Here is a 57,671-nt window from a genome sequence, read left to right on the forward strand (position 1 = left end):
TTGGATCTGACTGATGCAAGAACGGGCTTAATCCCTACAACATCTGTACCTGTTGTAGATAAATCAGCTTTGCAAGCGAAAGTAACTGAAATTACAGGTGAAAGCCTGGAAGAGTCAGCGTACACACCAGCGAGCTGGGAAGCACTGGAAGAGGCAAGGAACGAAGCAAATCGAGTGTTGAATGAACCGACAGCGACTCAAGCGCAGGTAGACAAGGCACTTTTGGATCTGACTGATGCAAGAACGGGACTTACCAAAGTAATTGGTACAGATGCATCTACGTTGCAGACGCTGGTCCCTTCGGTGGGAAGCTTGTCTCCGGCTTTTGATCCGGCGAAAGACACGTACACCATCTCTGTGCCGAATAGCGTATATCAATTCCAGCTCACGCCAACGGCACTTGATCCACATGCGAAGATTGAAATAGCTGTTGGAGATGGAGAATGGAACGAGGTTTCAAGTGGCAGTGTAAGTGAGAATCTACCGCTTCAAGTCGGTGGGAATAAGATCGTTGTTAGAGTAACCGATTCACTTGGAAATGTTACGGCGTATAAAATCAACGTGACTAGAGCATCCAGTGACAATGGTAACAATGGTGGAGGCAACAATGGCGGCGGTGGAAATACGGGAGGTAACGGCGGAAGTACACCAGCACCAGCACCTACACCTGCGCCAGTACCAACGCCAACTCCGGCACCCGTGAAGGATAATTTGGAAACAACTCGGGATGGTAACCATCAACCATTTGCTACATCCAAACCATCTGACAACAAAGAAACATTGGTTCAAGTTGATCCAGCCAAGCTGAATGTTGCCATGTCACAAGGCACAGGCCAGCAGTTCGCCATTCATTCACCGAATGATGGGGATATGAAGGTGGACGGTTTAACCCTCGATACACTGAAACAATTGGTGGATCAAGGTTCCAAACTAAACATTAGCAATCCGCTGGCAATCTATCCGGTACCTGGCGGTAAAATGGACGTGAATGGTGTGTCCAGACAGCTTGGTAATGCAGCGTTGAATGATATTGATGTCCATGTTGATATCGCACGTTCCTCGGATGCTTTGATTGACAGCGCTGAGACAAGAGCCGCATCCCAAGGATACGAGCTACTTGTCACACCGGTTGATCTGGATCTGACGTTTACGAAAGATGGACAGACCGTGCGATCCGGCCAGCTGAACGGTTATGCACCGAAGTATATTGCACTTCCGGAAGGTATCGATCCGAACCGGATTACTACAGGCGTAATCATTAATCCGGACGGTAGCATCTTCCATGTACCAACGGTTGTCACTAAGATCAGTAGTCGTTACTACGCACTCATTAATGACTTGCGTAGCAGCGGAAGTTACTCGGTCATCTGGAACCCGCAGGATTTTGAAGATGCCAGATCCCATTGGGGTAAAATTGATGTGAACAACATTGCTGCAAGACTGGATTTGCAGGGTAACGGAGATAACACATTCTCACCGAACCGTCAGGTTACTCGTTCTGAGTTTGCCGAGATTGTTGTGCTTGGACTGGGCTTAATGCGTCAGGATGCACCACAGAATCTATTCCCTGACGTTAACGATTCGGCATGGTTCCGCTCTGCGGTAGCCCTTGCAAACGAATTCGGTATCGTTCGCGGTTACGATAATGGGAACTTCAACGGTAATCAGGAGATCACACGTGAGCAAGGATTTGCTATGGTTGCTCGTGCCTACCGTCTGATTGAACCGGAAGCGGCAATTAGCCCGGATCAGATGAACTCAGAACTGGAACGTTACAGTGATGCAGCGGATGTATCGAATTGGGCCAAAGAAGATGTAGCCCAGTTGATTGCAGCGGGGATCATCCAAGGTAATGGGCCGGAGGTGCTGAGTCCGAAGACCACGATGACTCGTGCCGAGGTCACTGCATTGATTGCAAGAATGTTGAAAGTAACAAACTTGATTGATCAATAAACACAATTTAAAATGAAAAGCCTTTGCTGACATTGGGGGTCGGCAAAGGCTTTTTTTTATTTTTATTAAATTCTTAAATTCATGTCGTAATACTTTCGCCCTGTTGGCAGATCGTGGAATCTGAGATGATGGGTTCACCAGAGGTTCGGGCGACAAACTTTGAACTGCTGGCCTTCAGGCTATTGCGATCCTTCCTTCTACAATCATTGGAGATCATAGGGTCGCAGCTCTCCTGAAGATTTTATTTCAGAGAGGAGGCGTCCAGGCTATCACCTTCCTTCCTTCTAACCCTAACCTTTCACGTTATATAGGGATGTGGCTTTCCTGGACTCTTTTATCATGAACAATACAATCTATTTGCGCAGAGCAAACAAACTCATTATCGAATCAAACGAAGGGAAGCAACAGTTGCCGAAGACATATCTGGCGACTGTCCTCAAAAATATTGAAGCACTCGGATACACCTTCTCGGATGAGCTAATGCAGGCGATGCGGCAGCTGTCCAAGGAACAATTTGAAGCAACATATATTCAACTGGTGGCTGATCTAAGAGTCATGGTCGGCGCACATGTGAAGTACACACCGATGTATGCAGGATTCCCAATGCAGGTGATGCAAGCAGATGAGGCCGAGTTATATCTCAATGCGATTATTCATTATCTGACCAACCTGACTGTGGTCTATCCGGATCAACCATCTGTGGAGCGAATGCCTTTGCTGGAGAAGACGGACTTGAAAGTCATTGGACTGGGAAACCAGCAAGCATTCCAGACACTCATCCGTCAGATCATTGAAGCAAAAGGTTCCATCTCGGAAACAGACAAGGCCGATATCGACACGGTATTGGAGCATGCAGACCCGGAAGACGTGGATGCGCTATTACCCACTGAGATTCCGTTCAAAGAAAATGTGGGCTTTGTGGTCGCCTCGCTGTTGAAGCATGAAAAAGCGAACATCGACCGGATCGGTCCGTATTTCAAAACGGCAAGTGATGTCCTGCGTCTGGCTGTTGCCTGGTCCGATGGTGATGTTAGCCTCGCTGCGGCTTCTCCCTTCCGGAAATTCAAACGCCGCGAGAGACGCCTTTTGCTCGGATTATTGGAGCAGTGTGGCTCCATGACGGAGGATATGCTCCGCTATAAAGATCGCTGGATTCGCCTTGGCGAAATTCTGCATCCTTCGGAATATAAGCTTCGGTATCCGCGATGCGAAGAAGCCTTTGATATTTTGCGTAATAATAAGCCTTACTCGACCTTCAACGGAAGTGTGGAGCTTGCCTTCCAATATCGGAATGTCTGGAGTCTGATTGATCTGTTGTCACAGCATCCAGGTGAATTTGCGAGAAGATTGGATCACTTGCTGCGGATGACCGAAGATGAAGCGTATGTACTGCTGGCATTTGGTGAGGTACTGGAGCAAGTATCTACCCCGGTGTTATTGCAGGTAAGACAGCATTTTGCCCACCGTAATGAACCGCAGGATTTGCGTGTCTTTTTCCCGAAAGGCAATGTAGCCAAAGCTTTTGCTGTTCCGAATGAGCTGCCAGAGATCAATGAAGCCACGTGTCAGAATGTCGTGCAATTGTGCGAACAGGCATTGGTAGAGCGCTTCGCTGCCCTTGCCCCGCTTGGAAAGACTTATGTCGATCCGCAGCTTCATGATTATCTGGTGCCCTTTTCCCAGAGATCGGCGAGCAAGGCTCTGCATACTATCGTTCGTGGAAGCCGTGTGCCGATGGCAGAGGGTGATACCATTCGTTTCTTCAACTGGTGGAGAGAGGGGGACGTGGATGGAAAGTCTACAGGGCGTGTGGACATTGACTTGTCTGCGGTGATGTACGATAAGGACTGGAACTATGTGGAGCATATTTCCTATACGAATCTGCGATCCTCTAACTATAAGGCTGTCCATAGCGGAGATATCGTGACTGCACCTAACGGAGCAAGTGAGTTTATTGATCTGCATATTCCATCCATCGTGGCTTATGGTGGACGATATGTGGTGGCAACACTGCTTTCGTTCACCAGTCATCCGTATTGTGATCTGCCGGAATGTTTTGTAGGGTGGATGATGCGGAAGAAGCCGGGGTCTGGCGAGATTTTCGAACCGTCTACCGTAGCGAACAAAATCGATATTACCGCGGATACGCAGATTGCGATCCCTGTCATTATGGACCTGGTTGAACGTACCGTCATCTGGACAGACCTGGCGCTGACAAGCCATCCGGATTACTACAATAATGTGGAAGGCAATCAAAAAGGTATGGTCCTGATGGGCAAAGCACTAACGACTTTACGCAAACCCGATCTGCATGACTTGTTCATGCTCCATGCCAAAGCTAGAGGAGAGCTGGTGGATACAATGGATCAGGCGGATACAATCTATTCGGTCGATCAAGGTATTACACCCTATGATATCGAGCAGATTATGGCGGAGTATCTGGTTTGACCTGTTTGACTTGACTACTGGTGATATGTGAATATCAAGGTTAGAAAAGAGTAGCTGATGCTGCTCTTTTTTTCTGGTTTAAATGCAAAGAGCCTACAGAATGGTGCAGGTAATGTCGGATGCAAAGAGAATGACTTTGCTAAGCTTAAATTAACATGGGAGGGATGATATGGATACGCTGAGGCGGTTAAATGAAGCCTTGAATTATATTGAGGAGCATCTGATGGATGTCGTGGACATGAAGGAGATTTCCCGGATTGCCTGCTGCTCGGAGTATCATTTTACACGCATGTTCTCTTTTCTTAGTGGTGTAACACTCTCGGAATATATTCGACGTCGCCGCTTGACATTTGCAGCCATGGAGTTAAGCCATAGTGACAGCAAAATCATTGATATTGCACTAAAATACGGGTATACATCGCCGGATTCTTTCTCGCGTGCTTTTCAAAGCATGCATGGCACTACGCCCTCCGAAGCGCGAAACCATGGTCCATCTCTTAAAGCCTTCCCACGGATGACATTTCAACTGACTATTCAAGGAGGAAGCGAAATGAACTACCGCATTGAAGATAAAGAGGCGTTTCGAATCGTGGGTATTCGTAAAAGGGTGCCGATTGTATTTCACGGAGTAAATCCGGAGATTGCGGCGATGTACCAGAGTCTTACACCGGAATTGATTGATACGATCAAGGGGGCATCAAACGTCCAACCTCTGGGCTTAATCAGTGCTTCAGCCCATTTCAGTGAGGGACGGATGGCCGAACAGGGAGAACTGGATCATTACATTGGTGCAGCTACGACAAAAGAGACGCCTGAAGGACTGGAACACCTGGAGGTTCCTGCTTCGACGTGGGCTGTATTTACCGTGGTGGGTCCGTTTCCTGGTACGCTTCAGGAGGTGTGGGGCCGGATCTACGCGGAATGGTTTCCTTCATCGGACTATGAGCTGAGTGAGGGCCCGGAAATGTTATGGAATGAGCACAAGGATGTTACTGTAGAGCAATATAGAAGTGAGATATGGATACCTATTCGGAAGAGATGATACTGTCTCTAGCTTAGTATCTGCGGGCGCAGCTTTTTGAAGCTGCGTTTTTGTTTTCAGAATTTGCTATCGGATGTACGAGCCGTTTTCATTGCAAATATATGTAATATAATGGTATTATTTTATTGGAATTGTAAGAATACTTGGATGTAGAAGAGTGATTTAAAAAGGGGGTGGCGAGATCAGGTTTACATGAAGTGATGACTCTATTCTATACGCACGCAGACATAAACATTCCATTGATTATGGACGGGCTCACATAGCAGACATATCGATATGAGACGGAAGTGTCAGTTATTATACATTATTATGTAAGCGCTTTATTAAATGAGTTCCAAGGAGGGAATTACTCATGACCAAAAGTATAGTGAGAAAGGCGCTTGGTTTGTTTTTAATCATCGTTATGATCGCAACAGCTGTTGTATACCCTGCATCTACTGGACACGCGGCAACCATTAATGTGACCGATAACGGCTCCAGAATTGAAGTAAACACCGGATCAGGATTAGTCTATGTGGTGAACAAAACCAATGGGGATATTATATCGGCCAAAATGAACGGTACAGAGCTGAACAGCAACAAAGGATCACATATCGGCTCAGGTTTGGGCTCCTCTGCCAATGTGACGTGGAATACCTCTCCTTCAGGATCAACCGTGTTAATTACGGTATCCACAAGCACACTAACTCACTATTATGCTTCACGTGGTGGGGAGAATATCATATACATGGCCACGCATATCACGGCTCAACCTTCGATCGGGGAGCTGCGATACATTTTCCGTGGTAATGGTAGTGTTTTGACAGGTGTTCCGGCGAATTCAAACAACAGGGGTAACACCGGAGCGATTGAAAGTCAGGATGTGTTCGGGTTTGCCAATGGACAGTCGGCCTCCAAATATTATGGTAATGATCAGGCCAAAGATTTATCCGTTCGTGGAGTTACGGGGAATGGCGTCGGTGTATTTATGGCCTACGGCAATCGGGAAAAAAGCTCTGGTGGTCCATTCTTCCGCGACATCCAGTTCCAAAGTGGAACAGAGACGGAAGTATATAACTATATGAACTCGGGACATGCACAGACGGAGAATTGGCGCCTGGGTCTACATGGGCCGTACGCTTTGATCTTTACAACCGGAGGTACGCCAAGTGTACCCGATTTCAGCTGGATGTCTGGTCTGAATCTGCAGGGTTGGGTATCCAGTCGGGGGAACGTAGTGCTTAATGGCCTCTCCGGGATGGATACAGGATATGCTTACACAATTGGGTTCGCTAATAGCAATGCCCAGTATTGGGTGGGGACGTCTTCAAGTGGGGCGGCCGCCAAATACAGCATGATCCCGGGCACGTACACTATGACAGCTTATAAGGGAGAACTGGCCGTATATACGGAAACGGTTAATGTCACGGCAGGGCAAACGACGACACTGAATACACGTACGATCAACAATGACCCAAGTAAAGCCTCTAACATCTGGCGAATCGGCAACTGGGATGGTACACCACGGGAGTTGCTGAATGGACAGACGATTCCGATCCGTCACCCTTCCGATAGTCGCAACCCAAGCTGGGGACCTGTCACCTATGCTACCGGCAGCGCGACCAATCGATTCCCGGCAATCCAGTTCCGTGGTCAGAATTCTCCAACCACAATAACGTTTAATTTGAATGCATCTCAAGCGGCATCTTCTCATACGCTCAACATCGGTATTACGGCAGCTTACAATAATGGCAGACCGAGTGTAACGGTTAATGGACATGCTTTAACCAATCCTGCTGCATCTTCACAGCCCAATTCTCGTAGCTTCACCATTGGTACGTATCGTGGGAACAACACAACCTTTAGCTGGAATGTTCCAGCATCCTATTTCGTGAATGGTTCTAATACCATCACGATTACGCCAATCAGCGGTTCAAGTGACTTAGGTAACTGGTTAAGTGCAGGCTGGGTCTACGATTGTGTTGAATTGCTGAATTGAATGAAGAATGCAATGTAAGAGCAGGTGAAGATATGATCCGTAATAAAACATATTGGATGGTACCGGTCTTCATAGGGTTGATTATTTTCTTAATGGGATGTACTTCCTATTCTAATGTTTCATCTGCTTCAATTAAGGCGTATAAGCAAAACATCAAGCAGGAGTTTCCGAAAATTCGAGAGACGAAGATTCGTTATTCCACTCCACGGGTGGAATTTGCCTACATTGTGAAAAAGCAGTTGGGAGAAAATGAGGTAGGACGTCTGTTTGTTCAGACCCGAGATTTCATGACCAGCCCATCATTTCAAAATGAAGTAGTCAATGGAGAGTATAAGGACGAAAATCCGAGTTGGGGCGATCCGGAACTGGCGATTACAATTACCGTTCGTGGTAATGATGTGACAGCCTATCAGTTTACGTGTAAACCGACGGAATCAGATTCCGACACAGGTGCAGCAGAGTATACGGAATGGTACGTCCAGACAGCAGGTGATCCAGAAAGTAGGCCTTATTCAGTCCCGAACAACGAGGACGACACATAAATATTATTAATTTTCTGCCAATGATTCTTAGGTAAAGTAGTCCGAGTTGCATGATCAAACATAGTGGGTGTCATCCAAGTCGTCTGAATGAACTTGGATGACACCTATTTGATTTAAATTTGCAGGCAGTCCATTGCTGGAGATGGTGATCCGGATAGTGGTATAATTTTCAATACGTAATCATGAGTGAATGAACGGGGAGGAAAAGAGAATGAGAGACGATCTGTTGGTTCAATTGCAAGAGTGGCATGAAGAAGATGAGTTTCAGGAAATTGTAGATGCAATTCAAGCAATTCCTGTGGAAGAAAGGGATTATGAGCTGGTTAACCATTTGGGAAGAGCGCTAAATAACCTGGAAAGGTATGAAGAAGCGGTTGAACAATTCCTGACGGTTGCTAAAGAGGGCACAGGCGACCCACTTTGGCATTATCGGATTGGACTGGCTTATTATTATCTGGAGCAATATGCGCATGCCCAGCAAGCGTTCGAAAGAGCGGATCAATTGGAGCCTGAGGATGAAGATACGCTGGAGTTTCTGGAATGGATTCGAAACAAAATGGAGGAGCCATCCGAATCTGAATCTGAAGTTGAAACGGATCCAGAGGCTAGTGAAGAATTCCGTGTACCCGTTGACGTTGCAGCGACCCTTCCAACGGTTCCCAGACCGGAATCAGGCGAATTCTGGAACGATAGTGAGCAGGCACTGGAGCATTATGTGTCCAATCCGCCAAGTGATGGTCTCATTGACTCTGTGGAGGAGCAATTGGTGTTCCGACTGCCGGCTTCCTACATTGAGATGATGAAGCTACATAACGGCGGTATTCCGTACAATCGTTATTTCCCTGTGGCGAACACAGATACGGGAGCTACGGATTATGTTGAAATTGAAGGTATACTGGGCATTGGCCGTGAGAAGCCTCGCACACTAGCGGGTATTCAAGGTAGCTGGAATTTGATTGAACGTGAAGGTTATCCGGAGATTGGTGTGGTCATCGCGGTATCTCCTTCGGAGTCGGGGGTTGTCATGCTCGATTATCGTTCATTCGGTAATGATGGAGAACCTGAGGTCGTTTATGTGAAGAGGGAGAATCCCAAAGAGATCATTCCGCTGGCACCGAACTTTGAGACGTTTATCCAAGGGCTGATGACTCCAGAAGTCTAGTATGAATAATATCATTGTGTTGAAGCGCCTCTATACTAGTGCTAACTAGACAATGTAGAGTATGGTAAAAACAATACAAGCCGCGAGGGAGATACATTCCCTTGCGGCTTGCTTTCGTTCTATCGGAATCTTTCCGGTTTACGCCGGATATCCGCCACCTGGAGGCGGCCATGCGCCGTAGAAGCGACGCAGCAGAACAATCTCCCCTAGATGGTACGAGTTATGGGAGGCGATATTGCGCAGAAGTCCTGCTTTAGTTTCACCCGGGAAATAGAGCAGTGGATCATCTAATTGTGCAGTTTCTGCAATGGCTACGGCTTGATCAACTCCATCCAAGAATGCCTGAATATCTGCCTTCCACGTCGCTTCGTCCTGTGGACCCTTCTCTTCAGGCCAGCTTTCACTCACGTTAGCAGGGAGCTGTGGCTTGCGTCCTTCCAAGTGTTCGAGCATGAATTGTTGCCAATAATGCATGTGCTTCACCAACTGATAGATCGTATATGGCATGGCATCGTGCGTACGAGCAGCAAGTGTGACATCGATATCGGGTAGAGCACGGGCGATGCGGATATGACCGCGTTCCCCCACTAATGATTTGACAAGGGCTTGCCCAAAGCTTTGATTAACATCTGACATATGGTACCTTCCTCTCTTCCAAGACCGGATCTGATAACCCGTCTTCTATTTAGTATTATACAATTAAATTGCTAAAAATTAAAAATGGGTAACGAAGAACGCTAAATACTTAAAATGCCTATGATATAATAGTGAAAATAAATCTCAAGACCTCAGGGTCGAGGAGGAAGCTCCTGTGAAAGTGATATTGGTTGACGACGAACGTCTAGCGTTGATAGGCCTTCAAAAATCACTAGAAAAAGAAGTAAGCGGCATTGAAATTATCGCTACATATATGAATCCAACAGAGGCTGTGGCGGGTATTGTGGAGCACCGTCCTGATGTTGTATTTCTGGATATTCATATGCCGGAGATGGATGGTATGGATCTGGGAAGACAGATTCAGGCGGCAACACCGGGCACCGAAATTATATTTGTGACCAGTTACGATCAATATGCGGTGCATGCTTTCGAACTACAGGCTTTGGACTATGTGATGAAGCCCATCCAAAAGGATCGATTGAAGCAGACGGTAAGCCGCGTAAGAGAGAAACTGAGCGTAAAACGCGAGCAGCGGTCAAAGGATACAAACGTACCTATAATTTGCTGTTTTAACCAGATTCAGTTTAAGCTTCCAGGCAAGGATGTTCAGGTGGCCAAATGGCGTACAAGCAAGGCGCAGGAGTTGTTTGCATACTTGCTTCACCACCGGAACCAGGTCGTCCATCGCAGTGTTCTGCTGGAGCTTCTGTGGCCGGGAATGGAAGAGGAGAAGACTGCACACCAACTCTACACTGCGATTTATCATGTCCGCCAAACCCTGAAAACTTGCAATATGAATATGATCACGATTCAGAGTGGACACCTGGAGGCAGGTTATCGACTCGAATTGGGTGAGGCTCAGTTGGATAGTGAGCAGTGGGAACGGGAAATCAGGCAATGGAAAGTCGTAGACGCAAGTACCGTTCATGCCTATGAGCAAGCGCTTCATCTATATAAGGGTACCTATCTTGGCAATTATGAATACATGTGGGCTGAACCTGAGCGGGAAAGATTACGCTATCTGTGGCTGTATCATATGAGACAACTAAGTCTGTATTACCAGCAGCATGGGCTGGCGGAGAAAGTGGTCGAGAGTACACAACGTATCCAGCATATGCTTCCGGACGAAGAAGAAAGTTATTTTATGCTAATGAAGTTATATGATGAAATGGACAACGATCTCGGTGTGGAGGAGCAGTATCGTCTCTTAACCACCAGAATGGAGCAAGATTTGGAGATACCGATCAGTGAGGATATTACCGAATGGTATCAGGACTGGAAGCTCGGTTTAACCAAAGTCATGAAAAAATAATTAATGAAATTACTTCAAACGAAACGTATGGACCGTTACAGATATTTGTTCATTATGCTGATCATTTTTGCATTGTTAATTGGCATGCGCTCGGTATGGTCTGAGCTATTCCACACAGTAGATGAGCATCGCGCCGTTAACGGGGTGCTTGATTTGAGAGATGTGGATCTGGATCAGTCCCCTGTCATGTACTTGAATGGGGAATGGGAACTTTACCCGGATGAGTTGCTGACCCAACAAGATATTGCGAAGAGGAATGGCGGTGCGAAGACCGTTCAGGTCCCTGGGGACTGGATGAGTGGACAGAGTCAGGAACAAGAGAGTTCGTTCGGATACGGAACGTATCGATTGCGCATTTTGACAGATCCACTTCAGAATCCGGTAACCTTCTGGTTCAAGGGAATCCGAAGTTCATCCGAGGTTGAGATGAATGGAGACGCGGACGGGGGCATGGGTGAGGTCTCCACGGATAGCAGTACATATATACCCAGAAGCACTTCATATACAGCGACCTACGATCAGGAAGGAACAACCTCCATTGAGTTATTGATACGCGTAGCCAATTACGACAGCCCCTATATGGGCGGAATTAGCAAACCTGTTCGCTTTGGTTCACAGGCAGCTGTTGATTTTTCGCGTTGGTATTCCATTGGTTTTCAGATGCTCACCTTTCTGGTTATGCTCCTCCACGGCATGTATGCCTGTATTCTTTACGCATTTAATCGACAGGAACGTTCCTTGCTGGTTGGAGCCGTATTAACTTTATCTGTTGGCATCACGGTTACGATGGGTCATGACAATATATTGATGTTATGGCTTCCAATTAATTATACCTGGGGAATTAAAATTCGATTGATCTCATTGTTGCTGCAAAATGCTTGTATCCTTCTGTTATTCCAGAGATTAACGATGGTTCATGTACGAAAGGCATGGCTACAGTGGCATGTTGTCATGACCTTGATCTATACGGCCGTGATTGTGGTGATGCCCATTCATATTACATATGCCATGATCCATTACAACGTCATTAACCTATTCTTTCTTGTCTCCATGATCTGGTTTCTATACATCGTCGGAACGATGATCTTCAGGAAACAGGCGGACCGGGATATTGTTTTTCTGCTGCTTACTGCAGGAGGCATTACATCCAACCTGATATGGAGTGTGGCCGAGACAGCCAAAGATGTGACAACTGTCTATTATCCTATCGACATCATCTTTGCGATTACGGGCTTCTCTGCCTATTGGTTCAAGAAATACTTCAGGAATGTCAGGGAGAATATGAAGCTGAATACAGAGCTGCAGAAGGGCGACAAAATTAAAGATCAGTTCTTGGCGAATACATCGCATGAACTGCGGACCCCGTTGCACGGGATCATTAACATCGCTCACAACGTGATCACCCGAGAGAAAAACAGGTTGGATGAACGGAGCCTGGAGGATATGGAGTTGCTGATTACGATCGGTCGACGGATGTCACATCTCCTTGGTGATCTACTGGATGTAGTCCGGCTGAAGGAGCACCGCATTGAGTTACGTCAGGGGCCTCTTTCCATACAGTCGGTTGTGCCTGGCGTTATCGCCATGCTGCAATTCATGGCAGAACGAAAACCGGTTTGCCTTCATATGGAGATTCCAGAATCGTTCCCTCAGGTCATGGCTGATGAAGAAAGGCTTGTTCAGATTTTGTATAATCTACTGCATAACGCGCTTAAACATACAGAGGAAGGAACGATATCCGTAAGTGCCGAAATTCGTGAAGGACATGCTCTGATTCATGTGACGGATACAGGCATTGGCATGGATGAGGATACACGGATGCGCATTTTCCTCCCGTATGAACAAGGGTCGTATGGAATCAGTGATGGACAAGGCATCGGGCTTGGACTGAACATCTGCAAAGAGCTCGTAGAACTGCACGACGGGGCACTTACGGTTCACTCGGAACTCGGAAAGGGCTCGGTATTCAGCTTCGATCTGCCACTCGCGGATGAAGCCGCCGATCAGGGTCAGTCACAACTTCCCCTGATATGGGAACAGGCCGCCGAGATGATGGAAGATGCACCTAGCGGATTCCTGTTACCCCGCCAAGGTATGGGGGACGTGGAAGCCTTGGCGACAGCAGAGATGGCCCCGTTGTTAAAAGAGGGGAGAGCTACCATTCTGGCTGTGGATGATGATCCGGTGAATCTGGATGTGTTGGTCAGCATTCTTTCGACGGAACCATATGATATAACTACAGCGGGTTCGGGTCAGGAAGCGATGGAATTGCTCGGCACACGTCAGTGGGATCTGCTCATTACAGATGTGATGATGCCCAATATGTCCGGATATGAGTTAACCCAGAAGGTGAGGGAACAATTCTCGATGTCTGAGCTTCCTGTGCTGCTGTTGACGGCACGAAGTCAGCCGCCAGATATCTACACGGGGTTTGCATCGGGCGCCAATGATTATGTCACGAAGCCTGTAGATGCGGTGGAACTGAAATATCGGATACGTGCATTGACCATGCTAAATCAGTCTATCCAAGAGCGCCTGCGCATGGAGGCCGCGTATTTACAGGCTCAGATTCAGCCTCACTTCCTGTTTAATACGTTGAATTCACTTATGGTTTTAAGTGATATTGATACAGAGCATATGCGGAAGCTTGGCGATGCTTTTTCATCCTATTTACGGATCAGCTTCAACTATCTCAACACAGGGGAACTGGTGAAATTATCATATGAGCTGGAACTCGTTGAAGCCTATCTTTTTATTGAAAAAACACGATTTGAAGATCGATTGTCGGTGGTATTAAACGTAGAGCCGGACCTTCCGTTGCTTCTCCCACCGCTATCCATTCAGCCTTTGATTGAAAATGCCGTCAGACACGGACTATTAAGCCGCAATGTAGGCGGTACGTTATGCCTATCGATCACTCGTCATGAGGGTTATACCCGTATTGAGGTGAAGGATAATGGCAAAGGCATCGAACCGGAGAAGGTTGCAGAGCTGCTACATGCTACGCCAGGTGGAAAAGGCGGAATAGGCATTGTGAATACAAACCGCAGATTGCTACAACGTTATGGTCAGGGATTATCGATCGTAAGTGAGCCGGGTGAGGGCACGATGGTGTCATTTGATATTCCGGATGAGATATAAGGAAAAGGCCGCAGAAGTGAAAACTTCCGGCCTTTTTGTTTTACTTGCGTGTTCATTCCCTAATTTTAATTATTTCTAATGCTTCTTTCATATGTTAGTATATTTAACATTAGAAGCGCGGGTTCCGGCATTGGGCGCTAAACGTTGTTATAGTGGGTGAAGAGATCGATGCGCAATTGGGTCAAAAATGAGAATGTGCAGATGACGGCCATTGCCTTTACCACTGCGGTAGGGGCGCAATTCAAGATAAATCCGTTCCGGGAAGATTACTTCCGAATCGGGCTGGGGGTTAGCATCCTTTTATTTCTGCTGATGATCATGCCACACTTGTCTTATGTGAAGACAGGAATCCTGACAGGCATCGCGAATTTGCTGTTTCAGTCAGCAGATCTCATCAATCATGTACAGAGCGTGTCCATACTGGAAAGCATGCGGGACAATCTGGGGGCAGGTGTGTATTATGTGGTCTTTGCCTATGGGCTTAGCAAATTCAAGCATCGATTCCATGAGATGCAGCCTCTTCTGCTCGGCGGGTTAATTACATGTATCGATTTCTCCTCTAATCTTGTTGAGCTGCTTTTTCGCGGAATGTTAAGCGGGACCAATATCTTTTATATGAAGGAATGGTTGTATCTGCTTGTGGTAGGTGGTCTGCGAAGTTACTTTGTGATTGGGCTATATAACAGCATTGCGGTGAGGCAGATGCGGCTCTTACATGCAGAGCAGGAGAAGCGGATGGAGCAGATGCTGAGTGTGAACTCGGGTCTGTATAGCGAGGTCTTTTACCTGAAGAAAGCGATGAATACGATCGAAGGCATTACGGCTGACAGCTATGATCTATATCGCGATCTTCGGGAGCAGGACATGAATCAATATAGTCAGCGCACGCTGGGCATCGCTCAGCAGATTCATGAAGTAAAGAAGGATTCACAACGTATTCTAGCGGGTCTGCTGAAGCTGTATGATAACGAAAAAGCGGTTAACATGAGCCTATCTGAAGTACTGAACTTTGCCAGCAAAGCAAACCGAAAATATAGCGAAATGCTTCATAAGCAGGTCGAGATCGATATTGAGCAACAGTATGATTGTGAGTCTCCGTATTACATTCCTCTTCTCACGGTAATGAATAACCTGATTGCCAATGCGGTAGAGGCGATTGAGCATGATGGGACGATTCGAATTCGTATATATGAGCAGGAAGAAAACGTGTATTTCGTTGTGATGGATTCTGGAAAAGGCGTACCCGAAGCCAAATGGGATGTCATCTTTGAACCGGGGTACACAACGAAGTTCAATGAAGTTGGCATTGCCGCGACAGGCATTGGCCTGTCCCATGTACGTGATATCGTTCAGTCGTTGACGGGACAGATCACAGTGGAATCGGCGCCTCTGGGAGCGAGAGGGAGTACATTTCGTATAGCTATTCCCAAGATGAATTTAATAAAGGGGGCCGATGTCGATGACACTTTCTATCATGATCGTGGATGATGATGTGGTGAGTCGGAGCATGTTGCATGATATCATTGAATCCTGTGGAATCGGCGAGCTTGCGGGTATGGCTGAGGGCGGCATAGAAGGAGCACGGATGATCATGGATCTTCGTCCCGATGTGGTGCTGATTGATCTGCTGATGCCGGATCAGGACGGAATTGAGACGGTAGCGAAGCTGAAGCACGGCGGTTATACCGGGAAATTCATCATGATCTCTCAGGTGGAGAACAAGGAGATGGTAGGGGAGGCCTACCAGAACGGCATTGAATTCTTCATTCATAAACCGATTAATCGGGTGGAAGTGGAGCATGTGCTCAGCAAAGTGAATGACCAGTGGAAGTATGAACGTTACGTGCTGGAGATCAAGCAGTCGATGGCCCGACTGAATCTGGTGGAAGCGCCAGCCCCTGCTCAAGGTCGTACGGTGCGAGATGCGGCAAGAAGCATTCTAATGGATCTGGGGATTATCGGAGAAAGTGGTAGCAAGGACATCATTGCGCTCATGGAGTATGCGATTGATCAGAAGCAGGTCGCGGAGTGGCCGCCGCTGAAGGAGTCCTATGAAGCGGTTGCCCAGACTTATAAGTCTACGCCCAAAGACGTGGAGAAAGAGAGCAAGGCGATGGAACAACGCATTCGCAGAACGGTAATTGGCGCGTTAACAAACATGGCCTCGATTGGACTCACCGATTATAGCAACCACAAGTTTGAGCATTATGCTCCCCTGTACTTCGACTTCCAGGATGTTCGAATGAAGATGAGAGCCATGGAAGAAGATCAGGCAGGCGACAAAGGCAAGGTTAATATCAAAAAGTTCCTGCATGTGTTCTATATGGAGACGCTTGAAAAGATGAATAATTGAACAACTGAATAACTGAGATATGTTATCTCTTAACCAAAAGCCGATGTCCAGGAGAGGAGAAAGTGAAATGAACATAACTATTGATCAGCAAGGCAATTCCAAGGTCGCCATTATTGAAAGTGATGGTATCGTCATCAACAATGCTCAAGATGCACTGGATTTGATGGCTTCGGTAAGGTATAGCGATGATGCCGATAAGCTCATTATCGACAAATCGAACATCACGGAAGAGTTCTTCGAACTGAAAACCAAGCTTGCAGGTGAGATTTTGCAGAAGTACGTGAACTATCATGTTAAGCTTGCTATTGTGGGAGATTTCGAAGGACATAACAGCAAGAGCCTGAGAGATTTCATCTATGAGTGTAACAATGGCAAGCATGTTTTCTTTTTGAAAAACAAAGATGAAGCGCTTCAAAAGTTGCATAATATCAGTTAAGCGTACAACCGAGGCATGTAGAGAGCCTGCTTATAATCTGAGCCAAACGTAGGAGGTTTGCACCGTGATATCTAATGAGAATTTAAAGGTATATGCTCTGCCTGAGATCGGAAATCTTAAAGTGCATGGCAGAACAACTGGAGAGCGATCGCCGTTGACGTTATTTTGGACGGGGAGTGCAGTTGAACTCAATGTACAGGGCTCCGAACTATGGGTTGAAGTAGAGTCGCAGTATGACATGTATGAGTCATGGATCAGCATTCTGATCAATGGTGTTTCGGTGAGCAGACAGATGTTAACGGCGGGAAGGTACTGGGTCTGTGTATTCCGAGGTATGAACGCGAATGTGGTGAAGAATGTTCGGATCGTTAAGGATGTTCAAGCGATGAGTGGTGACCCGGGTTGTTCCTTGCAGATTCATGCGGTGAAATCGGATGGAGCGTTCCTGCCTGTGCAGGAAAAAACGTACAAGATCGAGTTCATTGGTGACAGTATTACATCTGGCGAAGGTGCGATTGGAGCGAAAGCGGAGGAAGATTGGATTCCGATGTGGTTCAGCGCCATACATAATTATACGTTTATGACAGCAGAGGCATTGAATGCGGAGTATCGGGTCATCTCGCAAAGTGGCTGGGGTGTGCTGACAAGTTGGGATAACAATCCAAAAGGGAACATCCCCGAGTATTACGAAAAGGTCTGTGGCTTGCTTACTGGTGAACGTAACGATGCGCTAGGCGCAGGAGATCAGCATGATTTTAGTTCCTGGCAGCCGGATGTGGTAGTCGTGAACCTGGGCAGCAATGATGGGGGTGCATTTCAGTCACCGGAGTGGAAAGACCCCGACACGGGCAAGGTGTACAAGCAGCGTTTGAACGAAGATGGTACGTATCATGAAGAAGATCTGGTTGCTTTTGAGAAAGCGGTGGAACGGTTCCTGTTCAAACTTCGGAAAAACAATCCAGATGCACAACTCGTATGGGCTTATGGCATGCTTGGTTTTCCCATGATGCCTGCCATCTACCGCGCAGTTGATGCGTATACAAAGGGGACAGGAGACCGCAAGGTCTCAATCATCCAGCTTCCTGATACAACCGAAGAGACGGTAGGTGCGCGCACCCATCCAGGCGAGTTATCTCACCGTAGGACGGCAGAGGTGTTAGCGGAATATGTACGAGGAATGATAGGATAACTTGATACTTGATACTTGATACTTGATACATGGTAATGGAAAGACCACTCTTTCATGAACGGGTACCCCAATGGTTAGATGGTGTCTAACTTGATGAGGTCCCTTCATCATAAGAATGGTCTTTTCCCTTTCTACTTATCTAGACATTCGAAGCTGTATCCGCTGTGCCGCTGTTCTGTACCTCATAACGAATCGAAATGATCTGTCCGAGCGTCTGGGTTCGGACCATTTTGAATTGACTTGGCACAGTGCCTGTCGGGAATAAGGGGATGCCTTCGCCAAGAATCTTGGGAATGATGGCGACTTCAATCTCGTCCAGTAATTTTTTTGCTAACACAGCTTGAACCAATATGCCGCCACCCACAATCCACACATCTCCATCAGAAGTTTGTTTTAACCGGGGAATGAGCGTATCTACCTCCTCGGTTGTAAACTGTACATGCGGAGCGGGCGGCTGTTCCGAGCGGGAAAGCACATACGTTGGGCGATCCGCATAGGGAAATTCTTCGGAAAGTGTGAGCACCTCTTCATACGTATAACGTCCCATAACAACGCTACCGATTGTTTTATAAAATGCAGCATACCCGTTGTCTCCACCATCACCCTCCACATCAAATAACCAATCGACCGAACCGTCCAGTCTTGCGATATATCCATCCAAACTCATAGCAATGTACAAAATTGTTTTGTTATCAGACATGTTCATCGCTCCCTTCTAAAATGTATGATACACTTTAACTATGACAAAAGTTGACGTAGTTAGGATGTTGAATTCATGAATCATCGGAAATTGGCGATCATGCGCCTGATGGATTCCAGACAAAAGTTCACTGCCCGGGAATTGGCAGAACGGTTCGACGTATCGATTCGTACGATCCAGCGAGATCTGGATGCATTGCAGGCGCTGGGTTTCCCTTTGTACACAGAAGTTGGCGTGAACGGAGGATACCGGGTGTTGCCCAATCGGATTTTGCCACCCCTTCAACTGACACAGCAGGAGGCATTAGGGCTGTTTATGATGCTGGAATATCTACAGCAAGTACCGGATTTTCCATATGGATCAATGCGTGAGCATCTGGCTGAGCAATACTTCTCTACTTTGCCCAAAGATGTACAGGATCTCATTATGCGAATGAGAGAGCATATCACCTTTGTCCAACACCCTGGTGGGCATTCCGAGCCTTTAACAACCGAGATATTGGGTGCAGCGGTAGAAAAGAGAGAAATCGAATTTATGTATCATGCCCGCAGTGGTCCTAAAAAAGTCCAGGTCTTTCCCTATGGCATCTACTATGAGCAGGGACATTGGTACATGCCAGCCCGGAAGAAGGATCGTGTATTGTTGTATCGGGTGGATCGCATGCAGCAGTTGGTTGTTATGGAATCAGTGGATAAATCTGTTCCAAGTCTAAAGGCATGGCTAGCTGCCAAAGAAGATAGAGCAAGCGTAGAAGTGGTGCTGCAATTCACGGAATTTGGAGCAAGGATTGCTGCGTCAGATGTGTTGTTCAAGTCAGTTGAAGGCCATGAGTGGCGCGGACTGATTCCGCCTGAAGAGTTTTCTTTTACAGCACGAAAGTTACTCTCCTATGGGCCGGAAGTGAAGGTGGTGTCTCCGCTCGAACTGCAGCAGCAGGTTAGAGGGATGCTGGAACGGAGTTTAAGCCAGTATGGTGGGGGATAAGAGCTTTCAAACGCTGGATATTAGGGTATCAAGGAAGAGATAAGAAAGGTGTGTAGACAAATGAGCGAAGTTTGGACTAAAGACATCATCCCGACTGTATCCGATAAAGTAGTGATTGTGACAGGTTCGAACGGCGGGTTAGGGTATGAAACGGCATTAGCGTTAGCTGAAAAAGGCGCAAAGGTTATCATTGCAGTTCGTAATATGGAAAAAGGTGAAAAGGCAGCTAATAAAATAAAGTCGTCTGTGCATGTAGCTGGAGAGGTAATCGTTATGCAGCTTGACCTTAGCGATTTAGCTAGTATCCGTAAGTTCGCAGCCGCTTTTCTTGAGCAATACGATTCGTTGTCCATTCTCGTTAATAATGCAGGAATTATGAACCCTCCATTCCAGTTGACGAAAGATGGCTTTGAATTGCAGTTTGGTAGTAATCATCTAGGCCATTTTGCGCTTACGGGTCTACTATTGCCTCGATTGATCTCTACTCCGAAATCGAGAGTTGTCACTGTAAGTAGTATGGCAGCTCATAATGGTGCGATTGATTTTAATAATTTAGATGGCTCCAAAGGATATAATCCCATGAAGTTCTACAGTCAAAGCAAGCTAGCCAATCTGATGTTTGCGAGAGAGCTGCAGAATAAATTTAATTCCGCCCATATTGATTCCATGAGTATCGCCGCTCATCCAGGAATTTCGCATACCAATCTATTTTCCTTCGGTTCGGGGAAACAGACCAATATATTCATGCGCAGTCTTTTGAAAATCATTAGTCAACCGGCACATATGGGGGCATTACCTACCTTATATGCTGCAGCAGATCCGACGATCACGGGAGGGGAGTATATTGCTCCCAGTGGTATGGGCGGCACCAAGGGCTATCCCAAGAGCGCTAAGATCATCGAAAAATTATATGACGCTAACATTTCAAACAAGCTATGGAGCGTATCAGAAGAATTAACAGGGGTATATTACAGATTCAACGTGTAGATTTTGCTATTAAGGAAAGTAAACCTTATTATGGTATAGACAGTTAAAAGTTCTTCAGCACGAATAAGATTAACTGAATGGGGGGCTACCATGATTCGATTCATAAAAGGTTTCACGACCCGCTCTATGCAGAGTCCATGTGATGAACAACGGCGGTTGTTTGCATAGAGCCTGAAATCCACTTCCGCCATATCATTATAGTGCATATCCAATGCGTTCATCGTACGACTCTGCTGCCTTAAAGATTTTAACTTTTAAGGAGTGGAGCAACGTGAAATATATTAATGCGGATACAATCTTCCCGGAAGAATTACTCAAAGAAATACAGCGTCATATCTCCGGAGGCCTGATCTATATTCCAAGGCCCAAGGATGCTCATAAGAAGTGGGGCGAGAATTCGGGTGGCAGAAGGGTTGTCCAGGAGCGGAACGACGAGATCCGCCAGCTTTTTGCTGCCGGAACAACCATCGATCAGCTTGCGGACCAATACTGTTTATCCATCGATAGCATCAAGAAAATTGTGTATTGCAAAAAGGGATGAAACTATAAAAGCCATGTTCGAGCAATCGAATGTGGCTTTTTCCTGTAAGAATAAAGAATAGTTATTAAAGCTTTTTTACATATTCGAGGTTGTTAATTACGCGTACAATTCATTTGACGGTACAAGGATATGCGTTGAGAGTTCTTGAAAATAACTCCTTAAATCATCTGGTAAGGTTGGTGAATATGAATAATATGAATATAGAAGTGAAATTAACGAATAAAGACGAGGCGTATGTGATTAAAAATATGTACCCGCTATACCTTCATGATCTATCCGGACATTATGGTCTGGGTGGAGAGCATACCCCGAACGAACATGGCATTTTTGAGCCAAGTCCTGATTACAAAACGTTACAGGATCAGTATGATGTACAGAATATTTGGTGGGAAAAACCGGAGTGTCTTTATCCGTTCCTTATGATTGTGGATGGCATACCGGCAGGTTTTGCGTTCATAGCTACTCCGCCATATTGTTCACAAGGCACGAATTTCTTTGTACATGACTTCTTTCTGATGCAGCCATTTCGAGGTGTAGGCGTTGCTGAACACGCGGCATCGACGATCTTCGGCATGTTTAGAGGAAACTGGGAGTTGTTCACCAATCCATCGGAGAACAATAAGATTGGCCAATCTTTCTGGCGGAAAACAGTGAATAATTATACCAAAGGTAACTATCGGGAGATGTACGGGCAAACGTTCGATGGTTATAAATTGATTTTTCAATTCTCCAATATATAAAAAGAGAGACCGTCTCCCTTTGCGGAAAACGATCTCTCTCTACTGCCTTTTATAAACTACCGTTGAAATAGTGATACTCAGAATTTACTTCAAAACCAACACTGCGGTACAGATTCAAAGCACGTTTGTTCTCGGTAACAACGGATAAGCGAATATCTGTGTAACTATGTTTCCTTAGGAGATCAACCAGGATGCTAAGCGCAGTGCGCCCCAGTTTCTGTCCCTGATAAGCAGGCAAGATACAGAAGTTATGAATAAATGCGGTTGTTGCATTAATGGAGTTGACCCGTACCAGCCCAACAGGCAGTTGATTCTGCCATGCAATATAGGTGACTCGGCTGGGTTCATTCGTTTGCATAAAGTACTCGCGTGTCCAGTCCTCCGAATCTCCAAAGGCTTGGGAGGAGCAAGTGACCATAAACTCCATATCCTCGGTTTCTGCCACGGACAACGTTAGTTCAGGTGGCTCCACAACCGAAAGGACTTCATTCACAAGTTGCATCGAGTACTCCGCACGATCATAAATGGCTCCAAGGGATTGGGCAGTATGAACACCCGGAGATAATCCCTGAGGAACGCGATAACTGAGTTGGTTGATTCCCTGTGGTTGCATGTCTAGGAGGGCTCGTTTCAGTAAGTGGAGAAACACACCTTGGCGACGAAAATGCGGATGTACGATGGCATTAATATTTCCGGTTACGTCATCCGAAGGGTACCAACTGAGAAGTCCGACCAATTCACCATCACGATAACAGAGGAGTGCATGGTCCCCGTCTTTTTTGCTGATATGGTCAAGGTCCGCCTTGAGATAAATCGAATCAAGCTGTTTACATTGTTGTTCGAGCAAAATAATAGCATCAATCTGTTCCTTGGAATTATAGACCATAGGAACGACTTGATAAGTTGACATAGCTTTCACACCTTCATTGTTGAAGGAAACACGCAGTTATTGGACCCGCAGGCGCTGTCCTTCGAGAGTTGGTCCATTTGTAATTTTGATCATCATTATTATCTCCTCCAAATCACTTCCCGATGACTATAACACAATCTATGATGAAGATGACACCCAATGGATGTAATTCACTGGGTGTCTGTTCAGATGCGCCCAATAACTGGACATTATATCCTATTGAAGGGATAATTGAGAGTAATACTGACGAGAAAGGGAGGGATTAACCATGCGCAAGTTGGCATATGTGATGGGTATATTATTTCTTTCCGCCGCCATGTTAATGGGATGTACATCATCTGAACCAGCGGAAAGCACGGAACCCGTCACTCCACCAGCAACGGAACAGCCAAGTGATACGGGGGACCAGAAGGCGACTGCGGAGGAGCAGCAACAAGCGCTCGAAATGTCACTGGAGTATAAGACAACAGAACTCACTGTGGATGGCAAAGACTATGGGGATACGTTAGAGATGGAAGGGTTATTGGCCAAAGGAGACACGATGAAGCCATTCCTGACCTCCAGGAATTATGAGGCTTACATGGCTAATCGATATATTGTCTTGCCTCTTCAGGTTGCACACATCGAACAAGCGAAACTGCATCCTGAAAATATACAAACCAAGATCAAAGATAACAAGAGCGACTGGATTCTGGTGGAATACACGCTTGATCTGAAATTTACAGACAAGAACGGCAAGGAGTTCAAGTCCATTCCGCTATCGGGCGATATCACCTTTTTGCAGGATCAGGGAGAATGGCGCATTCAGGATGATACGTACAACATGAAGCCCTTCACAGAAATCATTAATAATTCACTATAATGCATGAGTCACCTGTGAATCTGGCACATACAGATTGTGCTCGAATTATCCATTGCGAATAAGATCCTTCATATCAGTATGCACTTCAAAGTGCGTACTTTTTTTGTGGTGGCTTGCCCAGCTAAGTGCGCGCCAAAAGGGTCTCATCGTGATGTTAGCTATTGACTCCTGCTAGAAATTTGCAGGGTAAATTTCCTGTAATGATGATATTATTTGGATGATCAACTTACTTATTGCGCTCTTGTAGAATGGGGTTGGGTTCATCATGAGGGAGATTCTCCGAGTCGGTTCTCGTAAGGTTTGGTTGTATATCATTGCTGCTGTTGTTGGTTTGGTTACAGGCTATGTCGTCCTCTCTTCGCCGGACTCTCCTAGACTCCAAAGTGAAGAAGGTATTCTGGATTTAACGCAGGCTCAACTTAGTACGAATCCGCAAAAACTAACAGGGAAGTGGGCGTTCTATTGGCAAGAACTGCTGTCGCCTGAGGATATGCGGGTTCGTTCGGCAAGGGAAGGAAATCAGGACCACTGGATTAACATCCCAAGCTCCTGGCTGGGCTACCCGTTAGAAGGTCAGCGGCTGAGCGGTACAGGCTATGCAACCTTTGGACTGGTCGTTCATCTAAGCGAACAGGATCGAGATGAGATGCTTGCTCTGCGGCTGCCTAGCATTTTTAATGCGTACAAATTATGGGTCAATGGCGAGCTGCTGGCAGAAGTTGGTGAGGTTGGTCAGGACAAGCACAGCATGACCCCGCAACTGGAAACAAAGCTGGTGTATTTTCAGCCTGAAAGCGACACGTTAGAGCTGGTCATGCAAGTCTCCAACTTCCAACATCATCGGGGCGGCATTACCAAGAATATCGAGCTGGGTGGCAGTAACGTACTAACGACCAAGACCAATCTGAATCTTGCCAGGGATATGTTCATCACGGCAAGTTTGCTAGTGATCGGTTTGTATAATCTGCTGTTGTTCATGCTGCGACGTAAGGATAAAGCTCCGTTATATTTTGGCCTGTTTACTGTACTGCTTGGTATTCGATCCTTGTTCAACGGCGAGCTTATCTTTACACAATGGTTGCCTCATTTTCCTTGGGAATTGCAGTTCAAGATCGAATATCTGATTCTTTGCCTCAGCGGTTATATCATCACCATGTATTTTGATTGTATTTTTCCGAATTATGTGTCGCGATGGTTTCGTCTTGGCACCCGGATCGTAACTGGTGCATTCTGTATCCTTGTAGTGGTAACCCCTGCAATTATATATACAAAATTTTTGCTGGTAATCGGTGTGATGGTAGTTCTACATATGATTTATCTGATGATCGGGCTGGTTCAGGCGGCTGTGCGACGTATGGAGGGAGCGCTGATCTTCCTGCTGGTGTCGGTGGTTACTTTGGTCACGGTTGTCAACGATTTTTTGTATTTTAACGGATGGTCGCTAGTTGGAAATACATCTCCGCTTGGCTTATTGATATTTACGATCGCGCAGCTGATTCTGCTGTCTTCGCGATCTACGAGGACGGCATCGAACGAAGAGAGAATTACACGTGAATTACAGGACGTTAATGACAAGCTGATTGAAATGAATATGAATCTGGAACAGACCGTTCAGGAGCGAACACAGGCCTTATCTACAGTGCATGATGATCTCCAAACCTCGTATGACCGACTGCTTCACTCCGAGCAAGGGAGGAAGAAGCTTCTTGCTTATATTACGCATGATCTGCGTATGCCGTTGTCCAGCATGCTTGGATATGTAGAAGCTATACAGGACAGGGTCAAGCCGGAACGCAATGAGCAATATCTGAAGTACATCCGGGAGAACACGATAAGGATTAACCGTATGATCGAGGAGTTATCCTTCTTGTCGCATTTGGAGACCGGACAGGTCTCGTACCGAATGGAGCCGATTCAGATGATTCCTTTCTTGCATGGTTTTTTTGAACAATATGAGTTGGTAGTGCGAGACGCAGGATTAGACTTCATACTGGATATCGGAGATACCGAGGATAGACGATCTATTTTGCCAGTTGTCGAGATGGATGCGAAAAGAATAGAACAGGCCTTATTTAATCTAGTATCCAACGCCATGAAGTTCACCTCCAGCGGGGGGCTGGTGCGTATTGCACTAGTTGTGGAAGTGATGAATCATGCTCGCTATGCGACCATTAGCATACAGGATTCTGGCATGGGGATTCCTCCGGATCAGCTTGAGCAAATCTTCGAACGTAATTACAGATATGATCGGCCGGGAATGGGCATAGAGGGCAGTGGACTGGGGCTTGCAATTTGCAGGGAAATCGTACAAGCGCACGGAGGCATGGTTCGAGCGGAGAGCGACGGCAAGATGGGGGCGACATTCTATGTAACGTTTCCTTGTACGGTGATTGAAGGAAAGGGGTGATGAGATGGACACGCACAAAATCATGATCGTTGATGATGATCCTCATATATGCGAGATTGTGCAGGTGTATTGTGATAGGGAGGGATTTGTCTCCACCTGCAGTCATAGCGGGTCAGAAGCGATGGAGCTGCTTACATCGTTTGAGCCGGATTTAATTATACTGGATATATTGCTGGCTAATGAAAACGGTATTGACTGGTGCAGGAATGCGCGTAATCTCACCAGTGCGCCGATTGTGTTTCTGAGCAGTCAAGAGGAAGACGAAATAAAAATTAGCGCATTATCCTATGGCGGGGACGATTATGTGACCAAACCGTTCAGTCCGGGAGTGCTCATGGCCAAGATCAAGGCTCACCTTCGCAGAGTGTCGACGGGTAGAAGGGAACAACTGCTGGAGTTACCGGGTTTGACACTGGATTTCTACACGCAGTCCGTCAACATGGGGAGCATACCTATCTCTTTATCGAAAAAAGAATTCAGTCTGCTGTCCTATATGGCACAAAACGTAAATCGTGTCGTCAGTGTTGATACGTTGTTTCAAATCATCTGGGGAATGGAAAGTCTGGAGGATACAAGAACGGTTGCTGTACATATCAGTAATTTACGCAAAAAAATTGAGTCTGACCCTGCCGACCCCGAGCGAATCATTACGGTTCGGGGGAGCGGATATATGCTGGTTTCTAACAGTACGTCACAAGCATGAATATAGCAGTAAGGGTGGTAGTCTATTATAAATGGGAAAATGGCGTTGGAGCAGTACCTGACGCTATTGGCCCATTTTTTGTTTTTTCCACTAGCTTCATAATCGACTCAAGATATTGAATTCCTCAACACCAGTCTGCGCTTCTCCATCCTCGTCAAAATGATGTGCCATCTCTCCGAAGAATTAAACGATCCAATACGCACGGATTTAAAGTTTTCTTTAGGTTTCTCAAGTAGGATAATCCATCATGATAAAATCACTGTGGTCGATATAACGACATATTTCATCAAATTGTACCTGATTATTAGCTACGAGGACGTTACATTCAAGCCGGATCAAACGATAATACGTGAAGAAATGGTTGTCTTGCTGTCCCGCATTAGTACTTGAAGAGAAGGAAGTGGCTCCGATGGCACGAGTTATATGTATCACATCAGGGAAAGGTGGAGTTGGCAAGACAACGGTCACGGCTAATCTCGGGACTGCCCTTGCCTTATCGGGGAGCAGCGTTTGCCTGATCGATGCTGATTTTGGATTGAGAAATCTGGATATTCCGCTTGGTTTGAGTAATAGGGTAAGGTATCATATTTCTGATTTTCTGACGGGTCAATGTGCTTTACATCAAGTGATCGTCAAAGATAAGCGAATCAGTACCTTGTCCTTTATCTCCTGTAGTAACGACGCGGTGCATCACGATGATCCGCAAGTTTTTGGCGAGGTTGTACAGCAAATAGCCCAGGGCTATGATTATGTGCTGATCGATTCGCCGGCAGGCATTGAAAATGGATTCTGGAATGCGGCTTTGGCAGCAGATGAGGCTATTGTCGTTACTACACCTCATCGTACATCGCTTCAGGACGCGGATCGCGTAATCGGATTATTAGAAGATATGATTCCGGCTCCGCCACAGCTCATCATTAATATGGCCGACGGACAGGAAGCCCGTTCGGCAACGGTAAAGATGCAGGATATTATCGATATTCTCAATATCGGTGTGATTGGCGTGATCCATGCCGATGTAGAAATTATACGTTCCGTACATAAGGGCATTCCGATTGCGCTTAATCCCGAGTTTGAAAGCGGGCTGCGCTTCAGGCATATCGCCCACAATGTGGCGAAGAATCAGCAGGAGCCTTTTATCTCATTGAAACCCAAGAGGCATATTAGTGTTTTTTCACTTCCTCCAAGACTGCGTTGGGGGAAGAACAGTTCGTTATAGTCGCTTCTGGTAGATGAATCGTTGAGAAGAGAATCATCTGGAATGGATTGCAGACTAGCTTAAGAATTCATGAAAAATAGTGGTGTGGGAGTTACCTTCCCTACGCCGCTATTTTTTGATGTCATTGATGTTCTCACTTGCGAGTGGTTGCTTACTTAAAGTTTTCTTTATAATTCACAAGCGCCCCTATCTCGCATGATAAAATACGGAAGAAAAAACGACATAATTTGCTGTGTCGGTGTCACAATTCGACTGTAACTGATCAGAAAGGTCGGTGAACGAATTCAATCTGTAAATTTTTTTCGCTTGATCTCCGCGTGTCGAGCGAACTGACTTGCAGGAGACCAATGATCCCGATCTGGGTCAGTGGTATCTGCTATTAGTCTGGCTTTGTTGATTAGCTTGATTAGAAACCAATTTTGGATGGTCTTAGTTTGATCTATACATAGAAGGGATGAATGAAAGTGAAGAAAGTAAGACAGGGATGGAAGGTGAGCCGGCAGATCCTAATGTGGATGCTGGTGATCAGCTTAATAGTTTCTGCCGTGCCCCTATTACCAGCGCAATCGGCAGTAGCGGCTGAACTGCCGATGCAGAAGACAAAAGTAATCACATCCACTGGATTCCAGGATGTGAGTCACACCGACTGGTTCTATGATGCAGTCGTCCATGTGCAGGAGAAGGGCATATTCAGCGGAACGAACGCGAGTAGCTTCTCTCCTAAGGGGACAATGACACGTGCCATGTATGTAACGGCACTTGGACGGATGGCCGGAGTCGATGTGGGGGCGTACTCCACTTCGAGCTTTGCCGATGTACAGGCGGGCAGCTGGTATGCGCCATATGTCGAATGGGCGGTTAAGAAGGGAATTACCGATGGCACGGGGGATCGGAAATATTCGCCGGATGCTACCGTATCTCGGGAGCAAATGGCGACGATGACGTTGCGGTATTTCGAAAGCGAACAGATCCCTTATCAGACCGAGAATCCGGTCACGACAGAGCCGGGCGATCTCTCGGATGTATCGCCTTGGGCGGCTGACGCGGTCATCAAGCTGTGGCAAGCCGGTGTGTTCACCGGGGACGAAAAGGGGAACTTCAATCCGCGTGCGCAAGCGACTCGCGCGGAAGCAGCGGTTCTCTTCATGCGCAACAACGCGGTTGTAGAGGCGTGGAAAAATCAGAATCAAAAGCCGGTGACACCGACATCGCCAGTGACACCAACACCGACATCGCCGGTGACATCAACGCCAACACCGTCACCCGGCAGTAATAGCGGTGGCGGAACGCCTGGAGACAACGAAAGTAGCCCTGGCGCCGGTTCCACTGCGTATACGCTCACGTTTGAGAGCAACGGAGGCACGGCAGTTGCTGCGCAGACGGTACGAAAAGGCCAGGTGCTAAATAATCTACCTGCTCCAACAAAAGAAGGATATATATTTCAAGGGTGGTTTGTGGATAGTGATCTTTCACTCATCTTCGCAAGTGGCACTACCTTGACTGCGGATACGAAGTTGTATGCGAAGTATACTGATAGCATAGATCGTGCCGTACAGAGCGTACCAAGCTATTCGGTACTGGATGTCGCGCCGAACTTCACCATTAAGGTGCAGGATTCATCGGGCAGTCTAACGGAATCCCAGGTCAAAGAGGGGATGAACTTCGTGGATACGGCGAATCCCGAATTCGAAGGGGTTACCGTCTCTGGCGGGAACGGAGTTTTCACGGTATCGTCAGCAGCCGAAAATGGCAAGTTCGTTGAAGGTAACACATATCAACTTACGTTGACGGATGACAGTTTGTCCTTCCAAGGCCAAGACGCGACGACAAGTATTTATGTATTTAGCGTTGCTAAACAAGAAGTCATGAATGTTCCGCTCAATCCGAACATGATCTACATTCCGTTCACGGATGTCACGGATATGGTGATAAATGGAGCAGATGTCGATTCGCCCGCGATTTCAGTCGTTACTACGACGGTAGGCGGCGAAAATGCACTCGCCGAAGTGAATGCGAGTAGTGGAACGTTCAAGTACACCGGAAGCACTGGCACGGTGATTCAAGTCGGTGATACCGTAGCCATCTATGAGGGAGTTAGTCCCGAACTGCGCACAGTCGAAACGACTGGTGAAGACGATGGTGATGTGGCCTATGTCCAGATCACGTCAGTAGATGCAAGTGTCTACACTTATGATCACGCAGATGCCAAACAAGTGTTGCTCAAGCCAGATGTGCTACCGGTGAGCGTAGAGGCAGATACGGATGGAGATCCCAGTAACCATTCCATCACGGTCGATCATACCGCGATGAACTACAGCGACGGCCTGTACGAGCCCTTTGGTTTGGATCAACTGACCACGGTCGATGTGGGAGACTTTATCGGGTTCTATGAAGGTGAATTCGCCGAAGAAGGTTCTAAGGTAACCGGTTATGGACGTATTACGTCGATTACGCCTGAGGCAGAGATGGACGTCATTACGTATACCGATGCCACCATTGAAGATATTGAAAATGTCTTCAACATCTATCAGAAGCAAGCAATTGATGGCGAAGATCTGTTTTCGAAAGAACAGATTGCACAGCTCGAAGAGCAAATTGAGCAGCAAGCGAGAGACAGCGGATTCGTCAATGAAGCCGCGGATTATCTGTCTGACATCGCCATGGAGACAAAGGAAATTCAGGAGATCAAGGCTCAGTCCTCCCTAGCGTCCGGTAAAGGGAGCCGGGTAAGTGTGGAGAAGCTGACCGTTGTTGCTTCACTCGGCACGAGGCTGAAGAATATTGACGGCCGAACCTCAGGCGTAAGCGCTACATTACAAGTGGGTGCCGATATTGTTGTCAATATCAATGAAGACAGCGATCTTGTCATTCATATGACGGGTACATTCGTGCAGGAGATGAGCCTAGACCTCGGTATCAATGGGGATATGAAAGGGCACTGGCTGAAAAAGTGGGGAATTCCTTACTGGTACAGCATTGATGATTATGTAATTACGGCGAATCTGGATGCTTATAGCTATACCGGGATGAACATCACCGCAGAGATAGCTCTTGTTGAACACGATAAGTTAAATGATGCACTGAATGACTGGGTGGGCGAGAAGAACGCAGGCAGGTTGGGAAAGGTTCAGAACATTGCGACACAGATTAAAGCGGTAATGGCGGGTGTGCAGGATACTGCCGTAGATGCGGAATCATTGAAGGAAAAGTATCAAGAGATGTTGGAGCAAGACACGGAGTGGGTTCCGTTAATCAAGAAAGAGCTTTTTGAAAAGAGCGTACGCGTGGCTTTAGGTATTGTGGAAGTCAAATTTGAAGCGGAGTTTGTGGTCAGCGCCCAGGTGAACCTGACGGTGGGGGCAGATTTCTACTATAAGATGGCCAAGCGCTACTCGGTTAGCTTGCGCGTATTGAGTTTCAGTGGTTCGAGCAATACGGTCAGCTTGCCGGGAGACGGAGATTACCAATTTACCTTCTATGTGATGGGGACGATCGGTTTACGAGCTGGTATTCATATGGAGGTCAAAGCGGGGATTGGAAGCGTCAAGTTGAATAGTATCGGGCTTGCTGTAGAACCCGGTGTGTATGTGAATCTTTGGGGCTACTTCTATTATCAATTGAAGAATATTAGCGGGGTGAAGACCACGAAGTCTTTAGGTGCCCTGTTCGTCGAGATTGGCATCTATTTGGAGGTCGAACTCGGCGCTCAATTAGGAGATGGAGCGCTCTCAGGTGGAGTGGAGCTGGTCGATGAAGAGTGGCCACTGTATACGATTGGAGAAGAACAGAACGTCTACGACTTCGCCTATCCACAGGATAAGTCGCTCAAAGTGAACATGGCGGGTTCTGCGTCATCCATCGCTGTACCGGAGTTGTGGGTCACGATGAATACCTTTGATTTGAAGACAGGCGATACGGATGAACAGGCGTATGATCGCTCGAATTTCGATATTCAGGTGGACAATCCAAACTTCAAGTATGACGCAGCAAACGGGATGATTGAAGTGGTGGACAAGAACATTCAGGTGAGTGATGGCAATCTGGTTATCACCTGGAAGGGGGCACCGGCGTCGTTCATGTCCGAGCCACTCAAGCGTACGATTCAGTTAAGCTGGCTTGCCAGAGTGGGTGACTACATCCTTCAGCTGGATCCACAGAACAGCGGAGTGACCCAGGTTGTGGCGGCTCCTTATAACGCGCCAATCAGCGTGGTCACCCCGGTATATCCAGGATACACCTTTGACGGCTGGTATACGGCCGCTTCCGGCGGCACGAAGATCACGATTCCGAACCGAATGGCTGCGGAGGATCGGAAACTGTACGCGCACTGGATTGCGAACAAGAATACGCCGTATACGGTTGAGTATTATGTGCTAGACCCGAACAGCAGAATACAGGCTCCGCCTGTGGATACTGAAAATAGGACTGGAACAACGGACACAGAGATTCGAATTAGCTCCGACAGGTTTAAGGAGCAGGGCTATGCGACCGGAACGGTAAGCGGCGTATTAATCAAGGGAGACGGCTCGACAGTCGTAAGAGTTAATTACTATCCCGAGAATCGAAAGATGACCTTCGTTGGGGGTTATGCCGGTGCGCCCCAAATCTCGCTAACGGAAGCCGTTGGCAAGAACATTGCTGCTCGTATACCTGTGCCGACAAGGCAGGGATATACGTTTGCCGGTTGGTCGCCAGAAGTTCCAAGTACAATGCCGATTGAGGATACTACGTATACAGCGAAGTGGACGGGGAGAGAGGGTACGCCTTATCAGGTCGTGTACTTGCTGCAAAATATCGGAAGTGACACCTATACGGTTGCAGATACGGAATCGTATCGTGGAGTTACGGGTACCGAGGCGAATTTGGCGGATGTCAAGCCGAGATCCTATGATGGCTTCGTGCGGGACGACAGCATTTCGGTACTGACGGATCTAATCACGAGCAACGGCAAAACGGCGTTGAAGGTATATTATAAGCGTGATGTATACCAAATGACGGTTGATTATAACGGTTCTGGGGCAACAAATAAAACGGATAATGTTCCTTTCGGAGCGACGATGCTGTTGCGTCTAGGCACTCCGACATGGCAGGGATATAGCTTTACGGGTTGGTCGCCAACGCCTCCGACCACGATGCCTGCTGAAGATGTCCAGTTTACCGCTCAGTGGGCAATTAACGACTACACTGTAAATTTCGACAGTAACGGTGGGTCCGAAGAAGTGCCGGCTCAGACTGTAGGGTTTGGCGCCACGATTAGTACGCCGACTGAACCGACGAAAGATGGTTATGTATTCGGCGGTTGGTACAGTGATAACACGTTGACGAATGCTTACGACTTCGCTGCAGCGGTGACGGCGGATCTCACACTGTATGCGAAGTGGCTGATCCCTTACACGATAAGCTTCGAGAGTAATGAAGGATCGGTAGTAGATGCCCAAACAGTGAATGAAGGCGTCAAGGCTATGGCTCCTGCCCCTCCGACGAAAGACGGCTATGTGTTTAGCGGCTGGTACAGCGATAGTGAGCTAATGAACGCCTACAATTTCACGACTATGGTGGTTACGGGAGACCTGACATTGTACGCGAAGTGGACGGTATATGTACCGATTACCTACACTGTAACTTTCGAGAGTAACGGCGGATCGTTGGTCACAGAACAGACTGTGAATGAAGGTGCCGTGGCTACTGCTCCTGGCGCTCCGATGCTGGAAGGGTATACGTTCGATGGCTGGTATAGCGATAGCGAATTGATAATACCTTATGGTTTCACGGAAGGTGTAATGGCGAATGTGATGCTGTACGCGAAGTGGACGAAGAACAGCTACACAGTGAGCTTCAACAGTAACAACGGATCATCGGTGAGCAGTCAGTCCGTGAGTGAAGGTGACACGGCAACAGTTCCTGACGCACCGACCCGTGCAGGGCATGTATTTGAAGGTTGGTATAGTGAAGCAGGTCTGAATGAAGCCTACAGCTTCACGACACCTGTGATGAATAACCTCACATTGTATGCGAAATGGACGGCTATTTACACGGTCACCTTCAACAGTAACGGCGGATCACTGGTGGCTGAACAGAATATGCAAACCGGCGGTAATGCTACGGAGCCTGCCGTACCGACGAGGGACGGTTACGTGTTTAACGGTTGGTACAGCGACGCTGGACTGAATGAAGCCTACAGCTTCACGACATCGGTGACGGGTAACCTCACGCTGTACGCGAAGTGGACATTTAACAGCCGCACGGTGGACTTTGACAGTAACGGTGGAGCAGCAGTAGGTAGTCAGACGGTGGTTACTGGCGACAAAGCTGTGGCACCTGCTGCGCTGAAGTGGGCAGGGTATCGATTTGAAGGTTGGTATAGCGATCGCGATCTGGAGAGCGCCTACGACTTCATGACGCCGGTGACGTCAAACATCACGCTGTACGCGAAGTGGACGATGACATCTTGGCTGCAAGTGGGTGACGAGCTGGAATTGAATAGCAAATCCAATATCGTCTTCGACAGTCAAGGGACGCCTTACATGGCTTATATAAAGGACAATAACGAAGTATCTGTGGTGCAATATAAGGGAGGCACGTGGCAGCCCGTTGGCAATCAAAGCGATCTTGAAAAAGCGGGAGGATTGGGGAGCTCAGCTATATCTATCGGAATAGACAGTAAGGACAAGATTTATGTTGGTTATAAGAATAGCTCAGGTAAAGTAAGCTTTAAGAATTACAATGATGAACATAAGTGGTGGAGACCATTAACTGCTTACCCTGATTTTTATTGGAATGACGGAAAGAACAGTAGAAAAGTGGATACAGTTAAAGACAGCTTCTTCATTACCTTTGATAAGGATGATAATCCTTTTCTGATGTTTAGAGGTGTTTTGGTCGGTAACGCTGCAGAACCGTCAATGCTCATGTCATGGAGTTATCATCAAGGTAGTGGATGGAAACAAGAAGCGAGACTAGAGGCATTCGCAGGTCTAAGAGCCTTCCTCGCACCATTACCAAACAACGGCATGTATTTATTTGCTCCATTCAGGTCATCTAGTATCCCTGTGGCAACAGGATATAGCTTGGCAGATGGATCATGGAAACAATTAGATCCTAAATTATATTCATATCGAATAACTCCGAATATGGATGCTGCATCTGCGCTTGATCCATCTGGCGTACCTTATATGATCTATCTTAGCAACTCCAATGGTGTTGAAATGTGGAAATATCCGCACTCGACTCCGTCAGAAGATACGACATGGGAAAAGGTGAATACTTCCGGATTCTCGGTCGGTACATCTCAAGAAGGAAGCATGGATATGGCCTTTGACAGCGAAGGAACGCCTTACGTTGCTTATCGAGATGCAGCAGACGGCAACAGGGTGACTGTGTTGAAATATGAGAACATGGATTGGAGACCGGTAGGGTCTGCCGGATTCTCCAATGATGACGCTCTGGAGCTAGATATTTTCATAGACAGCACTGACCACGTTTATGTGAGTTATAAGGAACAAGGTAAAATGAACGTGATGAAGTTTGATCCTAATTTCAAATAACTTTTATAGATCAACTGGCAGAAGAGCCTACTCCCATCGGAGTAGGCTTTTTTGCATATATTACATAACTCACTATATTTCATGCAGCGTTTGTGTCTCTGGGAAGTTATGCACACCCCATTTGCAGATTTCCTCCAGAATGGGCATTAGACTTTTATCTCGGTGGGTTAAGTAATACTCCACTTTGGGCGGGGGTTGATCGTACTTGACTCGTTTTATCACACCTTCACGTTAACCGCTTCTTCAGTTCTGAACCCTGAAAAAACGGCCTTTCCCAAGATTTAAATTGTAGGTGTAGGTGGCTAATCCTCATCTCCAATTATTTTGCTTAGAAATTGGTTCGCCCAAACGTGGCATCACTCTTCACTGTTGAGCTGCTGGATGCATTGATGGCATCGAGCTGTAACACGTAGTCATAATGACGGATGTAATATCCGGGCTGACTGTACGATTGAAGGGATACTTTGGTGCTATCAGCCCAACCAGGACTGCTTAGGAACGTAGCATCTCCCTTATAGGCGGAGGTGTCGGCATAAGCTTCAAGTACAATTTTATTGCTGGTGTTGCGCTTCAAGAAGTAGCCTGGGAAGTTGATGGACTCCAGTGAAATTCCCGTGGAGCTGGCAAGGCCTGGTACGACGCGGAACTGTGAATCCAGAACAGGAGAGACGTTGGCATCCACGCGAGCGGTGTAATTGGCATGGCGGATGTATCGATCCGGAACGTTGTGTGAACTGAACCGGCTGTAACCTGTGGCTTCTGGTGTTGCAGGACCCAACATTTTGACCTCGTGCAGGGTTGGGGTGTACCAGTTCCCCGGATTATTCCACAAGACGGCGTTCACCATATTGATCCGTACATAACGGGCAGTGAAATGCACGGCATCCGTGGTGAAGCCATAGGTCAGATTATTGGTGCGATCCAAGGTGGAGTAATTAACTCCATCTTTGCTAATTTCAATTTTGTATTTGTAGTACCCTTCGGAACCTTTATACATAAACCAGGACGTGTCGATCTCGGTGATCGTCTTTGGTGCGCCGAAGTCCACCTGCCACCAGGCAGGCCAGCTATTGGAGGAAGCCACCCATGAAGTCTGGTAGTTGCCATCATTGACGTTGGATGCAGACGAACCGGAGGCTGTGGAGCTGGCGGTAGCTGTTTTGCCTTGTGCATGATTGACGAGAGCAGGCGGTGTTACTACACCTGTTACTGCATCGATATTCCATGTGGTATACCATTCCAGTGATGCTGTTCCGCTCGAATCATTCAAGGTTAGTGGCAGCCAGATATGTTTGTGCTCTCCGAGGTTCATCGGATTCCAGCGATCCGCCATGTAGATGTAGGATGTGGTGTTGCTGCCTGTAATCGTGGCAATATCATGAATCTGCGAACCGAAGGCAGATGGATTGCCATATGGCGTAAGCGCAGTCCATGGACCCGTCATGGAGGTTGCTGTAGCATAAGCACCCTGATTCGGATACCAGCCAGCGGCTTGGGAGGTGAAGAGGTAGTAACGGTTTCCTTTTTTCACAACAGCAGGTGCTTCACGGTAGGCGTTCTCGAACAGCCAGCCCTCGAAGGACTGTATTCCGGTGTAACTTGCATTCATTTTAAAAATAGCCATCGTATCATTGGCACCGCCATTCTTGCGTGAAGCAGTAGCCAGATAACCGGTGCCATCTGTATCAACAAAGACGGTCATGTCACGGGATTCATAATCCAGCGGTCGGAAGCTGCCCTCATAGGTGAATTTGCCATTCGGGGTATTGCTTGTTGCGACCGCTACACGCCCGAGGTTGTAGTCCGTTCCATTCTCATAGTGTGCCCAGAGCACATACTGGTTGGTTGATGAGTTATAGATGACTTTGGGGCGTTCAATTTTGCTGGAGGCCAGCTCGGTTGCGGAATCTTTTGTCAGAATGGCGTTGCTGAAAGTCCAGTTCTTCAGATCAGTGGAGGTGTAGACGTTCACGCTGTCAAACCTGCCGCCCACCGCATGTTCACCGTACAGATAATACGTCGAGCCTACCTGCAGAATGTTGCCACTATTCGCATGGATGGGGTTGCCTGCGGTATCGAGCCAGTCGGTACCGTTGGTTATCGTGACACTTGCTGCGCTTGTTCGTTCAGGATGAAGTCCAAACAGGGTGAACGTGAGTGCAAAGACCAGAAACCAGACCGCTTTCCTGTTACCCATTACATACACCTCCCGAAAGATATCAGATTAAATGTAGCGCTTTCATTTATATTGTAGTTGGGTCAGACTCTTTTTCAAGTGAACAATCCATCCATTGCTGAACAAACCTTCATTTCATCGTGGCTGAGCGGTGAGAGCGGAGGAAATGTTCCTAAATGTCATGTACGATGATGTAGAGAGGATCAGGTACACACGTTAAAATAAAGCTAGACTGAATTCACATCATGGTTGGAGGGTGGACCGTCATGAACAAGTTTATTGTAGATGAAGACCTTCAGGTGATATTGCATAATGACGAGGATGGAACGAACACTCCGATTAAGGGAGGCATTACTGCTCAGGATTTTGAAGTCATCTCTACGTATCAAAAGGGATGGTTGACCTTCGCCTATCTGCGTGATCGTCAGGGAATATGGTGGTTCAATGCTCGCAAGAACAAGGCGAGTTTGTTCAGCAAGGATACGGAAGCTTTTCGTGTGATCGATGAAGATTACTGCTGCGACTCACAGTACGTATATCTGGAAGATCAGGTCGTGCCTGACTCCGATCCGGAAAGCTTTCGGCTATTGCCGGATACGCCCTACTTTGCTCAGGACCAACATTATTTATATGTGAAGAGCAACACGCATTTTCATCTATTTGAGGATATAGATACGAATGCTGTAATTGCTCATCATGACTATTGCACCGATAAAGACCATTTGTTCCATATGTCCAGTTCTCTTCGCTATGCGAATGGGGAAAAGGATGAGGTGAGGGCATGGCTGCAAGAACATCATCCCGACGTACCTGGCTGGTGGCATGATCATTATGCCCACAGTGCAGAAGGTGCTACGCTGCTCAAAGGCAATTGGGTTGAGACGCAGTCGTCCATTTTTTATAGAACAGAATGGGGCGATACGTATCGTCGAGAAGCGAAAGGTGTATTCAACCTTGTTCGTGGAGCAGACGGGTCTACCTTTGAACCGTTGGACGAGCAGTTTGCACGGGACCGGGAACGTGTTTATTTTCAGTGGCGTACTGTAAAAGGAGCAAACCCGGATACGTTCCAGTCACTAGGTGGACCCTTTGGTCGTGATGGCAAACATGTGTATTACAATGGTTACCGTGTGGATGGAGCTGACGCTCAGCATTTTGAAGCTTATGCCGGGACGGAGCATCTTGGACTTTCCAAGGATCAGCAACATGTGTATCGTGCCGAGGTTGTTCGGACAAGTCAGCCCTTCGGTCATCCGGACGATGTGCTTCAGATCATTAAGGGGGGAGACGCAGCGACTTTTGAGTTAATAACGCCTTCCGGCAGTTGGGCGGTGGATGCCAATCGTGTGTATCTATGGGGTAAACCAAATAAACATATGGATCGAGTCAGCTTTACACATCTATTTGATGCGGATCCCCAGAGTTGGGCCACGGATCAGAATGGTCTGTATAATGCCAATGGAAACCGCACGGTAAAGGGTATGAGCGGTAGTACATTTGTCATGCTGAATCAATATTGGGGTAAAGATGAGCGTGTGGTGTTCAGCTTTGTGACGGGTGGGGTTTATAAGTCGGGAGATGCAGCGACGTTTATGGTTACGGATGATATCGGGGGCGCCGAAGATGCGCTATTTCGGTATACGGTGGAAGGCGGTACAGTGCGGAAAAAGAAGAGGTAATGAAAAAAGGGATGGTAGACTTAGAAAAGAGTCCACTATCCCTGTTTGAATTTCTAGTTATTTGACCGTGTTTAGCAAACTATTTATGACCTTTGCGAACCTTAAGCTGCATCTTTTTGATCGTTATGTTTTGCATGAGCTCCAGTACGAGAGGGCCTTTGCCGTTCAGGATCTCTACATCCGTTACATTGTCCTGAATGGTAATGATCCCGATGTCTTCTGCGGTTACCCCTTCGAGCTTGGCGATGGTACCTACAAAGTCAACGGCACGAAGTTTCTTCTTCTTGCCTCCGTTGAAGTTCAGCTTCATGATCTGTTGGTTCAGCTGTTCACGCTTGTCTTTTTTGCGTTCAGGCACAATCTTCAATCGTTTCTCAAAATCTTCTCTGCGGCGATCTACAGCTTCTTCAGAAGGTGCTTTTACAACAGGGATTTCGAATCCAATATAGGATTCAATCTCGGCGAGACGTCTGCCATCTTTCGGTGTAATCAACGTAATGGCTTTACCTGTTTTGCCTGCGCGACCCGTACGGCCTGTACGGTGAACATATCCCTCTTTTTCCAAAGGAATATCGTAGTTGATGACATGGGTAATATTCGTGATATCAATACCACGTGCGGCTACATCCGTCGCGATCAGATAGCGGAATTGTCCGCGTCGGAATGCGTTCATTACTTCGATCCGCTCATCCTGCTCCATACCACCATGGATACGATCTGCTGGGTAGTCAAGATCAGCCATAACCCGGAACAGTTTATCCACATTCTCCTGCGTACGGCAGAACACAATGCAGCTATCCGGATTTTCCACAATGAACAAGTCTTGAAGCAGTGCGGTTTTGTTCACCTCGGGTACGTTAATCACAGCATGTTCAATCGTGGCTGTTGTCAGTCCACTTGCCTTGATCTCGATCTCTACCGGTTTGTTCATGTATTTGCGTGACAGCTTGGCTACATCTTCAGGGAATGTAGCGGAGAACAACATCGTTACTCGCTCCTGCGGCAGTTTCTGAATGATGGACTGTACCGTCTCAATAAAGCCCATATTCAGCATCTCATCGGCTTCGTCAATGACGAGATACGCGATCCGTTCGAGTGGTAGCGTGCCTCGTTCGATATGATCCAGTACCCGACCTGGTGTACCAACAGCCACGTGGGTTCTTTGTTTTAACTCTGCTTTTTGGATATGAAAAGGGGACTGTCCGTATAGTGCGGTTGCTTTAATACGCTTAAAGCGGCCGATATTCGTAATATCTTCGTTAACCTGCAAAGCCAGTTCCCGGGTTGGTGTAAGAATCAAAGCCTGTGGCTTATTCTCATTCCAATCCACCAGCTCACAGAGCGGAATGCCGTAAGCAGCTGTTTTACCACTACCTGTCTGTGATTTGACCACAAGATCCTGATTCTCTAGTGCTACCGGAATAACTTTGGTTTGAACCTCGGTTGGTGTCTCATAGCCCAGACTGTCCAGTGCTTTTACGATCTCTTCACCAAGTCCATAATCTTTAAATTGTTGCTCGCTCATCGTTTACCTCTTTTGCGTTAGTTTTTGTACAATTATTGCACCGTACATTTATCGTATACCTCTTCATTATACTCTATATGCAGGCAGGCTAACGGAGTAAATGCTTCAAGTGTGTAAATTGTTTTCATCATTTCCGATTTTAGTAGCAACCACCCGTTGCTGTTCGTATGTGTATCATAACGTTCCACGTGAAACGAAATGTATCGGCGTATATGCTTGGTGTTAATGAATGACCATCTTCACAGCCGTGGTTTGGGGAGGGTAAGATTGATTGATAAATCCACCGATCCACACTTCTGCACTTCGACCAACGAGTGTCTCATCCAAAGAGACGGTGACAATCTCTTCTTCGATGATGAGTTCGGCGTCCTTGCTGAGCGAGACCCAAATCGGTCCAGAATCAACACCGCCATCTTCTTTATTCTCGATGAGTACCTGACCTCTTTCTTCCTCAAAATCCGTAATAATTCCTCGTACATGTGGCTTCTCTTTCCCTTGTTCCTCGGATTTATCTGCGCATCCGAACGTTAGCAGAAGCAAGATAAACGGGAATACGAATAATCTTCGTAAAATGGACATCGAGTTGCTCACCTCCTTTTTAATACATCTATAAGTATGGACGGTCTTAGAGACATCAAAGTTCCTTTACATCAATGGAATAAAGAACAAAAATCACTCCATTGAGGCTGGAACTGGAAAATGGGATATGGTAGCATATGGGTACCCGTAAAAAAGCTATAGGATAATCAATCGTATATTACACGTATGTCGCTAGTCATGAAAGAATTTTTATAATAGTGGTACTTTTATATACTACGTATTACCCGGCCGGAGCGAGTACAACCGAAATTTTAATGGACTGCACAGACATGGATGTCTGTGTTTTATTTTTTTATCAGGAAAAGGGGGATAAGATATGCCGCGAGTCAAGAGGACATGTTGGTTGTTAAGTATCGTACTGGCTCTGGTCAGCCTATCCGGGTGCTCGTCCCCTTTTTACGAATCGTTTAATGCCGCAGGGAGCAGGTTATCCTCTGATCGAATGAATGAACTCCGCAAGGAATATCCGCTATCCACTGGCGTCCCCGCGACGATTAACATGAGAGAAGTTAGCTTCAATGAGGTCATGGCGTTTGGGGATGGGATCGTTGTGGCGGAGGTCGTGAAGGTGTTGCCGAGTTTTCGTGTGGAGCTATCGACTAAACCCGGTACGCCTGAACGAAAGGTGGCTGATAAGGATAGGGCTAATGGAATCACATCCTACCAACCTGAATTCATCTCTTATCAGGTGAAGGTAAATGAAGTAGTAACAGGAGATGATGTACCCGAGGATACTTTTTTATTTTACAACGCTGACTTCGCAGGTGTGGAGCCTGAACTTAAACCAGGTATGAAGATTATCGCTGTAGTCAAAAAGGGGACGACCGGAGAACAGCAGGGAGGATATTCATTCACTCGCTACGGCACGTACTATATTGTCGATGATGACTACGTACTTGCCGCCTACGAGGGGGAATCGGAGGAATTGCGTGATTTTATGGAACAAACGAATGGCATCCAGCTGGACGCTTTTATGGATAAAATCAAGAACCAACCACAAGGCTAAATGACTTCATTCCCCTAGAGCAGTAGAGGAAGGGCCATACGCATAACCATTCGTTTAACATAACAAAGGGCGATCCCGACCATGATATTCATGGGAGAATCGCCCTTTTTCTTTTTCGTTAAGCGTGGTGCGTCACGATTGTATCTATTTCAAAATACTTACATATTTCCCATATACAAATGATACACGTCCATCCAGCTTCACTTTTACCCAGCCATACTTGTCTGTACTGATCACCTCAAGCACAGTGCCCTTTGGTACCGCAGCAACAACTTTGGCTTTGGATGAAGCGCCAGCGCGTACGTTCAGGTAAGCCGCAGTAACCTTGGCTTGTTTGCCTTTGGTGACAGTTCCTGGTTTACCCGTGCTTGGTGTGGATGGTTTACCAGGTTTCGACGTGCCTGGAGTTGGTGTTGGTTTTGGTACTGTTGGCGTTGTCGGCTTCTCAGGTGTAGGAGTAGTTGCTTCCTCACCACTACCTACTGCTTTCCGAGCCTTGTTCAGCTGTTGATAGAATGCTCCCTTGTTTTTCACGCCTGCGAATTGTGCCGCACTCACATCTGCTTTGGCAGATAGCGTATCAATCTCTTCCTGAGTCACCGCATCCAAAATGTTAATGGAGGCAATGTTGGTGTACTTGCCATCTTCCGTTGTTGGCACAGACATAATGCCATCGTTAACTAACTCCACCACATCTGCACGTTCCGGTGCAGTCAGGTCTACGCCGGTGATTTTCCAGTTGTGTTGAATCTTCGGTTCGTAGACACCATTCATGACATCTTTCAGATAAGCGATGGACAGGTTGCGAATCGTACCTTGAATCTCACCAAATGCCGAGGCGTCCTTGGAGGACCAGAGCTGCTTGAACTTACGCCCTTCCATGGCGCCGCCTTTGGCAATCAGGGCTTCCATCCGGTAGGCATTCATACCGAGCTTCAGCGTATCGTCTTCTTTGACAACGGATCCATTGCTGTACTTGAGATTTGTAATCCGACTACCGTATGGCTTGGTCAGGTCAATCTCATATGTTACGCCGCCGAAGAAATCATCGGTGCTGTATTTGGAAGCACGTCGTTTCGGATCAAAGCTGACGGTCACATCACCCGGGCGTGCGGAGTTGAAGTACCCCGCAGACCACTCCATATAATCCATTAGATCGCGTCCGGTTACTTCATATACGGTCACTTCACCAAAGGTGTATTGGTAGTTGAATGCAATATCCTTTTTCTTAATCGGGCCTACATCCAGCTTGGCTTTGTCGTTATCAATCTGATGCGCGACCACATCGGCATCACTGTAATGCAACATCACTTCGGTGAAAAAATCAGACAAAGGTGTTTCCTGGATCTGCACCGCAGGTATACCCTTAATCTCATCAGCAGGGACCAGGTTCGTTCCTTTCAGTTCAGCCACTTCAATGTTGGCATCGGCACGAGCGAACTCGTGGAATGGGTGCAAAGTCTCTTCCAGCGCAGGATCGGAGACTTCATACGTTCCGTCTGCTGCTTTTACAGCGAGTGCTTGAGCTTCTTTGCTTTTCAGCACAACTTTGTCGCCGTCTTTTTCAAATGTCAGATCGATTCGTGAAATATGTGAGCCATATTTATTCGGTTCGGAGATCAATACGCCGTTAACCGTTTGGGATTCAATCAAAGTATGCATGTGTCCGGCAAAAATGGCAGCCAGCTCCGGGTTGGCATTGGCGATATCCGTCACTCCGGTTCCCGGATTACCGTTCTCGTTGTCCAATCCCATATGCATGAGTCCAACCATGACATCGACTTTGCCTTTCAGCTCAGCAATGGCCTTTTTGGTCTCTTCCACAGGATCTTTGACGATGATGCCGTCCAGGTGATCCGTGCCTTTTTCAAATTCGGTAATCATAGGTGTGTTCATTCCGATAACACCCACTTTGATTCCGTCTTTCTCGATAATCGTATAGGCAGGCATGTAGCGGTCGCCGTTTTCTTTGAAAATGTTACCCACGAGAGGCTGTCCATTGAATTGGGAAGAGATCTTCTCCAGTACGTCCAGTCCAAAGTTAAACTCATGGTTACCCATAACCCATGCGTCATATTTCATTTCGTTCATTGCAACCATCATGGGAGATTGAGGTTGATCATTGAACAACTCAGCCGAGTTATCCTGAATCATGTCTCCTGCATCCAGCAGGATCGTATTGGGATTCTCCGCACGGACTTTTTTCACAATGGTGTAGAGCTGTGTCATGCTACCGGTTGGGTTTGGACCGTCCAGAGCATAGTCCCACGGCATGAATCGACCATGTATATCCGATGTACCCAGCAACGTAATCTTGGTCTCCTTGTCTGCCTCAGCAGCCTGAACCGGAGTGGAAGCAAACGGGGCGAACAAAATGGAGGCACATAAGAGGAAAGATAAAGGCCATCCGGCGAAACGTTTCGTTGAAATTTTGCGCATGTTGTAATCTCCCTTGTTATCTAGTGTGTGTAAAGATATGTATCATTTCATACTAGATAAACATGTGGTGAATGTAAACTCCAATGTAAGAGTTATGTTGGATTTAAGTGAGTGAATCTATAAATAACTTCAGAAAAAGCATTTAAATCTATTTTTTTACAATAAAATACTATAATTTGACAGGTGTTAAAAACCAAAATTATCCAGTAAAATGATGTTTGTAAGCGCTTTACAAAAAAGAATACTAAGGAGGAAAATCATTGATTAAGTCTAAGTGGTTCAAAACAGTCGGCTCACTGGCATTGGTAGGGATTCTCGCTGCTTCTGTTGCGGTTGGTAGTGTGAGCGCTGGTCTGGCGAAAGGTAGCAAATTTCTGGGCAATATTATTGCCAACCAGGTTCCTTCGAATTTTAGTCCATATTGGAATCAGGTAACTCCGGAGAACTCAACCAAGTGGGATGCTGTTGAAGGCACACGCAACGTAATGAATTGGGGCCAGGCGGACATGGCCTACAACTATGCTAACAATAACGGATTTCCGTTCAAGTTCCATACGCTCGTATGGGGAAATCAACAGCCAAATTGGATTAACAGTCTCTCAGCCGCAGATCAGAAGGCTGAAGTGACACAATGGATTAAAGCGGCAGGACAGCGGTATTCGAAGTCTGCCTTCGTTGATGTGGTGAATGAACCTCTGCATGCGAAACCATCCTATCGCAATGCCATTGGTGGAGATGGGGCAACGGGTTGGGATTGGGTTATCTGGTCATTCCAACAGGCGAGACAAGCCTTCCCTAACTCTAAATTGTTAATTAATGAATATGGTATTATCGGTGATCCTGCTAAAGCGGACCAATATATCCAGATTATCAACCTTTTGAAAAACAGAGGTCTAGTTGATGGTATTGGAATCCAGGCGCATTACTTCAATATGGACAACGTTTCTGTGAACACAATGAACACGGTACTGAACAAGCTTGCGGCTACGGGGCTACCAATCTATGTATCCGAGCTGGATATGACAGGTGACGATAATACACAATTGCAACGTTATCAGCAGAAATTCCCTGTGCTGTGGAAACACTCTGCTGTTAAAGGTGTGACGCTGTGGGGTTACAACCAGAATCAAACCTGGCAGGCTGGTTCCCACTTGGTCAATAGCAACGGTACAGAACGTCCGGCTATGCAATGGCTGAGAAACTACCTGGCGAACAATCCTTAAGCGTGCGTTTGCACGAATCTGAGCTTCCTTTGTAAATCCGGTAATCATATAACACCAAATAGCGCCTGTTCTACATGTTAAGCATGGGAATATGGCGCTATTTGTGTTAGTGCTTTCTCTCAACAGTGTTCGGCAATTTATGGTGCAGGGAAACATTTAATTTTAATCCAAACCAATACAAAAGCGATCAGCGCAAATATCATTCCGCTCCAGATCAGTTGATGTATTCCCAGGTTTGCGATGAACCATCCGCCGATAGCAGTACCCAGGGTAATACCGAGGTTAGAAAAGGATACATACAAGCTGTTGCCGAATTCAGGCGCGTCCTGCGCTTCAGCGGTTAACCAGGTTTGGCTTACAATTAATCCTCCTGAATGCACGGATGCCCAGAGGATGACTACAATAACCATCCACATGAAGTGGGGACCGGCCCAATAGACGAGTGCGTAAGCTGCTACATACAGCAGGGGGAACATGAGGACAGTGCGGACCACGCTCTTACGCAGAAACTGTCCAAACCCCAAATTTCCGATGATCATGACGACACCAAAGACGGTCAGCATGACACTGATCCATGATCCGCTCATGTGGGTGACCTGTCCAAGATACTCGGCGAAATAGCTGTACACGGAGAACATGGCGGCGAATATAAAAATGACTGCGGCAACATTCAGCCATAATCCAGGTTTGCGCAGAATACCGAGCTGCTTGCCATAGGACATCTTTTCCTTCACGGGCATCGAGGGTAGCCAGATCCATATGCCGATCAAAGCGACCACACTGACCATCGCTCCAAACAGGAAGGCGATTTCGAGGGATAGGCGTTCAGCAAGATACGATGTGAGTGGCACGCCCAAGGCAAAGCCCGCGGTAACTCCGGTGAATACTTTGGCGACGGCCTGACTGCTTTTCTCTGCCGGAACAAGTTGGGCACTGGTGACCAGGGCTACGGAAAAGAAGACGGGATGGAATAACGCGGGAATGATACGGAAGATAAGCATGGTATCAAATGTTGTGGCGTAGGCATAGACCACGTTTGAAATGGCAAACATCAGCACAGCGGCTAAAAGGATAATTTTGCGATTCATCCCGGATGCCAGCAAGGTGAGAAAAGGGCCCGCAATGGCTACGACTAGCGCAAATATACTGACCAGCCAACCTGCCTGTGCAGCCGTAATGTTGAATTTATTCGCAACCTGAGGCAGTACCCCCACAATTCCCATTTCTGTTGTAATAATCCCGAATACCCCGAGTGCCAGAATCAGGATAAGGAGTGGATTGACCTGTTGTGATTTCATGCAAAGCGTACCTCCAATAAATTTAAATATACAGAAAAGTAGATATATTGTGTCGAAATGAGCCTGCCTTGCCTCCTATAATATGATGGACATGAGAGTAAGTTCTCTGGATTACATTATATCTATATTTATAGATTTGTAAATATAAAAGGTGAAACGTCATTTCTTTAAGTTGTCTTCGGTTTGTGTTCTACAGTAGCAATAATGGTGACATTAGGCATTGAATGGCCCATGAAAAATAGCGCCGGCCCGGGGAATCCTTGGGGCCTGACGCTATTGATGTTCGCGTTTTTAACGATGTGTTGGATTAGTTATTTCGGATGAATAACCATGCTGTTGAATGAATCGGCTTCCAGCTCCATGTGTAGGGTCTGTCCTTCTTCAAGGGTTAGATACAGGTCACGACGGTCCTGGAATGGATTGTTGATGACAATAACGAGACTGTTATCCGGGTTGCGAAAGGCAACGGATTTCCCGCTCCACGCGCCTGACAGACCGACTCTTCGAGCACCAGGAACAATATGATGCGCGAAGTGTTTCATCACATAATACTCCGGGTTACGAGTAACCTCCTTATTGTCCAGATCTATCGTAATCATGGAGTTCTGCTCCCAGCCCCATGTGCTACGGCCTTTGGGTTCCAGAACCATGTTCCAGTAGATGTACGCGTTCACTCCGTTGCTGAAGTAGTGCTGATAGAGATTATATACATACTTGGCATAGTTCCATGAGTTGTTGCCATCACCGCATTCGTTCTCGGTTTGCATATAACGCAGCTCCGGATAACTCGCCGAGGTACGTTGAATCGCATTTTTGCCTGCCCACTGATATCCAACACCTTTGATATAGGAATAGGCCTTTGGATCACTCAGGACAAGCCCGGCGTACTCATCGAAGTCGTTTGTTTTTTTCTTGATTAATTCCTCCCATGGATCCGGGGCGTTGATCGTTCCCAGCCAGATCTCCGTATCCAGACCGTGTTGGTCAAAAGCCGGGCCCAGATAATCGGCAATAAACTCACGAAGCTGCTCGCCTGTCCACATGCAAGAAGGAAATTTCTGATCTGCAATCACTTCGTTCTGCACATGCACCTGATGGATCGTAATGCCTGCGTCACGGTAAGCCTGTACAAACTTTACGAAATACAGGGCGTAGGCCTCCAGAATATCTTTCTCCCAGCGCAGTGTCCCATAGTTAAAGGCTTTGGGCGACTTCATCCACGTTGGCGGACTCCATGGCGAGGCGAAGAATTGCAGGTTCGGGTTATAAGTCAGAGCTTCCTTGATGTAGGGAATCAGGTATTTGAAATCACGATTGATCGAAAAATGTTCCATGGCCACGTCGCCGTCTACCTCGTTGTGGCTATACCACTGCTCTGCATAATCACTTGCGCCGATCGGCAGGCGACAGATGTTAAACTTGTGCTCGCCCTCGGGATGGAAAAGAGAGTGAAATACCTCATGGCGCTGCTCCTCATTCAAGTGGGACAGAGCCATATAACCAAGCTCGTTGAAACATCCGCCAAACCCTTCCACAAGTTGGTGCTGTTCACCTGTCAGTTTTAAGTTAGCGCTTTCATTTGTCGGTATAAAAGATAGCTCTCTCCACGGGCTGTCTTGGGTTGTGGAATAACCAGTGAGCGTAAATGTCATGTGAATTTCCTCCTCGCTTGAACCTCAGTTGTCATATATATTACGTTCAGTATAACAACTCCCACGGCAAAAGAAGATATGCTAAACCGTGTGAAATTTACCCTAATCGAAGATGGAGTATTACGAGTTCGTATTCGCATAGACAGATCGTATGCTGTATTTGCTTGTGATCGGCGATGTCCATATACCATTATCCAATGTCTTAACACAACTGTCATAACACAACAAAATCCCCGCTGATTATTCAGACGGGGACTTGCGCTATGTTTCTCATATTCTCTTATGGCTGTAAATGAACGTGAGACACAACTTAAGGCTGTACACTCTCACCAAGCTGTTTATTTTCAAAAATCAGAATCGTTTTGCTGCTTCCGATGTAACCAACAGAGGTATTGAATTGCTCCGAGATGAAGCGAACCGGTACAAAAGCTTTACCATCTTTCATCAGAAGAGGAGCATCATTGATCGCAAGTGTATCATTCACGACAACTTGTTTGTTACCCACGCTCCAGCGGATGGTCTTATCATTCTGTGTGATCACAGCTTCGCGCGTACCGCTGTTCCAGTTCACACGGGCGTTTAACTGCTCCGAGACAAAACGCAGAGGCACATAGGTCCGGCCTTCATCGATAAAAGGTGCAGCATCCAGTGCGTAAGCACGATCCCCAACATAGGCGGTGGTAGACCCTTCGATTAGACGCTGAAAGCTGCCCTGGGGCGTTCGTTTCTGCTCCCGCACATTCATCCGGTTCAGAAGTTGCATCGTATGACTGCCACTCACAACATCCAGATAATTGTTCTGCACCGTGAGTCCGGCAGGCTCAACCTCTGAGACAGACGTCTGAATACCCGAGGATAACGAGGTAGACGCCGAGATATCCTGTATAACATTTGTCGCTGACTGATCACGGGTAAACGTAAAACCTGCGATCGGTGTCAGATCCCACACCCGGTTGTTGGATAATTTCAACACGTCCAGGCTGGAAAGCTGCCGTAAAGGTTCCAGATCATAGATCTGATTGGACTCTGCATTCAGCTCTGTCAGCCCAGTCAGTTCCTCAAGCCCCTTGAGATGCTGTACTTGGTTACCAGAGATATCAAGTGTCCGAAGGCGTGTCATATGTTCCAGTGGTGTCAGATCCGTGATTTGATTACCTGCCACATTCAGATTCCGCAGTGTATTTGGCAAATCAGCCAGTACGTCCAGCGTCTGAACCTGGTTGTTTGCTACATTGAGTTGTTGGAGCCGGGTTTTACCCATGAGCGGTGTCAGATCGTTAATCGTATTGTTCGAGATCTCAAGCCACTTCAGTGCATCCGCATCCGAGAGGGCCGCAAGACTGGCAATCTGGTTACCGCTGGCGTGGAACGTATGTAATCGGTTGAACCCACGTACAACCTCTATGGAAGAAATGGAATTGTTGCTGATATACAGCCGTCCCAAGTCTTTTAATTCAGTAAGTGCGTCTATGGATGTAATGTAATTATTGCGAACATCGATCTCGCGAAGCTGGGTTAGGTGCGCCAGCGGTGTGAGATCCTCAATCTCATTCCCATATAATCGGAGGTGAGTCAGATTGGTTGCATATTCGAGACCGGACAGGCTGTGAATACCTGCATTGCTCAGATCTACCACCTCAAGTTGCTCCAGATCCGTTGAAGTTAATGGCATATCCAGAGGTTTGTTCAGGATTAACTTCAGTCCGTCCTCCAAAGCGGGATCTTCAATGATTCCCTCGCCCAAGTCCGTAGTTGTGTAAGCCATGGCTTGCCCCGATGCCCCGAGACTCAGGATGAATACTAGAAATAATAGCGTCATTCTTCTCATTGCATGCATTCCCTCCGATTTTTAGAATTATAAAATAATCCGAACAGATTGAGTTAGTTAAGTATAGTATCTACACGATAACAGCGACCGGAAGGTTGTTCTGCCCACGGAGTGTTCAGTGTGAATTGAAGAGTTTAACATATACAGGTTCGGCTCAAAGCACATCTATAGTTATTAACCCGTCAACGGGAAAAAGGAACAAGGAATTTCGTAATGGGTATTTCTCTACTTCTATTCTATATGAAACAAACCCTGCTCTGCACTCTTCAGAGACATGTTTATCAAAAAAAATAAAACATCTCCCGCAGACCCTATTCAACCCACCCTTGAAAAGGGTAAAGATGAAGTAAAGATGCCAATTTGGAGGGGAAGATGTGAGTATGCGCCAAGCCATGATCATTAGTAATCCATCATCAGGTAAGGAAGAGGCCGAGCAGTATGTGTCCCAAGTCAGAGAAATTCTGGAGTCACAGCAGTATGAGGTGGTGGTTAATGAGACGGCCGGGGAAGGTGATGCCACCAACTACTGTCTGAGCGCCTGCAAAGACGGCTGTGATCTGGTCATCTCCATCGGAGGCGACGGTACGCTGCATGAGACGATTAACGGCATGATGGATCAGGATCATCGTCCCCGATTAGGCGTTATACCGCTAGGTACGGTGAATGATTTTGCGCGTGCGCTGAATATCTCGCTTGACCCGGAAGAAGCCATTAGGCAGTTACGTTCGAATCAGACCCATATCGTGGATCTGGGGAAAATCAATGATCGCCTGTTTGCCAACGTTGTGGCTGCAGGTTCTTTGGCAGAAGCTTTGTTCTCCGTATCCTCGGAAGAAAAGTCGAAGTTGGGATCATTCGCATATCTCAAAGAAGGCTTGAAAGACCTGGTGAATACACCAGCCAATCATCTAACCATCGAATATGACGGACAGCTCTGGGAGGGGGAATCGCCACTTTTTCTGGCGGCGCTGACCAACTCGGTCGGAGGATTCGAGAAGTTGTCCCCGGATGCAGAGGTGGACGATGGTCTGATACATTGTTTTGTTGTTCGTAATATCAGTGTGTTCAACAGTCTGACCCTGGGCACCTCCCTGTTATTTGGTAGTCTGAAAGACCATAAGGACGTGGACTATTTTACAGCCAAAGAAGTTCATGTTCGCTCAGACGAAGCCATTCGCACTAATGTAGATGGGGAAGAAGGTCCTGCCCTGCCGATTCATATCCGTGTCCTGCCAAGGCATATTGAGGTCATTATACCGGAAGAAGTATAGTTTATTCTTTTGGATCTATAGGCTGGAATGAAGAACCTATCATTTCTCCATATGAATGTAGGATAAAGCTATTGAAACCGATTGCAGATATATGTCACAATCAAAGGTAAGATACACGATAATATTCGAATATGGAGGGAAAACATCTTGAGAACGATTAAATTGGGCAGCAGTGCACTAGAAGTACCTGTAGTCGCGGTGGGCTGCATGCGGATTAATTCACTAGACGGTAAGGAAGCCGAACATTTTGTTCGTTCTGCAATGGAGGTTGGCGCAAATTTCTTTGACCATGCCGACATTTATGGTACAGGAACATGTGAGGAGATCTTCGCCGAAGCAGTACAGATGAATCCCCAAGTTCGTGAAAATATGATTCTTCAATCCAAATGCGGTATCCGCAAAGGCATGTTTGATTTCTCCAAAGAGCACATCCTGAATTCGGTGGATGGTATCCTTCAACGTCTGAAAACGGAATATCTTGACGTTCTGCTGCTGCACCGTCCTGATGCATTGGTTGAGCCGGAGGAAGTGGCTGAAGCCTTTGATCAACTGGAGCGCGAAGGTAAAGTGCGTCACTTCGGGGTATCCAACCAGAATCCGAACCAGATCGAATTGTTGAAAAAATACGTGAAACAGCCACTGGTAGCCAACCAGTTGCAGATGAGTATTACCAATACCACGATGATTGACAGTGGCATTAATGTGAACATGGAGAACGATGCCGCGGTTAACCGTGACGGTAGCATTCTTGATTACTGTCGTCTGCATGATATCACCATTCAGCCGTGGTCCCCGTTCCAGTACGGATTCTTCGAAGGTGTATTCCTGGGTAGCGACAAGTTCCCGGAATTGAATGCAAAGATCGACGAGATTGCTGCGAAGTATGACGTGAGCAATACAACGATTGCAATCGCATGGTTGCTTCGTCACCCTGCACAGATGCAACCTGTGACAGGCACGATGAATATTGAACGTCTGCAAGACTGTGTAAAAGCAGGAGATGTTCATCTCACTCGTCCAGAGTGGTATGAAATTTACCGTGCGGCAGGCAATATACTGCCTTAAATCCAAGTTATAGTGAGCATGATGACTGCTGAGTCAGTTGAGAACACGAGCCCGTAGATGGCTCGTGTTTTTTGTCTATTTTCAGGTTTGATGCCAGACGTGCTTCCGATATAAAATAAGGATAGGATTGTCCGCTTTAAAAAAGGATTAAAATGGTTTTAATACAAATTAGTTGAAAATATTATATTGACCGATACTTTCTAATTACATATAATTACTTTTGCATACCGATAATCCCGTTTATGTTTTTTATTTTGGAGGGTGGTGTTCGTTTGGAGTCGACAACCACGATACGCGATCACTTGGAAAGTTATCTGAAGCGTGAACAGATGTCCATTAGTCATTTTTCGGAAACGTCAGGGATTAATTCGGGTACGCTCAGCAATATTTTGAATAAAAATCGGCCTATTGCCATGCAGCAGTTGGATCGCATTACTTCCGCCATGAGACTGGAAGAAGGTTACTTCTATGAGTTATACATAGACGAGTGTTTTGTACACGCGACCCCGGACTGGCGAAGACTGGGACCCTTCCTTCATCGCTGTGCCGAGTTGGACAAGTTGGACTGTATTGAAGAGGTTATTCGTCTGATGATGGATAATCTATCCTATATTCCTTTGTTATTTGATGTGGCTGAAGAGTTCTACCAAGCGGGTAAATTCAAACCGGCCATTCTTCTATATGAAAACATTGCTGAAAGCGAGAAAATGCAACATTCCGAGCGGCTTGCACTCTGTCAGTATCGACTGTTCCGGTTGGGACTGACTAATGATCAGCAGCGGAATCTGATTATCGCAGCCCGGTTCGAATATTATGTGGATCGGCTGGATGAGCGCTATCAATTGGATGCGCTTAACGAACTAATTAATGCATTTGCATCACTTCACAGATGGAGTAAAGTTCAGGAACTATCTGAAAAGCTGAAGGTGAAAGCAGCCATCCATTATGAGATGAATGGCCGAAGGAAACAAGAAGAGACCAAACGACCTATCGTTTTTTATATTATGTATGCGTATTTAGCCTGTGGAAGTGCCCACTTCCACTTGAACAACTATGAAATGGCATTGAAGTATGTTGCATTATACTCCGATTACAGTTGGGTGAAAGAGCCTGAACCTGAAGAAAAAGTGGTTATTCATCAGTTTCAGGAATGGGCTGAGGGTAATCGTTATATATATCAATTAATGGCTGGGCAGTTTGAAGTATTACCTGACTACCTCGCGTATATCTCAACGAAGGAAAATGAGATATTTCCAGCGCTTTGTGATATTGTAACGGCTGCTAACCGTTATGATATGAACATAGATCATGTACTCAATCAATATGAGCCATACTTCACTTATCATGAACAGAGAAATCGGATTGGGAAAGTAAGCAAGCAGGTAACCGATGATCGCTACGTTCGTCTTTTAGCTGGATTAGGCACGTATTGTCTTAAAAAAGACAGGTTTGTGGAGGGGTTAGATTTTGTACTGAACAGCTTGAGATTTTCTATTGAAATTAGCGATGGACGAGGTATGCTTAGAGGTGTCGGACTGTTTGAGCAATACAGGGAATATGCGTCTGACACAGCTATACAGCAGTACAAAATCTTGATTGGTGAGGTGCAGAAACTCAATGAAGAGAAAGCTGGCTTTGCTGATAGTTACATGTAGTATAGTGGTGAGCATTGTAGCTCCTGTTACTGGACCTGTCCCGACTGTGGAGAATCCAGACCCTTCAATTTACCGAACAAATGATCACGGTTTAGGGACATAAGCCTGAACCAATGGACGCTTCTGAATTCATTTCAGAAGCGTTCTTTTTTTGTGTATCAAAGTGGAAGAATAAGTATGTCGTATCTCACATGCGCTTTTGATTGGCATAATACACTAAAATATGACAAAAAGGAGGAATACTATGGATCGCCTGGATTTGATATCACGGATCGAAGATGCCAGACAGTTGTTATATCGAATGCATATGGAATACGGCAGTCTGCTTCATCCGGAAGTGATCCAGCAATCCGTAGTCCTGGACGGGCTTATTAATCAATACAACAGAGCCAAGGTAGGAAAGGCGATGAATTAAGTTCGCCTATTTACATTTGCGTTTTTGTATACTATAGTTAGTTACATGAGTAACTAACCGACTAACTGACTAATGAATACGTATGAAAGTTGGAAGCACATGAAATCGACTTTGGATGAATCTCAGCCTATTTTTCATCAGATTGCCACAATGATTATGGACGATATTGTGGAAGGCAGATTGAAGGTGGAAGAACAGGTTCCCTCAACCAATGAACTGTCACGCTTCTACAATATCAATCCGGCTACAGCCCGCAAAGGACTGCAGGAACTCGTGGACAAGGGGATTATATACAAACAGCGAGGTGTTGGAATGTTTGTTGCAAAGGGAGCAAGAGAAGCATTGCTCGTTGAACGGAAGCAAGATTTTTATGAAGAATACATCAAGCCTTTACTTGAAGAAGCCAGACGGATTCACATGAATGAAGACATGATCATTGATCTGATTCGCGGCAAGAAGGATAAGGAGAGTGAGTTATGATTCATATGGAGCAGGTCAACTACAGCTACCAGAAGACGCCCGTTCTGAACCAGGTTACGCTACATGAGAGTGAGCCAATCATTAGTGCAATTTGGGGAAGAAATGGAGCGGGTAAAACAACCATGATGAGTTTACTTGCAGGGCATAACCGCCCGGACAGTGGAACCGTTCAGATCATGGGTCAAGACCCCTATAATAATCTGGTTGCCCAAGAGCATCTGTGCTACATCCAGGAGAATCATCCCCTGGGGAAAAACTGGACAGTTAGTGATATGGTTCAAATGGGACAATATTTTCATCCGCAGTGGAATCAGGATTTGGCTGAACGTTTAATCGATGTGTTCGAACTACCGGCGAAGAAAAAGATCATTAAATTTTCGAAAGGCATGAAGACTGCTGCCCAGATTATATTGGGTCTTGCCAGTAATGCAAAGATAACCATTCTGGATGAACCTACCAATGGACTCGATGCTGAGAAGCGTAAATTCTTCTATAATGCGCTACTGGAAAGTTATGAAGATAACCCGCGTCTGATTCTCATATCCAGTCATCATATTGTGGAGATTCAGCCTTTATGTGAGTCCCTTATCGTTTTGCAAGCCGGAGAGGTGTTGTTAAATCAACCGATGGAAGAGATGCGCGAAAAAGGAGTTCTTCTAACAGGGGGAATTGATGATATTAACCGAGTTACAGCAGGTGTTAAAGTTATAGAGTCTTCCCAGATGGGATCAACTGTAAAAGTGATGATTGATGAGCCCTACTCGAAAATGTGGAAGGATATCGCTCATTCACAGGGGCTTTCCATTGAGAAAGTGACATTACAAGATTATTTGGTTAACAGGACCCGTAATCAAGAGGGGGTTAAACCATGAACGCAGTAAAAGGTACGAACCGACTGATTCGCGATGATATGCGTTTGTTTCTGAGCATATTTTCATCCATCGCTCTAATGCTCGCCGTTGTATATCTGGCCATTGGCTTCATATTTGATGTCTCGTATGCTACGCAACTGTTTGGTCCCATGTACGGAGGGATATGTGCGTTTGCCATCGGGGGAATGATTACACTGTTTCCGGTTGCGATTGGTATGGGCAGTACACGAATTCAATTCATGAAATCCTTCTATATGAACTCGGTATGGATGGTTGCAGGCACCATGGTCATTCTGCATGTGGCGTATTTCCTCATACACCTGCTTCAGGAAAAAGGAATTGTTGACGTAACCCTTTATCAACCAGGCATGTTGTATTCAAACAAATATCATTTTTTATCCTACCTGTGGATCGATCTGATGAGTGGCTTTCTCGTACTGGGAATCTCTGTCTTCCCAACGGTTTGTTGGATGCGCTTGGGGATGCGTAACTTCTTCATTATGTTCTTCGGGGTTGGCTTGTTCTTTACGCTGATAATTACATTGGGCGATCTTGGTGAGTTGATGTTGTGGATTGCTAGGATCAATCGCATGACATTGTTCACCGTTCTGGGATGCATTGGTGGTGCGCTACTTCTATCTACGTACCCCATGATGAAGAATGCGCCGCTTACCATG

At 46.5% G+C, this 57,671-nt stretch carries 42 protein-coding genes (1 of these 42 running past the window's edge); 31 read left to right on the plus strand and 11 right to left on the minus strand.

What is annotated here, in order from left to right; translation table 11 throughout:
- From AC1DE7_RS21905 to AC1DE7_RS21930, 6 genes are all read left to right on the plus strand, one after another.
- Positions 1 to 1,953: S-layer homology domain-containing protein (locus AC1DE7_RS21905; protein WP_477535154.1), on the plus strand; the 1,953-nt coding region annotated here is incomplete at its 5' end.
- A gap of 339 nt (positions 1,954 to 2,292) precedes the next feature.
- Positions 2,293 to 4,401 (plus strand): TerD family protein, encoded by a 2,109-nt coding sequence (locus tag AC1DE7_RS21910; protein ID WP_405158200.1) that lies wholly within the window; start codon positions 2,293 to 2,295, stop codon positions 4,399 to 4,401.
- A 169-nt stretch (positions 4,402 to 4,570) separates the two neighbouring features.
- Complete coding sequence (locus AC1DE7_RS21915; RefSeq protein ID WP_477535155.1) at positions 4,571 to 5,443, plus strand: AraC family transcriptional regulator; 873 nt, start codon at positions 4,571 to 4,573, stop codon at positions 5,441 to 5,443.
- A 352-nt stretch (positions 5,444 to 5,795) separates the two neighbouring features.
- Complete coding sequence (locus AC1DE7_RS21920; RefSeq protein ID WP_282319829.1) at positions 5,796 to 7,421, plus strand: rhamnogalacturonan lyase B N-terminal domain-containing protein; 1,626 nt, start codon at positions 5,796 to 5,798, stop codon at positions 7,419 to 7,421.
- Between the two features lie 32 nt (positions 7,422 to 7,453).
- Positions 7,454 to 7,963 carry a hypothetical protein gene (locus tag AC1DE7_RS21925; RefSeq protein ID WP_339284866.1) on the plus strand — a complete coding sequence of 170 codons (510 nt, stop codon included), beginning with the start codon at positions 7,454 to 7,456 and terminating at the stop codon, positions 7,961 to 7,963.
- A 211-nt stretch (positions 7,964 to 8,174) separates the two neighbouring features.
- On the plus strand, positions 8,175 to 9,125 hold the full coding sequence (locus AC1DE7_RS21930; RefSeq protein WP_477535156.1) for an SMI1/KNR4 family protein: 951 nt from the start codon (positions 8,175 to 8,177) through the stop codon (positions 9,123 to 9,125).
- A gap of 138 nt (positions 9,126 to 9,263) precedes the next feature.
- Here the strand turns inward: AC1DE7_RS21930 and AC1DE7_RS21935 are convergent, their stop codons facing one another.
- A complete protein-coding gene (locus AC1DE7_RS21935) occupies positions 9,264 to 9,761 on the minus strand; it encodes a DinB family protein (RefSeq protein ID WP_036671799.1) in 498 nt (165 codons plus the stop codon).
- A gap of 175 nt (positions 9,762 to 9,936) precedes the next feature.
- Between AC1DE7_RS21935 and AC1DE7_RS21940 the strand changes: the two genes are divergently transcribed.
- The 6 genes from AC1DE7_RS21940 to AC1DE7_RS21965 all read left to right on the plus strand — a co-directional run bounded on the left by AC1DE7_RS21940 (position 9,937) and on the right by AC1DE7_RS21965 (position 18,213).
- Complete coding sequence (locus AC1DE7_RS21940) at positions 9,937 to 11,094, plus strand: response regulator (RefSeq protein ID WP_477535157.1); 1,158 nt, start codon at positions 9,937 to 9,939, stop codon at positions 11,092 to 11,094.
- A gap of 3 nt (positions 11,095 to 11,097) precedes the next feature.
- A complete protein-coding gene (locus AC1DE7_RS21945; protein ID WP_477535158.1) occupies positions 11,098 to 14,235 on the plus strand; it encodes a hybrid sensor histidine kinase/response regulator in 3,138 nt (1,045 codons plus the stop codon).
- A 168-nt stretch (positions 14,236 to 14,403) separates the two neighbouring features.
- Complete coding sequence (locus tag AC1DE7_RS21950; protein ID WP_477535159.1) at positions 14,404 to 15,723, plus strand: ATP-binding protein; 1,320 nt, start codon at positions 14,404 to 14,406, stop codon at positions 15,721 to 15,723.
- Positions 15,695 to 16,588: a response regulator gene (locus AC1DE7_RS21955; protein WP_477535160.1), complete on the plus strand. Its 894-nt coding sequence runs from the start codon at positions 15,695 to 15,697 to the stop codon at positions 16,586 to 16,588. Before AC1DE7_RS21950 ends, AC1DE7_RS21955 begins: the two co-directional genes overlap by 29 nt.
- Before the next feature lie 67 nt (positions 16,589 to 16,655).
- Positions 16,656 to 17,024 (plus strand): DUF4180 domain-containing protein, encoded by a 369-nt coding sequence (locus tag AC1DE7_RS21960; protein ID WP_036671793.1) that lies wholly within the window; start codon positions 16,656 to 16,658, stop codon positions 17,022 to 17,024.
- 64 nt (positions 17,025 to 17,088) lie between these two features.
- Positions 17,089 to 18,213: an SGNH/GDSL hydrolase family protein gene (locus AC1DE7_RS21965; protein WP_477535161.1), complete on the plus strand. Its 1,125-nt coding sequence runs from the start codon at positions 17,089 to 17,091 to the stop codon at positions 18,211 to 18,213.
- A gap of 139 nt (positions 18,214 to 18,352) precedes the next feature.
- Here the strand turns inward: AC1DE7_RS21965 and AC1DE7_RS21970 are convergent, their stop codons facing one another.
- Positions 18,353 to 18,919 carry a dihydrofolate reductase family protein gene (locus AC1DE7_RS21970; RefSeq protein WP_036671789.1) on the minus strand — a complete coding sequence of 189 codons (567 nt, stop codon included), beginning with the start codon at positions 18,917 to 18,919 and terminating at the stop codon, positions 18,353 to 18,355.
- A 69-nt stretch (positions 18,920 to 18,988) separates the two neighbouring features.
- On the opposite strand from AC1DE7_RS21970, the gene AC1DE7_RS21975 reads away from it, so the two are divergent.
- From AC1DE7_RS21975 to AC1DE7_RS21990, 4 genes are all read left to right on the plus strand, one after another.
- A complete protein-coding gene (locus tag AC1DE7_RS21975) occupies positions 18,989 to 19,897 on the plus strand; it encodes a helix-turn-helix transcriptional regulator (protein ID WP_477535162.1) in 909 nt (302 codons plus the stop codon).
- A gap of 60 nt (positions 19,898 to 19,957) precedes the next feature.
- Complete coding sequence (locus tag AC1DE7_RS21980; RefSeq protein ID WP_405158191.1) at positions 19,958 to 20,884, plus strand: oxidoreductase; 927 nt, start codon at positions 19,958 to 19,960, stop codon at positions 20,882 to 20,884.
- Positions 20,885 to 21,155: 271 nt separating this feature from the next.
- Entirely contained in the window at positions 21,156 to 21,425 is a 270-nt protein-coding gene (locus AC1DE7_RS21985; RefSeq protein ID WP_076252047.1) for a CD3324 family protein, read from the plus strand.
- Between the two features lie 185 nt (positions 21,426 to 21,610).
- Positions 21,611 to 22,165 (plus strand): hypothetical protein, encoded by a 555-nt coding sequence (locus tag AC1DE7_RS21990; protein WP_339284849.1) that lies wholly within the window; start codon positions 21,611 to 21,613, stop codon positions 22,163 to 22,165.
- A 49-nt stretch (positions 22,166 to 22,214) separates the two neighbouring features.
- Here AC1DE7_RS21990 and AC1DE7_RS21995 read toward each other — a convergent pair whose 3' ends face one another.
- Positions 22,215 to 23,075, minus strand: coding sequence for a GNAT family N-acetyltransferase (locus tag AC1DE7_RS21995; RefSeq protein ID WP_477535163.1), 861 nt, complete (start codon positions 23,073 to 23,075; stop codon positions 22,215 to 22,217).
- 268 nt (positions 23,076 to 23,343) lie between these two features.
- Between AC1DE7_RS21995 and AC1DE7_RS22000 the strand changes: the two genes are divergently transcribed.
- The 5 genes from AC1DE7_RS22000 to AC1DE7_RS22020 all read left to right on the plus strand — a co-directional run bounded on the left by AC1DE7_RS22000 (position 23,344) and on the right by AC1DE7_RS22020 (position 35,810).
- A complete protein-coding gene (locus tag AC1DE7_RS22000; protein WP_127550193.1) occupies positions 23,344 to 23,937 on the plus strand; it encodes a hypothetical protein in 594 nt (197 codons plus the stop codon).
- Positions 23,938 to 24,241: 304 nt separating this feature from the next.
- Positions 24,242 to 26,344 carry a sensor histidine kinase gene (locus AC1DE7_RS22005; protein WP_477535164.1) on the plus strand — a complete coding sequence of 701 codons (2,103 nt, stop codon included), beginning with the start codon at positions 24,242 to 24,244 and terminating at the stop codon, positions 26,342 to 26,344.
- 4 nt (positions 26,345 to 26,348) lie between these two features.
- The gene (locus tag AC1DE7_RS22010; RefSeq protein WP_036611725.1) at positions 26,349 to 27,047 is read left to right on the plus strand and encodes a response regulator transcription factor; all 699 of its coding nucleotides are present in this window, start codon (positions 26,349 to 26,351) and stop codon (positions 27,045 to 27,047) included.
- Between the two features lie 409 nt (positions 27,048 to 27,456).
- Positions 27,457 to 28,266 carry a septum site-determining protein MinD gene (minD, locus tag AC1DE7_RS22015; protein ID WP_036611723.1) on the plus strand — a complete coding sequence of 270 codons (810 nt, stop codon included), beginning with the start codon at positions 27,457 to 27,459 and terminating at the stop codon, positions 28,264 to 28,266.
- Positions 28,267 to 28,730: 464 nt separating this feature from the next.
- A complete protein-coding gene (locus tag AC1DE7_RS22020) occupies positions 28,731 to 35,810 on the plus strand; it encodes an InlB B-repeat-containing protein (protein WP_477535165.1) in 7,080 nt (2,359 codons plus the stop codon).
- Between the two features lie 72 nt (positions 35,811 to 35,882).
- Here AC1DE7_RS22020 and AC1DE7_RS22025 read toward each other — a convergent pair whose 3' ends face one another.
- Complete coding sequence (locus tag AC1DE7_RS22025; RefSeq protein ID WP_127550199.1) at positions 35,883 to 36,032, minus strand: winged helix-turn-helix transcriptional regulator; 150 nt, start codon at positions 36,030 to 36,032, stop codon at positions 35,883 to 35,885.
- 106 nt (positions 36,033 to 36,138) lie between these two features.
- Positions 36,139 to 38,007, minus strand: a complete 1,869-nt coding sequence (locus AC1DE7_RS22030; protein ID WP_127550201.1) for an AbfB domain-containing protein — start codon at positions 38,005 to 38,007, stop codon at positions 36,139 to 36,141.
- A 245-nt stretch (positions 38,008 to 38,252) separates the two neighbouring features.
- Here AC1DE7_RS22030 and AC1DE7_RS22035 point away from each other — a divergent pair, with 245 nt between their 5' ends.
- Positions 38,253 to 39,665 carry a DKNYY domain-containing protein gene (locus AC1DE7_RS22035; RefSeq protein ID WP_340983880.1) on the plus strand — a complete coding sequence of 471 codons (1,413 nt, stop codon included), beginning with the start codon at positions 38,253 to 38,255 and terminating at the stop codon, positions 39,663 to 39,665.
- Between the two features lie 79 nt (positions 39,666 to 39,744).
- On the opposite strand, the gene AC1DE7_RS22040 is transcribed toward AC1DE7_RS22035, so the two are convergent.
- Together AC1DE7_RS22040 and AC1DE7_RS22045 are read right to left on the minus strand one after the other, a co-directional pair.
- A complete protein-coding gene (locus AC1DE7_RS22040) occupies positions 39,745 to 41,190 on the minus strand; it encodes a DEAD/DEAH box helicase (protein WP_127550206.1) in 1,446 nt (481 codons plus the stop codon).
- 222 nt (positions 41,191 to 41,412) lie between these two features.
- Positions 41,413 to 41,769 (minus strand): hypothetical protein, encoded by a 357-nt coding sequence (locus AC1DE7_RS22045; RefSeq protein WP_477535166.1) that lies wholly within the window; start codon positions 41,767 to 41,769, stop codon positions 41,413 to 41,415.
- Between the two features lie 337 nt (positions 41,770 to 42,106).
- Between AC1DE7_RS22045 and AC1DE7_RS22050 the strand changes: the two genes are divergently transcribed.
- Positions 42,107 to 42,796, plus strand: coding sequence for a hypothetical protein (locus AC1DE7_RS22050; protein WP_477535167.1), 690 nt, complete (start codon positions 42,107 to 42,109; stop codon positions 42,794 to 42,796).
- A gap of 144 nt (positions 42,797 to 42,940) precedes the next feature.
- Here AC1DE7_RS22050 and AC1DE7_RS22055 read toward each other — a convergent pair whose 3' ends face one another.
- On the minus strand, positions 42,941 to 45,235 hold the full coding sequence (locus AC1DE7_RS22055) for a 5'-nucleotidase C-terminal domain-containing protein (RefSeq protein ID WP_477535168.1): 2,295 nt from the start codon (positions 45,233 to 45,235) through the stop codon (positions 42,941 to 42,943).
- Between the two features lie 260 nt (positions 45,236 to 45,495).
- Here AC1DE7_RS22055 and AC1DE7_RS22060 point away from each other — a divergent pair, with 260 nt between their 5' ends.
- Positions 45,496 to 46,458, plus strand: coding sequence for an endo-1,4-beta-xylanase (locus AC1DE7_RS22060; RefSeq protein ID WP_036611704.1), 963 nt, complete (start codon positions 45,496 to 45,498; stop codon positions 46,456 to 46,458).
- Between the two features lie 137 nt (positions 46,459 to 46,595).
- On the opposite strand, the gene AC1DE7_RS22065 is transcribed toward AC1DE7_RS22060, so the two are convergent.
- The 3 genes from AC1DE7_RS22065 to AC1DE7_RS22075 all read right to left on the minus strand — a co-directional run bounded on the left by AC1DE7_RS22065 (position 46,596) and on the right by AC1DE7_RS22075 (position 51,236).
- Positions 46,596 to 47,756, minus strand: a complete 1,161-nt coding sequence (locus AC1DE7_RS22065; protein ID WP_477535169.1) for an MFS transporter — start codon at positions 47,754 to 47,756, stop codon at positions 46,596 to 46,598.
- Positions 47,757 to 48,067: 311 nt separating this feature from the next.
- Complete coding sequence (locus tag AC1DE7_RS22070; RefSeq protein ID WP_477535170.1) at positions 48,068 to 49,408, minus strand: glycoside hydrolase family 30 protein; 1,341 nt, start codon at positions 49,406 to 49,408, stop codon at positions 48,068 to 48,070.
- A gap of 310 nt (positions 49,409 to 49,718) precedes the next feature.
- Complete coding sequence (locus AC1DE7_RS22075; protein ID WP_477535171.1) at positions 49,719 to 51,236, minus strand: leucine-rich repeat domain-containing protein; 1,518 nt, start codon at positions 51,234 to 51,236, stop codon at positions 49,719 to 49,721.
- A gap of 380 nt (positions 51,237 to 51,616) precedes the next feature.
- Between AC1DE7_RS22075 and AC1DE7_RS22080 the strand changes: the two genes are divergently transcribed.
- The 7 genes from AC1DE7_RS22080 to AC1DE7_RS22110 form a co-directional block, all read left to right on the plus strand.
- Positions 51,617 to 52,507: a diacylglycerol/lipid kinase family protein gene (locus AC1DE7_RS22080; protein ID WP_036611691.1), complete on the plus strand. Its 891-nt coding sequence runs from the start codon at positions 51,617 to 51,619 to the stop codon at positions 52,505 to 52,507.
- 147 nt (positions 52,508 to 52,654) lie between these two features.
- Positions 52,655 to 53,572, plus strand: a complete 918-nt coding sequence (locus AC1DE7_RS22085) for an aldo/keto reductase (RefSeq protein WP_076213731.1) — start codon at positions 52,655 to 52,657, stop codon at positions 53,570 to 53,572.
- 272 nt (positions 53,573 to 53,844) lie between these two features.
- Positions 53,845 to 55,227: a transcriptional regulator gene (locus AC1DE7_RS22090; RefSeq protein ID WP_091012369.1), complete on the plus strand. Its 1,383-nt coding sequence runs from the start codon at positions 53,845 to 53,847 to the stop codon at positions 55,225 to 55,227.
- Positions 55,228 to 55,471: 244 nt separating this feature from the next.
- Positions 55,472 to 55,642 (plus strand): aspartyl-phosphate phosphatase Spo0E family protein, encoded by a 171-nt coding sequence (locus AC1DE7_RS22095; RefSeq protein ID WP_017691550.1) that lies wholly within the window; start codon positions 55,472 to 55,474, stop codon positions 55,640 to 55,642.
- Positions 55,643 to 55,741: 99 nt separating this feature from the next.
- Positions 55,742 to 56,122 (plus strand): GntR family transcriptional regulator, encoded by a 381-nt coding sequence (locus AC1DE7_RS22100; RefSeq protein WP_036611682.1) that lies wholly within the window; start codon positions 55,742 to 55,744, stop codon positions 56,120 to 56,122.
- A complete protein-coding gene (locus AC1DE7_RS22105) occupies positions 56,119 to 56,994 on the plus strand; it encodes an ATP-binding cassette domain-containing protein (RefSeq protein ID WP_477535172.1) in 876 nt (291 codons plus the stop codon). The genes AC1DE7_RS22100 and AC1DE7_RS22105 overlap by 4 nt, the downstream gene beginning before the upstream one ends.
- Positions 56,991 to 57,671 carry the 5' portion of a hypothetical protein gene (locus AC1DE7_RS22110; protein ID WP_477535173.1) on the plus strand. The gene runs 18 nt beyond the window's last position, so 681 of the gene's 699 nt are visible here — the first part of the coding sequence; the start codon lies at positions 56,991 to 56,993; its stop codon lies beyond the right edge, outside the window. The genes AC1DE7_RS22105 and AC1DE7_RS22110 overlap by 4 nt, the downstream gene beginning before the upstream one ends.

It is taken from the genome of Paenibacillus sp. 10L310, from assembly GCF_056395745.1.

Bases quoted from the DNA above. Each gene is read 5' to 3' on its own strand.
- AC1DE7_RS21995 (WP_477535163.1), bottom strand. From the start codon at position 23,075: ATGTCAACTTATCAAGTCGTTCCTATGGTCTATAATTCCAAGGAACAG.
- AC1DE7_RS21955 (WP_477535160.1), top strand. From the start codon at position 15,695: ATGACACTTTCTATCATGATCGTGGATGATGATGTGGTGAGTCGGAGC.
- AC1DE7_RS21980 (WP_405158191.1), top strand. From the start codon at position 19,958: ATGAGCGAAGTTTGGACTAAAGACATCATCCCGACTGTATCCGATAAA.
- AC1DE7_RS22035 (WP_340983880.1), top strand. From the start codon at position 38,253: ATGAACAAGTTTATTGTAGATGAAGACCTTCAGGTGATATTGCATAAT.
- AC1DE7_RS21910 (WP_405158200.1), top strand. From the start codon at position 2,293: ATGAACAATACAATCTATTTGCGCAGAGCAAACAAACTCATTATCGAA.
- AC1DE7_RS22070 (WP_477535170.1), bottom strand. From the start codon at position 49,408: ATGACATTTACGCTCACTGGTTATTCCACAACCCAAGACAGCCCGTGG.
- AC1DE7_RS22045 (WP_477535166.1), bottom strand. From the start codon at position 41,769: ATGTCCATTTTACGAAGATTATTCGTATTCCCGTTTATCTTGCTTCTG.
- AC1DE7_RS22075 (WP_477535171.1), bottom strand. From the start codon at position 51,236: ATGAGAAGAATGACGCTATTATTTCTAGTATTCATCCTGAGTCTCGGG.
- AC1DE7_RS22095 (WP_017691550.1), top strand. From the start codon at position 55,472: ATGGATCGCCTGGATTTGATATCACGGATCGAAGATGCCAGACAGTTG.
- AC1DE7_RS22040 (WP_127550206.1), bottom strand. From the start codon at position 41,190: ATGAGCGAGCAACAATTTAAAGATTATGGACTTGGTGAAGAGATCGTA.
- AC1DE7_RS21935 (WP_036671799.1), bottom strand. From the start codon at position 9,761: ATGTCAGATGTTAATCAAAGCTTTGGGCAAGCCCTTGTCAAATCATTA.
- AC1DE7_RS22080 (WP_036611691.1), top strand. From the start codon at position 51,617: ATGCGCCAAGCCATGATCATTAGTAATCCATCATCAGGTAAGGAAGAG.
- AC1DE7_RS21975 (WP_477535162.1), top strand. From the start codon at position 18,989: ATGAATCATCGGAAATTGGCGATCATGCGCCTGATGGATTCCAGACAA.
- AC1DE7_RS21915 (WP_477535155.1), top strand. From the start codon at position 4,571: ATGGATACGCTGAGGCGGTTAAATGAAGCCTTGAATTATATTGAGGAG.
- AC1DE7_RS21990 (WP_339284849.1), top strand. From the start codon at position 21,611: ATGAATAATATGAATATAGAAGTGAAATTAACGAATAAAGACGAGGCG.
- AC1DE7_RS21945 (WP_477535158.1), top strand. From the start codon at position 11,098: ATGAAATTACTTCAAACGAAACGTATGGACCGTTACAGATATTTGTTC.
- AC1DE7_RS21930 (WP_477535156.1), top strand. From the start codon at position 8,175: ATGAGAGACGATCTGTTGGTTCAATTGCAAGAGTGGCATGAAGAAGAT.
- AC1DE7_RS22100 (WP_036611682.1), top strand. From the start codon at position 55,742: ATGAAATCGACTTTGGATGAATCTCAGCCTATTTTTCATCAGATTGCC.
- AC1DE7_RS22010 (WP_036611725.1), top strand. From the start codon at position 26,349: ATGGACACGCACAAAATCATGATCGTTGATGATGATCCTCATATATGC.
- AC1DE7_RS21950 (WP_477535159.1), top strand. From the start codon at position 14,404: ATGCGCAATTGGGTCAAAAATGAGAATGTGCAGATGACGGCCATTGCC.
- AC1DE7_RS21970 (WP_036671789.1), bottom strand. From the start codon at position 18,919: ATGAACATGTCTGATAACAAAACAATTTTGTACATTGCTATGAGTTTG.
- AC1DE7_RS21925 (WP_339284866.1), top strand. From the start codon at position 7,454: ATGATCCGTAATAAAACATATTGGATGGTACCGGTCTTCATAGGGTTG.
- minD (WP_036611723.1), top strand. From the start codon at position 27,457: ATGGCACGAGTTATATGTATCACATCAGGGAAAGGTGGAGTTGGCAAG.
- AC1DE7_RS22065 (WP_477535169.1), bottom strand. From the start codon at position 47,756: ATGAAATCACAACAGGTCAATCCACTCCTTATCCTGATTCTGGCACTC.
- AC1DE7_RS22050 (WP_477535167.1), top strand. From the start codon at position 42,107: ATGCCGCGAGTCAAGAGGACATGTTGGTTGTTAAGTATCGTACTGGCT.
- AC1DE7_RS22000 (WP_127550193.1), top strand. From the start codon at position 23,344: ATGCGCAAGTTGGCATATGTGATGGGTATATTATTTCTTTCCGCCGCC.
- AC1DE7_RS22105 (WP_477535172.1), top strand. From the start codon at position 56,119: ATGATTCATATGGAGCAGGTCAACTACAGCTACCAGAAGACGCCCGTT.
- AC1DE7_RS21920 (WP_282319829.1), top strand. From the start codon at position 5,796: ATGACCAAAAGTATAGTGAGAAAGGCGCTTGGTTTGTTTTTAATCATC.
- AC1DE7_RS22055 (WP_477535168.1), bottom strand. From the start codon at position 45,235: ATGCGCAAAATTTCAACGAAACGTTTCGCCGGATGGCCTTTATCTTTC.
- AC1DE7_RS21960 (WP_036671793.1), top strand. From the start codon at position 16,656: ATGAACATAACTATTGATCAGCAAGGCAATTCCAAGGTCGCCATTATT.
- AC1DE7_RS22030 (WP_127550201.1), bottom strand. From the start codon at position 38,007: ATGGGTAACAGGAAAGCGGTCTGGTTTCTGGTCTTTGCACTCACGTTC.